The organism is Alkalispirillum mobile, from assembly GCF_003664325.1.
Classification (GTDB): domain Bacteria; phylum Pseudomonadota; class Gammaproteobacteria; order Nitrococcales; family Halorhodospiraceae; genus Alkalilimnicola; species Alkalilimnicola mobilis.
In genome coordinates this window covers 226812-282562 of record NZ_RCDA01000003.1, presented here as the reverse complement: position 1 = coordinate 282562, position 55751 = coordinate 226812, and the positions used below count along the sequence as shown (strand labels likewise).

Genomic DNA, 55751 nt, shown 5'->3' with positions numbered 1-55751 from the left:
TGCGAAGCAGGAACCCACCGAGGCCACCGGCGCCGGCTTGATGCCGGCACCGGCGCGGTAGGAATCCTCGTCCTTCAGGGCGAGGAGGATGTCAAGAAGCTGTGAATTGGCAGATTGTTTATGCCAAATGCAAAGAGCGCTTTGTCGATTTTGAGGAGTTGGCTCGGTCAGTTGCACGGTTGTGAGAATACGCGAACCTCGATACCCGCCTGCCCAGCGCGCCGGCATGGACTGCCACGTCAGCTTCGCCTCCTCGCAGTGACGGGGAAGCCTACAGTGAGGGGCCAATCCCCGCTGGTTGGGCAAGTGCGCGGCCATGCTAGGATTTGCCCATGCGCCTAACGCCAGAACAAGTCTCCTTGATCCGCACGGCCGTCCAGCAACTGGCGGGCGAGAATGCCAGGGTGCGACTGTTCGGATCCCGACTGGATGATAACGCCCGCGGGGGCGATGTGGACCTGCTGGTGGAACTGCCCGATCCGGTGGACAACCCCGCCATGCTCGCCGCGCAGCTCTCGGCACGCATCAGCCGAGCCCTCCGGGGCCGCAAGGTCGACGTGCTGCTGAGCGCCCCCAACCTGCAACGGCAAACCATCCATGACACGGCCAGGGAACAAGGAGTGTTGCTGTGACCCTCGACAAGGACCAAAAAGCCCGCCTGCAATTCCTAGCCCGCGTGGTCGAGCGCGAATCCCATCACCTGCAAATCACGGATAACCGACTATTCCCCCGCCCCTTCACCGTGGAAGATGCCAGAACGCTCGGCGAAAACATTGACCTGGCCGAACGGGTAGAGGCCTTCGTCAGCCGGTTCGGGCGGCTGCAGGATACCATCGGCGACAAGCTCCTCCCCGCTTACCTCAAGGCCGCTGGAGAGGCCCCCGGCCTTGCCGTGGACAACCTGGACCAGGCAGAACGCCAAGGGCTAATCGATTCAACCGAGCACTGGTTTGCCCTGAGGAAACTGCGCAACCAGATGGTCCACGAGTACATCGAAGACCCAAAGGTCTTGGCTGATGCCCTTAACAGTGGTCACGAGGCGGTGCCGACCCTGGTCACAACCGGTGAGAGACTGCTGCGGGATATCCGCCTGAGAGGCTGGGTATAGCGACAAACGCCCCACCCCGCTGGATGACGACGCCGATGCTATACATGTATAGCATCGGTTCGGAGGTCGTACCTATGCTGGCTTTACGCCTACCCGAAGATATCGAGAAACGCTTGGCGGCTCTGGCCAAGGCCACAGGCCGCAGCAAGAGCTTTTACGCGTGCGAGGCCATCATCCAGCACCTGGAAGACCTCGAAGACACCTACCTGGCAGAACAGCGCTTGATCGACCACCGCAAGGGAAGCGGAGAAACGGTCTCTATGGACGAAATGAGGCGCCGGCTTGAGTTGGACGATTGAGTTCGACAAACGCGTCGAGAAAGACCTCCGCGCGCTCGTCGTCCGCGTAGCCCACCGCAATGCCGTTTATCGCCAGCTGCGGAAGGCGGAACCCTAGCACCCGATGTGCTAATCGTGGCGCATGTATATTAGCTAAGAGCGTGAAAACCCCTCCGCTGAGCTTGATCACAGGACCCGAGCCCGGCCTCACACCGACTGAACAGACCTGGCAGCGTGTGATACACCGTCATCCGCACATCGCGCTGGCGATACTCTTTGGCTCCTGTGCCAGTGGCAGCCGAACGACCACTGACAGTATCAAGCAAGCCGCCAAGGCGATCACGCATCTCGGCCGCCGCCTTGCGCGAAAACGTGAGCAGCAACATCTCATCGGGCGGCACACCGTCGCCGACGCGATGGGCCGCTCGATGAATCACGCTGGTCGTCTTGCCGGACCCTGCGACCGCAAGGACCAGCAGTGGGCCGTGGGTATGGTCGCGTACCTGGGACTGTCGCTCATCCAACATCTTTGCCCTCCACCGTTTCCCACGGGAAACGCTCAACCGGCAGGCCGTGTAATACACCGTGTAATACACACCCCAACCATGAAATTTCCATTTAAGTCAGCGACTTGCAGGGTCCTCCGCGCCCCGTGTAATACACCGTGTATTACACGTTTGTTCCATAAGCGCCTAACTCTTTGACGCAGATGGATATTTCCTTTCCGCAATGTGTAATACACCGTGTATTACACCCCTCTCTGGAGTCGCTCTCGCCGGAGGACACCCCAGGCCCGTGTATTACACCGTGTATTACACGGCCTTGTCGGCGCCGCCGCTCACCCCGAGCATGGCTCATCTGACTGGTGATTTGTGCGGCCTCACCAAGCAAAGCTCCCTGATTGTCACCTTGTATCGCATAGCTTGACTCGCATGAGTTGTTTCGCAAAATTTGCCTAGAGAAGCAATGCCAGTCTGTTCGGGAAACACCCATAAGGAGTAGAGATGGCCGCCACACAACAGCGACCACAATTCGTGCACGTCGAAAGCTACAAGCGGGAGCGGGGCGACACCCACGCGGCATCCTCCATCATCGGAGAGGCACTCCGCATACCGGGGCATTGCCCTCATGTCGAGGATGCCAAGCCGCCAGAGGTTCACCCCGTCGATCCGCCCGTGGAGTCCCCACACGAGTTCAGGGACTGGCTCTACAGCACCATGGCCAAGTGCAGAGAGGCCAACGGCGCTTACCTCCGGCGCTCGGCCGTCGCTCTGCTAACCGTGATCGCCTCGATGCCGCGAGAGATCGCCACCCCGGAAAAAGTCTCGCAACTGCGCGATCTCACCGTGGGGTGGATCTATGACTTCTTCGGCGAGAAGGCGCGTGTGCCTTACGCGATCACGCACGACGACGAATCGCACCCACACGTTCACGTTTGGGTCATCCCCGCCAAGGAGGAGACCGACAACGAGAGATGGCCTCTGGGGAGCATTTTTCGCGGCCGAAAACGGGATCTGTACGAACTCCAGGACTCTTTTTACGAACTCGTCGGCCATCCCCTGGGGATGACCCGCAAAGGTGAGCAACCCCAGGGCATCCGGCTGACTAGACGCCAAGCCATCGCGCTCAGGCGCAATCCGAAGCTCGCGCAGGAAACCGAGCTGTATCAGGCCGGCTTCAAGGCCGGCGTCATCCAGGCGCTGTACGCCCAGTCCATTGCACCCGAGCGCCATCCCACGGATGTGGCCAAGGACTTCGTGCCAGAGCGCATGGCCGACCACCTCGGCCGCGCCATCACGCGGCGCGAGCGGCCCAAGGGCAGGGACTTCGGCCGGTGACTTCGGCCGCTGTCCCCTTAAACAGAGCTTGTCCCCTTATGTAGCGGTGTACCCGGAAAATGACACATAAGGGGACAGCACCCTGTCCCCTTATGTATGAAAGTACCCCTTAAACGCTATCTAAGGGGACAATCCTTGTCCCCTTATGTATCAAAGTACCCCTTAAATGCTATTTAGGGGGACAGCTTGGATCGCTCGATTTTTGTCCCCTTAACTAGCACTTTGCGGGTACTTCCATACATAAGGGGGATAATCCGACTTTGCGGGGCATCTCGCAAACGGGGGACACCCCGGGGCGGTACATCCAGCGCCGCGGCCATCAGACACCGGCCCACCTGGCTGAGCCAGCCATGGCTGCGTGAAATTAGTGCAAACGAGTGTCCAGAGTTTCAGGGGCTTTACAGCACCACCTAGCCCGAGCCCGGCAGCCTGTTGGATTGGACGGCCAGTGCTCCTGCTCAGACCCTTATGCCCAGCCTGCTGCGGGCGTAGTCTGCGATAGACTTGAAGGTATTGTGCAACTCGTCCGTGAAGGCGTAGGCCTTTTTCAGCGCTGGCAACATCTCTGACAGGTCGTCTATATACTCATGTACCAGCCGGTTGCGTAGTCGGCGCATCTCGAGCCAGGTGTCGCTGCTCGAGATAAAGTTAAGGCGTTCGGCACGGTTCAGGTTGTCGATGGCTGCCATGGGGATCTCACCAGCGGCAACGAGCAGTTGCGGGATCAGTTTATCGGTAACCGTATCCTGCATGCGCGAGAATCTGGAGCTGAATGCTTCCAGTCTATCGGCCCCTATATCGTCGGCGATAGTCGCTTCCAGCCAAGGCATGTCGATGATCGTGCCCTTAGGAATTAGCCGCCCCCTGACCGCGAGGAGGTGCGCGTCCTCCTTCTGAACGAGGTCCAAAAGCTGTGCAAGCCTGCGCAGTTCCGGCGAGGTGTCGTTCATAGCCGCTTCCCCGTTTCCATGGCCACTTCATGGATAGGGAGACGCGGCGCGGATGAGCGGTGAATAACGATGTCGATGCGTTGATCGCCAAGCCTGCGAATCAGTCGGCTGTAGAGGCGTAATTCTCTCTGCAGCGCCTCTTCCGGATCAACGTCCGCTTCAATCATGAGGTCGATATCCCCACCTCGGGCGTTGTCGTCCACGCGGGAGCCGAACAGCCAGACTTCCGCATCCGACCCTAGGATGCGGGCTACCTCTTCTTTGATGATTTTAATTTGCCGGTCGGTCAGGCGCATGGCTGTGCCGTATACCCAAGTCGAGCAAGGTGGGTGCAGGGAGCAGAATATTAAGCTGAGGATAACGAATCTAGCACTTGCCCGCCACGCCCCCGAGATTTCCCCCGCAGCTCAGTAGCAGACCCGTCGTTCATTCCAGGTGGGATGGGAGCCCTGACCCAGATCGCCGGCGGCATGTGCGCCGGCGGCCGCGTGGTCAACTCCCTGAAGGCCGTGCAGTAGCAGGTCAGGGTGAGGCCGCACGCAGACGCACAAGCGGGGCGTCGTCTGCATCGACCAACAGGTAAACATGGCCAGTAGCCGGTTCCACGGCGACATCGCGGACGCGCCATTCCTCATCGCGCAGCAGGCGCGCTTCATCGGTACCCCCCCACCGAGGCGGGAGAAGCGCCCAAGGTATTGGTGCGCCAGGTTGCCCATCAGCAGATCGCCGCGCCCCCAGTCAGGCAAGGTCTCCCACTGGTCGAAATTCTCGCCATCGTAGAACGCCATGCCGGAAGGCGGAAAGCCTTCTTGGCCATCGTCGTACTCACTGCCATCCCAGCAGAACACCGGATCCACGGTGTCCGGGTTCTCGTGTGGCAAGTCACCGATCGGTTCGCCGCTGTCGTACTCACGGCTGCAGGTTGCGATGGGCCAGCCGTAGTTGCCGCCCGCCTGGTCGATGATATTGATCTCATCGCCGTTCTTTTGGCCGTGCTCGTTCTGCCAGATCAGACCGGTGGCCGGATCCACCGCCATGCCCTGAGCGTTGCGGTGGCCGTAGGTGTAGATGGCATCGAAGGCGTCTGGATCGTCCACGAACGGGTTGTCTGCAGGGATCGACCCATCGCGATTGAGCCTCAGCGTTTTCCCCCAATGGCTCTCCAGGTCCTGCGCCGCATCGCGCTCGCGGCGGTCCCCCACTGTCACATACAGGTGCCAGTTGTCGTCGAAAACCAGCCGTGAACCGAAATGCCCGGTACTGCTGGAAAAGGGCGTGGCCACGTGCAGCAGCTCGAAATCTTCCAGCCGCGGCGCGGTGTCCCCCACCAGCCGGCCGCGACCGACGTGGGTGGCGTACTCGGTGCTATCCTCATTCGCGCCAGCCCAGGTGAGATAAACCCATTCCTGCCCCGGCCCGAAGTCCGGGTACAGTGCTACGTCAAGCAGCCCTCCCTGGCCCACCGCAGCCACTTCCGGCACGCCATCCACCTCGGTCATCTCACCGGTTTGTCGGTCAACCAACTGCAGGCGCCCCGGGCGCTCGGTAACCAGCAGAAGATTTTCATCACCCGGCAGGAACGCCATGCCCCATGGGTGTTCCAGGCCGTCCGCCACGGTTTCGACCTCTACGCCGTCCCTGACCTGTTGCCCGTCGTCTTCCGCCCCGTCGCCAGGGCTGCTGGACCCACCGCAGCCACCGGCCAGCAGTAGCGTGCCAAGCACCAGAAGAAATAGTGGGTAGCGACGGCGTCTGATCACGGCGTACCTCCGACATGACTGTCCCGGTCAGGCACTCGAGCGAATTCGTGCGCCTGCCCCAACCAAGCGTTCCTCGAGTTCGAGGGCAATGGCCTCGGCCGGGGGACACACGCAGACTCTCGCAACTTCGCATGCGGCCAACAAGTTGCAGCGCAGCACGATTCAATGATTTAATCCCGACGTTCGTTCATTCCGTGAACGACACAACCCGTCGCACACCCGCAAGGATGGCCGTGCCAACGCATGTCATCCTTGCGGTAGCGTGCCCGAATGCCGGGCTTGCTCGCCACACTCAACAACAAAAAAGCCCAATCCCCATGTCAAGCCAGGCCCAACATTGGCCAGCCAAAGCAGCGCTGAAAAGGGCGGCGCAGGCTATCCCCGCCCTGTCGACCCTGCTAACAAACGACCCGGGCCGACACGCTAAATACCAACGGGCGAGCGGCGGCCTTCTGCTGGACTTCAGTCGGCAACGAATCAACGATGATGTACTCAGCCTACTGACCCAGTGCGCCGTCGAGCGCTGTGTGCCGGCGCAACGCGAGGCCTTGGTCACCGGCGCACCAGTAAACTGCAGCGAGCAACGCCCTGCCCTGCACACCGCTTTGCGTTGGCCAGTCGACAAGGCGCCGCTATCAGGCACCGAATCAGCCTGCAGGTTTGCTCACCAGCAACAGGCGCGCATGGCACAGCTGGTAACCGCCCTGCAGCACGGCGAATGGCTGGGCGCCACCGGCAAGCCGATCACAGACATTATTCACATTGGCGTTGGCGGGTCTGACTTGGGTCCCCGCCTCGTCAGCGAAGCCTTGCAGGGATTTGCCACGCCTCAGGCAAACCCAATCAAGGCGCACTTTGTCTCAACCATAGATGGCACCCAACTCGGCCCACTGACTGCTCAGCTGGACCCTGCCAGCACACTTGTGGTCATCGCCTCGAAGTCCTTCGCCACAGCAGACACGCTCGCGAATGCTCGTTCTGCCCTCGGATGGATCAGCACCCAACTCAACATCCCGGAGCGCGAGATAATAGCGGCCCAAGTGGTCGGCGTTTCAGCACGCCCTGACCGCATGATTGAATGCGGCATCCCCACAGCCCATCAACTCCTACTTGGTGACTGCGTCGGCGGCCGCTTCTCTGTCTGGTCGCCCATAAGCCTTGTGGTGGCCGCTCAGCTGGGCATGCCCGTGTTTCAGCGATTGCTGCAGGGCGCGCACCAAATGGACTGCCATTTCCTGAACGCCCCATTGGCGGATAACCTGCCAGTGCTGGCCGGACTGCTTGCTGTCTGGAATGCGCAGTACCTAGGCATCCCGACCCACGCCGCGCTCCCTTACGATGGGCGTCTGGCATGCCTGCCCGCCTATCTACAGCAGTTGGAGATGGAATCCAACGGGAAAACGCAGGATGCGCACAAGACACCGCTGGACCACGCCACATGCCCCATTGTCTGGGGAGACGTGGGTTCTAATGGCCAACATGCCTTCTATCAACTGCTCCACCAGGGCAGCCATACCGTCAGTGCCGACCTGATGGTTGCCGTCGCGCCACAGCGCGGCGACACCGACTCACTGACACCCCAGACACAAGAGCAACACCAGTTAACCCAAGCCCACTGCCTTGCCCAAGCACGACTTCTGACATTGGGCGACGCCGCCGTCGGCAGTTCCGATGCCAGCAAAGTACCCGGCTATCGCGGCAATCAGCCCTGCAACTTGTTGGTGTTGGACGCGCTTACGCCGGAGATCCTCGGCCAACTCCTTGCCTTATACGAGCACAAAGTCTTCGTAAAGGCCGCACTATGGGGCCTGAACCCGTTTGACCAACCCGGCGTGGAATTCGGGAAAACCCTGGCAACCGAATATTTTCAGGCGCTTGCGCCCGGGGGCAACACACCACCCGGGCTGGATGAGTGCACGGCTGGAACACTTGAAACACTTCGCTCGCCAAACCTCCACAACAGCTCCCCACGCTGGTAATTCCTCCCGGTAAACTCCGAGCGGGGAGTTTAACCATAGTGCGAAAACGCCATTGGGGAGAGCAGCAGAAGAAATACCTGATCATAAGAATCTGAACCGCTGCACCCTACTTAATGCACATAAACCACCTGTGAGGCAGAAGGTATCCGATAGGCACCGATTGAGAGAAAACCACAGTTGAACTTTTCCGTCGAGGATAAGTAGGCTACGCCCCCTTAAATTGAACCGGAGGGCGACGCTGGATCCGGAGAACGCCCGACTGAAAAGCTCTGCACGAAGTTCTGTTCGACAACGAACCGCTAACGTCCACCCTCAAAGGAAAGTGTTAATGATCCCACAGGCCAAACCTAAAAGCGTTACATCTCAGGCATCCACCCTTTTTCCCCGCCGCCTCGTTCGCCTAGTAGACGTCGCCTCGTCAGTTAGTACTAATTATGCGATGCTCGTCCCTAAAAAAGGGCCTTTGCGCCATTTCTAAATAAACGTTATCAATGACGGCTTTTTGTCTAGTGCAGTCAGATTATTAAATACTTACACAAGCACCGAACCGGTGGACAAGCCATTCCAAGGATTAACGACATCCATTACCCCAGAAAAGGCCAGCTCATTTCCGGGCAAAATCCGGGGCAAAAAATACCAATCAGCGCTTAACCACTGATGCCAGGCCAATCAGGCAAACCGACACAGCGCGTATTTACTCAAAGCTTTTGCGAGCCAATGCGACACTACTACCCAATAAAGCTTACAACATGACCCGCGACGAGATTCAACTCATTATCTTGCATTTACTAAAGCAGAACCCAAACTTAAGTCAACGCGACCTCGCAGGTGAACTGGGTATATCGTTGGGCCGCGCCCACTACTGCCTTCGCGCGCTCATCGAAAAGGGCTGGGTCAAGGCTATAAACTTCAGCCGCAGCCCAACCAAACGAAGGTATTTATATCAGCTTACACCAAGCGGACTCAGCGAGAAGGCACACAGAACCCGAAAGTTCCTCGCCAAAAAGCGAGCAGACTATGAAGCTCTACGAGAAGAAATCAAGACACTCGAAAGAGAAATCGAGAACGGTGAACTTTTACCCAAGCAGGACAAACCTTAAGCCGCCCCTAATTAATCACCTTTGGTAAGTTTACAGAACTCCGTATAGCCTTGCTTCCCAACGCTCAAGGCCCAACCTAAAAACGAGCGAAAGCCCAATGCCTTTCCGCGTTTTATTAACGACCACAACTCCTCACCCCCCTTTCTCTCAATGAACTTGCTCGATCAAACGAAGCAATTTGCAGCGTGGTTTACGCGCCTTAACAAAGCCTGCTTGACTAATCAGCCAGCTTGGTTTCTAATCTCCGTTTTTTCAACCGTTGTCTCTGATACTGCCAAATTACTTGCGTTTATTCTGCCCCTAAAGGTAGTTTTACTTGCGGGCTCAGAAGGAGTCCCACGCTATTTCGAATTCTTTATCGATTCCGCTTTCAAAGACAACTGGATACTTGGTCTATCCATCGCCGCAATCTTGTGTTACATATTACACCTCGGGCTAGACACCCTTGTTGAACGAATGGCTCACGCAGGCGGACACTCCGTGGCCTCTAGTGCAAACAAACTGGCTCTGGTTCGGGGCCAAGAAGAAATCGCAAAGAAATATTTCTCCAGAGTCACCTCCTTATCTGCCAGCACGATATTCCTATTTCTCGCACTGAGCGGGATCGCCGTAATGAGGCCCGATTTAATTACCCCTCTAGGATTTGTTTCACTTTTATTATTTTGCATAACGACAGGTTGGCTTGCCCTGGAGCGAGACCGCCAACCCACTTGGATTCAACGCAACACAAAGCTTTATAGCAGCATAATAACTTCTTCGATATTCCTAGCCGGCTTCCTCTTTATTGTTTATCCTTATACTCTCGGGACAGGCCCCAATATACTATTCTCCTTGGTTGCAATAGTATTGCTGAAGCGCGGTACAAAAACACTCAACAAGATCATCATCGGAAGCGTAGGCTTGACCGCCGACCGCCCTTTCATTGACCCCCTGATGTTTCGAAGTGGAAAAATCCCCTCCACAAAAGACGTTCCAGCCGAATCCGCCTTACGCGACTTGTTTCAAAAACGTCAACGAGAGACTAATGTCCGTGAACACCTGCCCGAACAATACGATGACTACAGCTTAGACGTCCGGTGGGATGATAACCGGCTTCGCGGTATCTATTCCCTACGGATCATCGCTACACCCCCTTGTCTTGAGGAAAAGCCGCAACTCCTACGAGGGCACATTTTTAGCCCGCAACGTCGCCACCTAATGGAGCGCGAAGATTACCTTTTTCAGCACGTGCCCAGAGATGCCTTACTCGCAGCAAGTCCAGTAACCTCTTTCCAGGTTGAAGATTTCACCTGCCATATCATTGACTATGAAACTGGAAAGCGTTACTCCCCTCGCCGATGGAATAAAGCCGCAATCGGGATATTGGGCCAACTCTGGTCTGTCGAACCACCCAAGGCGCTCATAAAGGCCTACAAGCTCAGCCACCCAATGCTATGGCATCGATTGACTACCTCGCTAATCAATCGGACGCGAATTGCGGCGGAGACAGTCAACGAGGAGCAAACTCTGGACCAGTTTTTAAACGACCTAGAAGCCACATACGAGAAGCTCCTAAATATGCCTTTATACTTGGACAATAGCGACCTGCATCGGGGTAACGTCGTCCAGCGCACACTACACAATGCGCAGTGTACGATACTATTCTGGGGCCGCTGGTCCGTGGAACCCATTGGATATTGCCTGCCTAGGCAGTACGCTCGCGAAGAGTTAGGGCTTGCGTTGGAGCACGCAAAGCAAACGCGACGACGGATACCCGATTCATTTTCGATGAACGACCTATTATGGGTTAACAGTTTAGCAGCGATCGAGAAAGCTATAAACCGTGAAAATTACCGGGCCGCACTAAAACAAATTATTTCACTTTACAACCCGACCCCTACTTAACCCAATGCAGAAAAAACAAATGAAGACCATAGGTTATACCACCGGCGTTTACGATCTGTTTCATATAGGACACCTCAATCTTCTTAAAAGAGCAAAACTCGAGTGCGACTATCTTATAGTCGGTGTAACCACGGATGAGCTAAGCGAATCAAGAAAAGGAAAGAGACCAATAATACCCTTTGTTGAACGCATGGAGATTGTAGAGCACATAAGGTTCGTAGACGAGGTGGTACCACAAACCAGCATGGACAAAATGGAAGCCTGGCGCAACCTACAGTTTCATAAAATGTTTGTAGGCGATGACTGGAAAGGGACTGAAAAGTGGAATCGTCTCGAAAGGGACTTCGACAAGGTTGGTGTTGAAATAGTATATTTCCCTTATACAAAACACACATCCAGCACCAAACTAAGGGCTTTAATTGACAAGCTAATGAAAAGCCGGGAATGTAAAACTTGACAATGCAAGGGCACCCAAGGTCGGGACACCCTTATTTTAAGCAGCAGTAGCTGCTGCATAGAACACCCTTTTAATCTAAATCACCTTGCCAAAAAAACGAGACAAGCCTTACAACGCCCCAAGGTAACCCGGCCATGATGCGCAAACTAAGGCCTTGCAATATAGTTGTCAACGCAGGTCGTTTCCAAATTTACTTAATTTTATAGGTTTGACTAAATTCTTCAGGCCTAATTATAGGAAAGTACAATCACTTGAATGAGCATCATGCTGTTGAGAATGCGGCCAGGCATATATTCCAGCTGCAGGCGATAAAAGCAGTGCGCAGCCGACGCGTAATGGCGATGCGACAGGAACGCTTCCGGATCCACCAAACACACGGTGGTCAAATACTTGCCGCCCTCCAAATGGAGCGGCCGGAGGCCTTTTACTCGAAGCGTAGGTTTAATCCGGCCAGGCAAGCTCACAGAGGACGAGGTGGGTTGGCTTGCGCGGGCGGTGGGCAACGTGGCCCCGCAACCGCTTATGTAGCCCAATGAGCCGTGGACGACGCTGTCTTTGACCCGCGATATGCTTCGGAGCATCCATGCAAGTCGCTGAGCCTTCCCCCCGGTTCTACGACTGCAACCGGCTACGTTCGGCACCGGCGCTTCGTGCGCCGCCAGGAATCGAGACGCTGCTTGCATGATTTTGTTTTATTTTCATCGAGCGAGGTCAGTGCGGCCACTCTTCCAGCAGCTACAATGTCAGCGCGCTGCATCACAACCTTATGTTAGTAAAGGTCGTTCCGCGACAGGGAGATAAGGCCTTGAAACCCAACAACCGGGAGGCCACATTGAGATTATTAGTCACTGGTGGGGCAGGCTTTATCGGCTCTGCTCTAGTGCGCAACATTATAAAAAACACTAGCGACAGCGTCGTCAATGTAGATAAATTGACCTACGCAGGTAACCAGGATAACCTGGTGATGGTCGCTAACTCCCCCCGATATTCTTTCGAGCAGGTCGACATTTGCGACCGAGATGCCCTTGAAAAAGTCTTCTATAGATATAAACCGGACGCCGTAATGCATCTCGCCGCTGAAAGCCATGTGGATCGCTCAATCGAGGGCCCCGCAGCATTCGTCAATACTAACGTGATGGGTACATATACCCTGCTGGAAGTCGCTCGCTCCTACTGGAGTAGCCTCGAAGGGGAGCATCGCACCAACTTTCGTTTCCTCCATATCTCCACGGATGAAGTATATGGGGATTTACCACACCCTGCGGACTCACCTAACGCCCATGAACATTTGTTTAAAGAAACAACCCCTTATGCTCCGAGTAGCCCCTATTCGGCTAGCAAGGCCAGCGCCGACCACCTTGTGCGGGCGTGGCACCGTACCTATGGCCTGCCCACCCTGGTCACAAACTGCTCTAACAATTATGGGCCGTACCACTTCCCTGAAAAGCTAGTGCCACATGTTATTTTGAGTGCTCTACACGGAAGGCCTGTCCCAGTGTATGGGCGCGGTGACCAGATTCGCGACTGGCTTTACGTATCAGATCACGCCAAAGCACTCTGCACCGTACTCAAGCATGGACGTGTTGGGGAAACCTACAACATAGGCGGGCACAATGAGAAGCAGAACATCGAGGTCGTCAAGACGATATGCCAACTATTGCAAACGTTATGCCCTCCAGATGCTAACCTCGGCGCGCATTCTATCAGGCATTATTCGGATTTAATTACACATGTCACCGACCGGCCCGGCCACGATCGCCGGTATGCCATAGATGCATCAAAAATAGACCGCGAGCTCGGGTGGACGCCGGAAGAAACCTTTGAATCCGGGATGCGGAAAACTGTCGTCTGGTATCTTGAGAACCAAAATTGGTGGAAAAGGGTGCTTAACGGCGAATACCAGCTCGGCCGACTTGGCGCAAACACGTAGGAACGGGGGCACAATGAAGGGAATTATACTGGCAGGCGGAAGAGGCAGCAGACTTTACCCAGTAACCAAGGGTATATCTAAACAACTTCTGCCAATATATGACAAGCCCATGATTTATTATCCTTTGTCTGTCCTAATGCTAGCAGGCATCAGGGATATCCTTGTGATTTCTACGCCCGATGATTTGCCCAGCTTCCGGAGGCTACTGGGCAGGGGCGACGAGTTTGGGATTCACTTAACATACGCGGAGCAGCCGAGTCCGGATGGCTTAGCGCAGGCCTTCATAATTGGCGAAGAGTTTATTGGCACCGATCCTGTTTGTCTTGTATTGGGCGATAACATATTCCACGGCCAGGGCTTTTCCTCGAAACTTAAGCATGCTGCCGAGCGCGCCCATGGGGCGTCGGTGTTTGCGTATCAGGTCAAAGATCCAGAACGCTTTGGAGTGGTGGCATTTGACGAAGAAAAGCGTGCGATTTCGATTGAGGAGAAGCCAAAAGAACCGAGCTCCCACTACGCGGTAACAGGTCTTTATTTTTACGACAACGATGTCGTCCGAATAGCGAAAAACATAACTCCATCACCTCGGGGGGAGCTCGAAATAACTTGCGTCAACAAGGCATACCTCGAGCGTGGCAACCTTAATGTGGAGGTTCTTGGCAGAGGGTTCGCCTGGCTTGACACTGGAACTCATGACACGCTCCACGAGGCCAGCAGTTTTGTTCAAACCGTTGAGCATCGGCAAGGTTACAAGATTGCGTGCCTAGAAGAAATTGCTTGGCGCAACGGATGGCTTACAACGGATGAGCTAAAAAGGGTCGGGAACACTCTTTCTAGTAATGGGTATGGCGAATATTTGCTCGACCTGGTGAATGAGTCATGAGAACACCGGTTATCCCAGTGACAAAGCCCTTTCTCCCCCGCCGGGAAATGTTGGAGCGATATATTGACGGGATCTACGAGCGGGCCTGGCTAACGAACAATGGCCCCTTGGTACAAAAGCTTACTGAGCGCTTAAAACACTATCTAGGAGTTGAGAACCTACTTCTAGTAGCCAATGGAACGCTAGCACTTCAGATTGCATATAAAACGCTAGGCTTAACCTCCACTGTTAATGGCCCTCCGCCCCAGGCCATAACCACGCCGTTCACGTTCATGGCAACTACCAGTTCCCTTAAGTGGGAAGGAATTGATCCAGTTTTTGTTGACATTGATCGGGAGACTTGGAATTTAGATCCCGCTGGGATTGCAAGCGTAATAACAAAGCGTACGAAAGCGATTGTGCCGGTCCATGTTTTTGGGAACCCTTGCAATGTAGAGGAAATACACAATATTGCGAGAAAGCACAACCTTAAAGTTATTTACGATGCTGCCCATTCTTTTGGCACCACATACCGAGGGGAATGCGTATTAAACTGGGGCGATGCAGCAACATTAAGCTTCCATGCCACAAAGGTATTTCACACCATTGAGGGTGGAGCCGTAGTCTTTAAACGTGCGCAAGATCTCGAATATGCTCGCAAACTGATTAACTTCGGGCTTCCTGAAGGAGAACGACGTGAACAGGCTGGAATCAATGCCAAAATGAACGAGTTTCAAGCGGCCATGGGACTATGTGTACTTGATGAAATGGAATCTAACCTACTTGCTAGGAAGACAGCCTGGGAGATCTATAATGAAAAGCTTCGCGATTACGTCACTTTCCAAAGCTGGGCAAATGGCGCGAGCAACAACTATGCCTATTTTCCAGTCTTACTCGAGAGTAGGACAAAAACGGAAGAAGTTGAAGAATTCATGAATCAAAAGGGGATCTTCCCACGCAGATACTTTCATCCCTCACTAGACACCGTTTTTAGTAATTCGCGCTCTAGCTACTGCCCCACTTCACAAGACATCGCGAACCGAGTTCTTTGCCTGCCACTCTACGCATCCGCTCCCGCGGAAAAGGTCGTCTCCGCATTGAGAGAAAGCATCTGTAAGCTTGAGCCGGGAAGCTCGCGTGGTTATGAATGAGATTCTTCGTGAGTACAATCATGCCGTGCGCCAGATTCAGCTGCTTCTTTTAAATATTTAGAGATGGCCTGAACTGGTTCCGTTTTTCGGGATAATTTTAAGCATGCTTCCAGGTACGCATTGTTCACCTATCAGGTACTCAGTTCTAGACTTTCCCAAAAGGCCCCCTGGACCGTCTGCACGCATCATTACAATCGCCCGCGAGTTACTAAGTAACTAGCAGTCCGGCGCACCCTACTAATTCTTGCCCTTCTCGGGAAATTGAACCAATACCGCAAAAAATTAACTTCGCCCACGCTGTTTTGACCATCACTTCACTTCTTTATTTTCCGCGTAAAATCTAAATAAGGACTCAGCATGTCGGACTGTCCCAAGCCAAGCGCCCTCCTGTTCTCTGGGCACAATCAACGCTCGGTGGTTGCGCTAGCTAGATATCTAAAAAACAATGACATAGATGTATGCATTGCCTCCTCCGGAAGTGATGACCCCATATATCATACCGACTATTCAGACTTGGTAGTATATGAAAGGGAGAGCAAAAAAGTAACAGTAGAACTATTCAATATTATTTCACGACGGACAAATGGCCGTCCGCTTATTTACATCCCGACAACGGAATACATAAATACCTTTGTGTTGAGAAATAGGCCAGCAGTCGAAAAGTCTGGCGTACGAATTTTACTATGCGATAGGGCAACATACGAAGAGGTAACAGGAAAACAAAGTTCTCAGCGTTTAATGTGTGATTCCGGACCGCTTTCAACACCTAGAATGTTAAACTGGGATCAATGCATTACTCCGTGTGTCATAAAACCTAAACAGAACATCTCAAGCGGGCAAGCACTCTACCCGATAATTTGCACAGACAAAGAAACTCTTGCCGACACTTTAAGGACCATAAAAAAGTCGGAATACTTTGTACAAGAATACATAACCGGAACGAGTTATTATTTATGCGGTTACCTAGCCACAAACGGTGCGTTTGACGGATATTGGCAACGCAATATCGCGCAGCAAGTAGGAGGAAAGTCGATTGTATTTGCAGAGTCTTGTAGCAATCCAGGAATCGAAACTAACGCCGTAACAAAAAAACTATCTTGCGCCGGCTTCCAAGGCCCATTCATGGTTGAAATAATAAAGAGCGGGCCGACCCCGTATTACATAGAAATAAACCCCAGATTTTGGGGTCCTCTTCAGCTAGGAATCGATTACTACCCCAGCTTTCTTGACGGATTTTTAGCCGATTATTTCGGCAAACAAAGGACTTCGGGCGGTAACAAGACTCCCGGCGACCATAAGACGTATGCGTGGTTCGCAGGGGCTACCAATTTCGATATAGTCGCACTGAATGACTTCAAGTTACCTCAATACAAGGAATTTAAAAAGCACGATGTTTATAACCGGCCTGACACAATTAGGCTCCATGGCAAAATCTAGCACCATTACTCCTGAACTCTATCGGCTTGAGGAGTTACCATCTGAGAATGAGATCATGAGCACTTGGCGAACCAGCCAGGTGCTTGTGAGCATCTCATGTACGTGCTATAACCACTCGCGGTACATCACGTCCGCGTTGAATAGCTTTATTCTTCAAAAGACGGCTTTCGCTTTTGAGGTGATTGTTCATGATGACGCCTCGACTGACGGCTCTCCGGATATTATTGCTAGATACCAGGCGAGATATCCAAACATAATAAAGCCCATTTACCAGACGGAAAACCAATACAGCCAGGGACGGAAGTCGTCGATCATTGCATTTCGAAAGGCCACAGGGAAGTATATTGCTCTCTGTGAAGGTGACGACTTCTGGATTGACAGAAATAAGCTCCAACTTCAAGCGGAAAACATGGAACGAATGCCGTTCTGCGACTTAAGCTTCCACTCCGCAGTATGGCATTATGAGGATGGGAGAAAAAGAAACTTTGTCTACGCTCAGAGGGCAGGCACCAATAAGGTATTTGACATTAAAGCCATGATTTTGGGCAAAGGCCAGTTTTGCCCCACTGCCTCTTTGATGTTCAAAAGGCAACTAATTCTCGACCTCCCGGAATGGTACTACAGAACCTCAATGGGAGATCACTACCTTCAGGTTTTAGGTGCTCGCCGGGGAGGCGCCTTATACATCAACCGATGCATGTCTGCGTATCGAAACGGCGTGCCTGGATCATGGACAAAAAGAAAACAAACGAGCCTGAGGTTCCGATATGACTTCGCTTTATTAAGAAATCTTCAATCAATTGACGAGCTCGATCAATATTTAGGGTATCGCTACACTACCGCTTTAAGGGCAGTAAAAAAATCCCGGCTGTCAACCTTTCAAAGGGAACTGAAGAAATTCGACGCACCTCCTGTGTCGAAAATAAAATACCAGAAGGCAATAAAAATTTTAAAGAAAAATGAATTTAATATTTCGGATCAGCCCGACCCTGACACTATCACCTTGACAGCCACGGACTTCTATTCCTACTACTCAATAAAGTTTAGGGAAAATATTGGTCGCGCTGTCCGGAAACTATGGAGGGTAAAAAAAAGAGCGGCGCCGGTCGCAAAAAGATTTATTTCGGCAGTAAATAGAGACCATAGGAAAAGCTTATCTGCTTCAGCTGCCGGGAAGCAAACAAATTTTACGCCTTATACCGTGAAGTACGTACACGTACACTCCGTTCTTAGGGACGACAAGTGTCACGTGCCTCAAACGTTAACCAATCGTAAGAACGGAGGGACAGATAGGCTCCACGTACCTATCCCATCAGCCCAAACTCTTACACTTGACTGCGACGTTAAGGTGAACGCGGCCTTTAAAATGGACGAAACAAGCATCACTTTCAAAGGCTGCGTGCTTTACAAGGTAACGAATCAGGTCGTGCGCCCTCCTCACGCCATAATGATCACTTTCGGGGAACGGGAGCTACTATCTATTCCTCTTCGGTACCGGAGGAGAAAAGCCACCAGCGAAATAAGAATTCATTTGGATCATTTGCCCGGGGCAGTTTCGACCTTATCATCACTACGAGTATCCCTGTACCCGGAAGCAGACTGGATTGCGCTAACCGAAGAGTCTGATGGGGAAGCCGCGGTAAGGAAATGATCCATTCTCGGACTTTATAGCCGATGACGACCCCTGCGCTACTAAAACAGGAAGGTGGCCCTAATTGCGTATCGTACTTCTTCATTTCATAAAGCATTCAATAAAGCCCGTTTTCATATACAGGAGCTTATGGCTTGCAGCTGTGCATCATTTCGCGATAGCAGCGGAATCTATAGGCTGGCATCGCCTTTCATATTTATTGTTTTTGTTGCTTGAGAGAAGGGCAACGGCGCTTTCCACCTCTAACCGAATATCTGCGTTCAAAATAAAACAATTTGTTGAGTTTCATCGGGCAAAAAATGAATGGTTAGGCAATACTAATAGGGTGGGATCTCCCGATCCGTTGTTTCGGTGTCAGGTGAAGGAACAGAATTTTCTGACTCGTCCTCCCAACAGGTTCGCAGGGCGGTACTCGTTGGAGTTCACTCATCTTGGCTTACGTTTGGATGGCTTCTTGTCGAACGAAGCAGTTGGGAGCCAGAACGTGGCGCTGTGGCTAGATAATCAATACATCAGAAGTCTACCACTATATTATCGAAAGTGGGCGCCCCCTTTCTTCCATTACCACATAAAACGCGAGGTAATCGCGCGGTTTCCACAAAGTAGTCAATTGTCTATCTCTACTATGGAAGGCAAGCATTTGCGCTTCCGCAAATCATCCGCGGCGAAAGTGGAGGTTCCACACGGCGATAGTACAATTTTCGATTATCTGTCGTCCGCTTCCGGGATCGATAAAAAGGGATTTCTTTCTCTGGCACCGGATACGATTGAGGCCCGGCAGCAGCGGTACTTAAAAATTTATGCTCGGGCGCAAAAATATTTTTCTCAATCCTTTGGTTCACCGTTGTTCCTTATGTACGGCACTCTATTAGGTCATATCCGAGAAGGCGACTTTATTCAATCTGACGATGATTTTGATGCAGGATACCTGTCCCATAAGCGCACCGCTGCGGATGTGAAACGTGAAACGATGCATTTGGTTGTTGATCTTGTCTTGGCAGGTTTCACATGCAGCTTCAATCGGAACGGCCGCCTATTCCGTCTCCGGCTTAAGGACGACAAGCCAGACGTTCATTTGGACGTGCGACCTGTTTGGTATGAGAACGGGTACATTTGGGCGCACAAACAGGCCTGTCTGCCGCTGGAAATATCGGATTTTGAGCCAGTGAGGACGGAGATCCTGCGCGGGGTTGAGGTGGACGTTCCGAAGAACGCTGAGCGCGTTCTGGCAGCCTACTACGGCGAAGGCTGGAAGGTGCCAGACCCCAGCTATTCCAATGCGTCACAAAAAGTGCCTCGCTTCGTTACACGGAAACTTAAATCGGTTTGCATCACGCCAGCCGATTACCAGGAGATGCAGGCGCAGATCGACGCCAGGCGCCCAGATTATCCGGAGGCGGGTAAGCTCATCGCAACCGGGCTGTACCCACTGTATCCTCTGGAGGATTACGAGGCGAATTGTGAGTGGTAAAGCTCGCCTGAGCCCCGGCAAGAGCTATCGGCTGCTTCACTACCTGAACCGCCAGCACAGCAAACCCGAACGGCTGCTAATGGCCGCAGCCGGTTATACAAGTTGTCTTGCGGTCACCGGCTCGCCCACTCTAGCCTGCCAGCTCTGGTGCGAGTTCCGGGAGGACAATTTCAAAGATGGGTTACGTCGTGCTCACTGGTATGCCACGCGAGGCTGGCCAGGCCTTGGTCCGTCTGAGAGTGATCCATTTTTCTGCTTCAGTGATGGCCTGTCACTGAAGGAAAGCCGGGCTATGGCTGACTGGGTGGGTGGCCGAGCAGACCGTCTACCCCCGTTGGAGGCGGCGACGGCCCGGCTTACCGCAAAGGCCCAGGTAGTGCATCAAGCCACACTGGCCGACAATCAGCCGCTTGCGGCGCAGACGCTGGCCGAGTTCCAAGACGAGGCAGACCGCCTTCTTGCGAGCCTTCAGGCCAAGCGTGCCGACACAGCATCGCGCATGGAGGCGGAAAATCAAGAGCGTGGTGTATCTGACCAGGAGCAGCCGGCGGACTTTGCCCGAGAGGACGCTGAGGCAGCACTTCACGATGTAGCCCAGTTGTTGCCCCTGGAGCAATGGGGTTGGACGGCACTTTCCGGTACGTTCCTTGGTATCTTCCGAGAAGGGGACTTTCTCCCCCACGACTTCGATATCGACCTCGGACTGCCTGCAGAACGCACGGATCTGACCAGGCTCACGCAACTGCTGGAGGCGTCGCCCCTGTTCGAGTCTGTGCGCGCCGACCATCAATATCGACTCCACTGCACCCCTGAGGGGCTCCGCGTCGATGTCCTGCCCGTGCTCGTGAAAGCTGTCCATTGCAATGGTATCGCCGTGGATTTCTCCCTGCTTTATGACGAGGGGGGAATCTGGTGGCATGGCTCGATGATGCACCGTTGGGACCACACCCCGCAGGAGCTGGTTGCGTATGAACTCCGTGGTGTGCGTATTCTGGGGCCCCGCGATGGGGACCGTTACCTGACGGAAGGCTATGGGGACTGGCGAACGCCGGTAAGGTCTTTTAATTGCTCGAGTGGCCGCCATAACCTCGTGGTGGTGCAGAACCTGCTGGGCGTCTGCCTTTTCTTGAAACGTTTGGTTTGGCACCTATCGAACGCTGATGCGAATGGTTACGATGCGGTGCTGGCACAGATGCTGAGGCAGTCCCTACTCACAGAAGTGGGAGCGGGGGCGCCTCGATTTAATCGGCATTGGTTTGATAGCTGCCCCCAACAGAGGGCCGGAGGTGATCAACATGGCGACTGAACTGGACGCCTTTCGCGAAAAATTTCAGGTTGACGCTTTATCTGTAGCTGGAACCGAGCACTGGGTACTGTCAGTGCGGCCTCAACAGCTAACGCTTGGCTCCATGGTACTGAGTACACGCGCTAACGTGCTGGACTTTGCCAGCCTTTCAGAGGCGCAGTCGCGAGATATGGCGCATCTTTTTGGTGAAGCGGAACGTCGGGTGAAGACTCTATTCGGAGCTGCGCGCATCAACGCCCTCTGCCTGATGATGCGCGACCCGCTGTTGCATTTTCATATCTTCCCTCGCTACGAAAATAAGGTCGCTTTTGCAGGCCAGGACTGGATCGACGCCGATTGGCCAAAGCCCCCTCAGATACGGCCGGTTGATGAAGACCCCGAGATCAACCGCGCCCTCCGCGATGCTCTTCGCGGCGGCGTAGGGAGCTGACTTTTGTCAGACCGAAGCTTTCTGCCCTTCGCCCGCCCGGAGATCAACGGGGAGGAGATCAACGAGGTCGTAGCCACACTTCAGTCGGGCTGGGTAACAACCGGCCCGCGCACCCGAGCGTTTGAAGAGCGCTTCGCCGACTATCTCGCCAGGGGCAAAACGGGTGAGGCCGAAGCGCAACCGCTGCACTGCGTAGCTGTTAATTCCGCCACGGCGGGGCTGCACCTGGCCCTGGAGGCATTGGGCATTGGCCCCGATGACGAGGTCATTGTGCCCAACTACACGTTCACCGCGACGGCCGAGGTGGTGCGCTATCTGGGCGCAACACCGGTGCTGGTGGATGTGGAAGAACACACTTTCAACATCGACCCGGCCTGCGTGGAATCGGCGATTACGGAGCGCACCCGAGCCATCATGCCGGTGCACTTCTCTGGGTTGGCCTGTGACATGACAACATTACAGGCCTTGGCAAAGCGTCATGACCTCGCTTTGGTAGAGGATGCCGCCCATGCCCTGCCCACCACCTGGCAGGGCCGCATGGTCGGTACGTTGGGTTCGGCGGCCTGCGTGTTCAGCTTTTACGCCAACAAGACGATGACCACCGGTGAGGGTGGCATGCTGGTCACCAATGATGCGGACCTGGCGGCCCGAGCCCGCACCATGCGGCTGCATGGCATCAGCAAGGATGTATTCGATCGCTACCACTCCGACACGCCGGACTGGTATTACGAAGTGGTGGCGCCGGGGTTCAAGTACAACATGACGGATATTGCGGCGGCGCTGGGTCTGCATCAGTTAAAGCGCCTGCCCCAATTCCACGCCCGTCGGGAAGACCTGGCCCGGCGCTACGACGAGGCCCTGGCCGATTTGCCCCTCCGGCTGCCGGCCGCCGCGCCGGCGGGCGACATCCAGGCCCGGCACCTGTACCCGGTGCGCCTGCTGCCAGAGGCGGGCGTGGGTCGCGATGAATTCATCGAGGCCATGGCGGCCCGGGGGATCGGCTGTTCCGTGCATTTCATCCCGCTGCATCGGCACCCTTACTGGCAGGCCTGCTGCGGTGTTTCCGAGGCGGATTTCCCAGTCTCTGAGGCGCTGTTCCAGCAAGAGGTCTCGCTGCCGCTTTACACGGCGATGTCCGACGCTGACCTGGAACGGGTGGTGACTGCCGTACGTGATGTGCTCAAGCGGGCATGCTGAAGCGGGGCTTTGATGTCGTTGCAGCGGCGCTGGGCCTGTTGCTGCTGATGCCGCTGCTGTTGGGCATCGCCCTGTGGATCAAACTCGACTCGCCCGGGCCGGTGTTTTTTCGCCAGGTGCGGGTGGGCCGCCACGGCAAGCCGTTCCGCATCTTCAAGTTCCGCACCATGCGGCCCGCGAGTGAGGCGGCCGGTAAGCTGACCGTGGGTGAGGACGCACGGATCACCCACTCTGGCCGGCTCCTGCGGCGCTACAAGCTCGATGAGCTACCACAGCTGCTGGATGTGCTGCGGGGCACTATGAGCCTGGTGGGCCCGCGCCCCGAGGTACCCGAGTACGTGGCGTACTACCAGGCCGATGTCAAAGAGGTCGTGCTATCGGTGCGCCCGGGCCTGACCGACTACGCCGCGCTTGAGATGCTGGATGAAAACACGATTTTGGCGCGGTATTCGGACCCGCATCAGGCCTACGTTGATGTGGTGTTGCCACAGAAGTTGGCGTGGTACCAAGAGTACGTGGCGAGACAATCCCTGAAAGAGGACATCCGCATTATCCTGCGCACGCTCTATCGGCTGGCCAGCAGCCGCTAGGCCCCTCCCCTTCTACCCTCTCTCCGACATGCTGCCGAAGGACCGATCAATCGGGCAGGCGCTATTACTACCCCCACCCACCAATGGCAGCCAGTCCTCAAACTCCTCAGAATCAGCCTTCGCCAGTCCGCGCGTAATCACGTCACTGCCCGGCCCGATCGCTTCGTAACCCTCCACCGCCTCGGCCAATGCGCTTCGTGCTTTCTGGCAGTCGAAGGTGTCGCAGGCGTCGCGCAGTGCTTGCAGCAGCTCGTGCAGGGTCGATGAGGACAGGTGATCTTCTCGAGCACGCATGATCATCGCGTGCTCGGTCCCCATCACGACATCACCCAGCAGCAATTCTTCATACAGTTTTTCCCCGGGCCGCAACCCGGTGAACCGGATGGCGATTTCCCCGTCGGGGTGCTGTTCGGTCTGCTCGTCATAGCCGGAGAGGTGAATCATCCGCCGGGCCAGGTCCAAGATGCGCACCGGCTCGCCCATGTCCAACACAAAGACCTCGCCACCCTTGGCCATCGACCCGGCCTGAAGAACCAGCGATGCCGCCTCCGGGATGGTCATGAAATAGCGGGTGACCTCGGGGTGGGTGACCGTGACCGGCCCCCCTTGGCGAATCTGCTCCCGGAAGAGCGGCACCACGGAACCCGAGGAGCCAAGCACATTGCCGAACCGGACCATGGAGAAGCGGGTCCTCATATCCGGCTGGCGGGCCAGCCCTTGTAAGACCAGTTCGGCCAGGCGCTTGGTGGCCCCCATAACATTGGTGGGTCGCACGGCCTTGTCGGTGCTGATGAGCACGAAGTGTTGCACCCCGGCCTGAGCCGCGGCGCCCGCGGTGTTCAAGGTGCCGAAGACGTTATTCCGCACGCCTTCCAGGACGTTACCCTCCACCAGGGGGACGTGCTTGTAGGCGGCGGCGTGGTAGACCGTATCAACGGAGAATACCCGCATGATCGCCTCCATGCGGGCACCATCGACCACATCGCCCAAGGCGGCCTGTAGTTCGACCCGGTGCTCGTCCCCGGCCATTTGCGCCTTCAACTCCCGCTCAATCCGGTACAGCGCGAACTCAGAGCGTTCCAGCAGGACGAGGCGTTTCGGGCCGAGCCGCAGGATCTGGCGGCACAGCTCCGAGCCGATGGAGCCACCGGCGCCGGTAACCATCACCGACTTGTCGGCTATGCAGTGCGCTAGAAGGTCTTCACGGGGGCCAACCGAATCGCGACCCAGCAGGTCTTCGATTTCCACCTCCCGCACTTCATCCAGCTTGGCGCGCTTGGAGACCAGATCGGCGAGGCTCGGCATGGTGAGGATGTGCGCACGCAGCGGCTCCAGCCATTCGACGATTTCGCGCCGGCGGGCACGGGATAGCCTCGGCATGGCCAGCAACACATGCCCAAGCTTGTGGCGCTTGATAAGGCGGGGTAGGTCTTCGGGCTGTTTGACGGGCAAACCGGCGATGATCATGCCCTGTTTCGCCGGGTCGTCGTCGACAAAGGCAACCGGGTGGTACTCGTGCCCGCTGGCGAGGCTGGTGGCCAGTTGAATGCCCCCTGCCCCGGAGCCGTAGATGGCAACGGGCTTTTTATCCTTCTTGCGCTTTACGACAGATTGGAACCAGGCGCGGACGATGAACCGAGACCCACCCACCATCAGCAAGGCAACCAACCAGTAGATGAAGATGGTCGCACGCGGTATGGCGTCCAGACGGCCGAGGGTGACGGCTGCGGCAAAAACCAAAGCCGATACAGTGACGCCCTTGACCACAGCCATGACGGCCTGCGGCCCCATGTACCGCACCACGGCACGGTAGAGCCCGAAGAGGGTAAAAATGGGCAGCGTAAAAAGCGGAATGAGAACCAGCAGCCAGGCGTGCTCGATAAGCACGGCGGGATCCGGCTTCCCCAAGCGGAGCGAGAACGCCGCCCATACCGCGATCGGCAACATGGCGGCATCGGTTGACACCATGATCAGCCGCTTTGCGGGCCGGGGCAGTTTGAGCAGACGCTGCTGAATGTTCACAACCTCTCCCGGAATACACCGTAAGTGTTGGTAGAGCCCAGAGAAATCCACCACAGGGCGATTGCCGTATAATGTTACGCCGATATGGCAGGGAACGCCAGATGGTGCGGCGCAGCAACTCATTGGCTACCCAACAAACACACGAGCCCCGGTATTCAACAAGGCGGAGCCAATGAAACCACTGTCCGTAGTGCTCCGTAAAATGGCCAGGCACCGACATGGTTGGCTAGCCGCCCTTGCGGTTTTACTGCTCTGTCCGGGTCTGCCAGCAGCCGCTCAGGGCGCGCCGACCGAGCGTGAGCCACTCCAACTGGCGTCGGTTCACGCCGCGATCGCCTATCTCGACACCGGCGAGCAAGTCGTCAGCAAACGGGCGGATATCCCGGTGCCCATCGCTTCTCTGACCAAGTTGATGACAGCATTGGTGGTGGTCGAGTCCGGCGAACCCCTGGATGAGTGGCTGACTATCGTGCCGCGCCAGCACTTCGTCGGGAAAAACGCCTTTTCGCGGATGCGCGTGGACTCGCGGTTGCCACGAGGAGAGTTGGTGCGATTGGCATTGATGTCGTCGGAGAACCTGGCCACCTATGTGCTGGCCCACCATCACCCCGGGGGCCGGGCAGCACTCATTGCGGCGATGAACGCCAGGGCCGCCGAGTTGGGGATGGCGCAGACCCGGTTTGTCGATAGCAGCGGGCTGTCGGTGGAGAATGTCTCCACTGCGTCCGACCTGCTGAAACTTGCGGCAGCCGCGAACGAGCACGAAGTGATTCGCGAGTATTCCACGACACACCTACATACCGCGCACTTCCGTGCCCCTCGCTATACCAAGGGCTACGCCAATACGAACCCGCTGGTCGTCCATTCCAAGTGGGATGTGCACCTGAGCAAGACGGGGTATCTGGTGGAGGCCGGCCGCTGCCTGTTGATGGTTGCGCAGATGGAGGGCCGGCCAGTGGCGCTGGTGTTTCTGAACTCACAGGGCAGGCGTACCCCGCTGGGGGACGCAGGACGCTTTCGGCGTTGGCTGGCCGATGGAAAGGGCGGCAGCATCGCGGCGGCCGCGCAGGCCTACGAACACGAGGTGGGCGCTCGGTTGGATGAAGGCGGTAATCGTCTAGACTGAGGCAAGTGACCTGCCGTCACAGTCGCAAGGAGCAAACATGGGCCAGGCACTCTCCCGATTTGACGAAGACCTCCGCCAGCTCGCCCGCTTTGTGGAGGAGTCGGAATCCACCGAGCGCGGGCTGGCACGGCTGGCGGAGCTGGTCAGCCACGCCATGGCCTGCCGGCACTGCTCGATCATGCTGATCAAGCACGACCCGGATAACGGTGAACCGAAACTGCGGGTGCAGGCGCACCACGGCGATCTGCCCGAAGCCGCCTACGAGGAGGCGCAGGGCCTGGGCAGCGGAATCGCCGGCCAGGTGGCCAGTTCCGGCAAGCCACTGTTGATCTCGGACCTGCCCGACTCGGAGTACGCCCCCCTGGCGAAGCGGCCGGAGGCGAAAGGCCCCGACAGCATTTCCGTGCCCATCGTGCTGGAGGATGAGGTGGTGGGCGTGATCAATGTGGACAGCCCGGAGGGCACGCGGCGGCTGGGCGAGGACGATTTGCGCATGGCATCCATCCTCGCCCTCGTGGTGGCCAAGTCACTGCACATCCAGCGCCTGCGAGGTCTGCTGAAGACCCACTTCATCAAGCTGGCACTGGCCCGGGCCAAGTCCGAGGGCAACGGCCCCGTGACCCATGCCCCGGACAAGGTCGCCAAGCTGATGGCGCGCACGCTCTACCAGGAGATGGACAAGGCGGGCTTCTCCCGCGACCACATTCTGACGGCGGCCACGGAGATCATCGGGCAGGTCAGCGAGGCAATGGAGGCGCGTTAAGACCAATAGCTCTGGCGGGCAATTCAATCTTCCCAGACATCTTCAGCCCTGATGGAGCGCGTCTGACCAGCCTTAAGGTCTTTCAGGCGCTGCTCCGCCAAACAGATGTCCTCCAACTCGCTCAGGTTTTGCTCAATGAGCTGAAGAATGAGATCTGCTTTGCTTCGGCCAGTGACCTTCGCCAAGCCCACCAGCCGCTCTTCCACATCCGGTTTTAAGTCTATCCTCGTCGACATCGCATTCACCCCAAAACACGCAGCGTATGCTGGGCGATCATCAGCTCCTCGTTGGTCGGGATCACGTAGACCGGCACCTGGCTGTCGGCGGTGGTGATACAGCCCGCGTTGCGGGCGTTGGCCTCGGGGTCGAGGGTGATGCCCAGCCAGGCCAACCGCTCGCAAATCGCGGCGCGCACCGGGGCGGCGTTCTCGCCGATGCCGGCGGTGAAGACGAAGGCGTCCAGGCCGCCCAGGGCGGCGGTCAGGCTGCCCGCCTCGCGCACGGCTCGGTAGACGTAATACTCCACCGCCTCGGCGGCCTCCTGCCGGTCGCTCTCCAGTAGCTGGCGCATGTCGGCGCTGATGCCGGACAGGCCCAGCAGCCCGGAGCGGCGGTAGAGCAGGTCTTCAATACCGGCGGCGTCCATACCCTCGTTCTGCAGCAGGTAGAGGATGACGCCGGGGTCGATGTTGCCGCAGCGCTGCCCCATGGGCAGGCCGTCCAGTGCGGTGAATCCCATGGTGCTGGCCACGCTCTGCCCGTCGTGCAGGGCGCACATGCTGGCGCCGTTGCCCAGGTGGGCGACGATGGTGCGCCCCTCGGCGGCGCGCCGGTCGTGCTCCGGCAGCACGGAGGCAATGTACTCGTAGGACAGGCCGTGGAAGCCGTAGCGGAGCACACCCTTGTTCTCGTACTGGCGCGGCAGCGCGAAGCGCTGCGCCACGCGGGGCTGCTGGCGGTGGACGGCGGTGTCGAAGCAGGCCACCTGCGGCATGTGCGGGCGCACCCGGGCCACGGCGTGAATGGCGCGCAGGTTGTGGGGCTGGTGCAGCGGCGCCAGCTCCCGGAAACGTTCCAGCTCGTGCAGGCAGGAGTGGGTGATGCGCACCGGCCGGCTGAACTCCGGCCCGCCATGCACCACCCGGTGGCCGGCACCGACCAGCTCGTGCCCCTCCAGCCGCTCCTCCAGCCAGTTCAGGGCCCGGTCCAGGGCCTCGTCATGCCCGTCGGACTCCGGCAGCTCCTCGTGCAGCAGCCGCTCGCCCCGGTTGTCCCTGATCTGCAGCGAGCCGATGCTCGCCCCCAGCCCGTCAGCCTGCCCGCGGTAGCGCGGAGTGGGCACGCCGTCGGCCACGGTGTAGAGGGCGAACTTGATGCTGGAAGAGCCTGCATTGATGACGAGCAGGGCCTGGGTCATGGGGTGTCTCCGTGTTGCAATTCGGCCGCGGTCGCGCCGGCCGGCGCGACCGCATTTTGCGTAAAGGAAGGCATTACAGGTGGGCCAGGCCCTTGCGTTTGCGCTCGGCTACCAGCAGGGCGATGGCGCAGGAGGCCAGGCGGGCCACCACGTCGTCGGCACGGCTGGTGAGTACGATCGGCACCCGCGCCCCGAGCACAATGCCGGCGGCCTCGGCGTCGGCCAGGTAGTAGAGCTGCTTGGCCACCATGTTGCCCGACTCCAGGTCCGGCACCAGCAGGATGTCCGCCTGCCCCGCCACGGCCGAGCGGATGCCCTTGGTGCGGGCGGCCGACGGGGAGATGGCGTTATCGAAGGCCAACGGCCCGTCCAGCAGACCACCGTGGATCTGCCCGCGGTCGGCCATCTTGCACAGGGCAGCGGCATCCAGCGTGGACTGCATGTCCGGGTTGACCGACTCGGTGGCCGACAGGATGGCCGCCTTGGGCTCGGGAATGGCGAGCGCGTGGGCCAGTTCGATGGCGTTCTGCAGGATATCGCGCTTGGCCATCAGCCCCGGGTGGATGTTGATGGCCGCATCGGTGACCAGCAGCGGTCGCGGGTAGGTGGGCACGTCCATGCAGTAGACGTGGCTCACGCGCCGCTCGGTGCGCAGACCGTCCCGGCGCACCACCGCCCCCATCAGCTCGTCGGTGTGCAGCGAGCCCTTCATCAGGGCCTCCACCTCACGCGCCTTGGCCATCTGCACGCCCTTCTCGGCGGACTGGTGGCTGTGCTCCGTGGGCACCAGCTTGAACTGCGAGATATCCAGGTCGGCCGCCTCGGCGGTCTCGCGGATGCGCTGCTCGGGGCCAACCAGGATGGGCACCAGCAGGTTGTGCTCGGCGGCCCGCACCACGCCCTCCAGCGACAGGGCGTCCACCGGGTGGATCACGGCCGTGGGGCTGGGCGCCAGGTCTTCGGCCATGTCCAGCAGGCGCTTGAGCTGGCGGCGCTGCCGGCCCTTGGCCTGCAAGTCGGCCTCGCTGGGGCTGGTGTTGGTGTGCTCGCGGCTCAGCTTCTCGGTGGGCGCGCGGACAACGTAGATACCGCGCAGCACGTCGTCGCCGTGCTCGTTGACGCACTGGCAGTCGAGCATCACCTGCCGGTCGCCCTGCTTCTCGTGCACCCGCACGGTCACGGTGACGTTCTCGCCGATGCTGACCGGGCGCAGGTGGGTCAGGTGCTGGTCCACGAACTCCGTGCCCGGCCCCGGCAACTCCGTGGTGACCAGCGTGGCCACCAGCCCGGCGCCCCACATGCCGTTGACGATGGCCTTGTGGTAGAGGTCGCTGCGGGCGGCGTCGGCGTCCATGTGCTCGGGGTTCAGCCAGGCAGAGCCGCCGGAGAACAGCCGCAGGTCGTCCATGGTCAGTCGGCGGGTGAGCGTGGCCTCGTCGCCGACCTGCAATTCATCGTAGGTGTGGTTTTCGATCTGGCTCATGGTGTTCAGCCCTTGACGTGGTAGCCGCCATCGACGGGGATGATGTTGCCGGTCATGGTGCGCGCCCGGTCGCTGACCAGCAGGCTGGCCAGGGCCGCCACGTCCGCCGGCTCGGCCAGGCGGCGCAGGGGGGACTGGCTGCGGGCGGTGTCCAGCAACTGGTCAAAGCCGGCCAGGCCGGAGGCGGCGCGGGTGGCGATTGGCCCCGGCGACAGGCCGTGCACGCGGATGCCCTGCTCGCCCAGTTCGTCCGCCAGGTAGCGCACGCTGGCCTCAAGCGCCGCCTTGGCCGGGCCCATGAGCTGGTAGCCGGGGATGACCTTCTCGGCGCCGTAGTAGCTCATGGTCAGCAGGGTGCCGCCATCGCGCATCAGGGGTTCGGCCAGGCGCGCCATGCGGATGAAGGAGTGGCAGGAGACGTCCATGGCGGTGAGAAAACCCTCCAGGGACGAATCGGTCAGCCGGCCGTGCAGGTCCTTCAACGGCGCAAAGGCGATGGAGTGGACCACGAAGTCCAGCCGCCCCCACTGCTGCTCTATGGCCTCGAACACGGCCTCGAGCTCGCCCTCGTGCTGCACGTTGCAGGGCATGACCAGCGGCGATTCCAGCGCGTCGGCCAGTGGCCGTACGTGCTTCTCCGCCTTTTCGTTCAGGTAGGTGACGGCCAGTTCCGCCCCCAGGTCGCGAAAGGCCTGACCACAGTGGTAGGCAATGCTCTGGTCGTTGGCGATGCCGACGATCAGGCCCTTCTTGCCCTCGAGGGATAGCAACGGCTGCGTCATAAAGGCGTTCTCCTGTCTGGTTTCAGTCCATTAGGACGTATTTGCCGGGGGCGTTGCGCTGCGGCCGGTAGCCGCGGGCGTCCGCCCCCATTTGAGGCGGTTTGACCTTGTTGCCGGAGTGGCGGGCCAGCCACCTGTGCCATTCCGGCCACCAGGAGCCCTTCTTGCTGGGCACCTCGGCGATGAAATCGTCCGGCGCCATGTAGGGGTCACGCACCTTGCGACAGTGCACCTGGTAGGTGCGGCGCGGATGCCCGGGCGGGGTGACGATGCCGGCGTTGTGCCCCCCGGTGGTCAGCGCGAAGGTGACGTCGGTGCGGGCCAGTCGGTTGATCTTGTAGACCGACTTCCAGGGCGCGATGTGGTCCTTGGTCGTCCCCACCGCGAAGATCGGCACGCGAATATCCCACGGGTGGATCGGCTGGCCGTCCACGTCGTAGCGCTCCTCCACGAAGTCATTGTTGAGGAAGAGCTGGCGCAGGTATTCACTGTGCATGCGGTAGGGCAACCGGGTGGCATCGGCGTTCCAGGCCATCAGGTCGATCATCTCGCCGCGCTCGCCCATCAGGTACTCGCGGACCATGCGCGACCAGACCAGATCCTTGGAGCGGAGCAACTGGAAGGCCCCGGCCATCTGGTCGGAGCTGAGCACCCCCGAGTGCCACATCATGTCCTCGAGGAAGGTCACCTGGCTGTCATCGATGAACAGATCCAGCTCGCCGGGCTCGGTGAAGTCCGTCTGCGCGGCAAACAGGGTAATGCTCGCGAGCCGGTCGTCCCCGTCCCGCGCCATGGCAGCGGCGGCCAGCATCAGCAGCGTGCCGCCCAGGCAGTAGCCGGTGGCGTGCACCTTCTGTTCCGGCACGATGGTGTTGACTGCCCGCAGCGCCGCCATGATCCCAAGCCGGCGGTAGGCCGCCATGCCAAGCTCGGCGTCCTCCGCGGTGGGGTTCTTCCACGAGATCATGAACACGGTGTGGCCCTGGTTGACCAGGTACTCCACCAGCGATTTGCCGGGCCGCAGGTCCAGGATGTAGTACTTCATGATCCAGGCCGGGACGATGAGCACCGGTTCCGGATGCACCCGCTCGGTGGTGGGCTCGTACTGGATCAGCTCGATCAGGCGGTTACTGTAGACCACCTTGCCGGGGGTGATGGCCAGGTTTTCCCCGACCTGCCAGTTGTCCATCCCCGCCGGCGGCTGTTTCTGGATGCGGCGGGAAGCGTCATCAAACCAGTTGCGCATGCCGCGGTAGAGGTTGGTGCCCCCTTCCCGAGCGGTCTGCTCCAGCAGTTCCGGGTTGGTCCACAGGTAGTTGGCCGGCGAGAGGATATCGAGGATCTGCCGGCCGACGAAGTTGACCACGTCCTCGTGGTGGGTCTCTACCCCGCGCACATCCTTGGTGGCCACGTGCCACCACTGCTGGGTCAGCAGGAAGCTCTGGTAGTAGAGATTGAACGGCCAGCGCTGCCACTCCGGCGCCGTGAAACGGCTGTCACCGGGCAACGGCTCGATGCAGGGGGTATGCCCCTCGCCCCCGTTGGCCGCGCATCGCATGGCGTAGAGGCTGAGCCGGGTCGCCTTGCGCCAGGCCTTCTCCACCAGCTCGACCTGGCGCCCGGGGGAGATGCTCATGTGTATGGCCCAGTCGGCGTAGGCCAGCCCCAGGGCCGCCGGCGAGAGCCCTCCGGTGATCCGGCCCATGCTGGCGTGCATCAGCCGGTCGAAGGGGTGTGCGCCACGTCCGGTATCACTGGATTCAACCACTTCGCGTGTCATGGTGCCGCCTCCTGTTCCGCCTGTCCGCCAGTGTAGTGGCACGGCGAAGCCATGCCCGCGGCCGGGTATTCAAGGGACAGGATGTTGCAGTGCAGCGCGTTATGCAAGTGGCGGTGCGGTTACGGATTGTCGCGATCACCGCCGGCCCGGTCCACCACCTGGACCGGGAAGGGGTCGGTGACGCTGCCGGCGTAAAGGGTGCGGTGGGGGAAGGGGATCTCTATGCCCTCGCGGTCGAAGGCCTCCTTGATCTCGATCTGGAGACTGTTGCGCATCTCCAGAAAGTTCTCGCGCTGCGCCCAGACGTTGAACTGCAGGTTGAGCGCCGAGTCGCCGAAGCCCAGGAACAGAAACTGGGGCTTGGGCTCTTCCAGACAGAGCGGGTTGGCGGTGGCCACCTCGTCCAGCACCTTGCGGACGCGCTTGATGTCCTCCTTGTAGGCCACGCCGATCTGCAGGTCGAGCCGCCGGATCGGGAAGCGCGACAGGTTGGTCATCTCGGTCTTGATCAACGTCTCGTTGGGCAGGCGCACGAAGAGGTTGTCGAACGTGCGCAGCTTTACGGAGAGCAGGTCAATGGAGACCACCTCGCCCACCGTGGTGCCGACACGGATGGTATCCCCCACCGAAAATGGCCGCTCCCAGACCAGGAAGAGCCCGCTGATGAGGTTGGACGCGGAGGTCTGCGAGGCGAAGCCGATGGCCACCGAGATGATGCCGGCAGCGCCCAGTAGCACGCCAAGCTTGAAGCCCATCTGGTGCAGGGCCGAAGTGAAGGCGAGCAGCAGGATGCCGTAGAAGATGACCCGGCGCAGGAGCAGCCCCATGTGCCGGTCCAGGTGCGTGGCGGGCACGCGACCGACCAGGTTGGCGAGGATGCGCCCGATGAGGAAGCCGCCCACCAGGATGAGGGCGGCCTGGATCAGGTTGCCCCCGGGACCGGCGGTGAAAAACTGGGCAATGGTGCTGAACCAGGTGTCCATCAGCTCCTCAGCAGGTCGGTGAAGGCTCGGAAGACGGTGTGCTGCCGCCCGGAGTGGCGGGCGGAGCTCAGCCGGGTGGCACCGCCACACTCCCTGGGCGGCTGGTCCTTGAAACGCAGCTCGGCCAGATCACCATCCTCGCGCCGGACCAGGCTGACCTCGGGCGTCCACAGGTGGGCATCGGCGTCACCGTAGAGGGGCAGCCAGGGCATGGGGACGTTCAACCGGTCCAGCACCAGCGGGTCATCGGCCTGGTTGCGAATCTGTACCGGGGTAATGATGCGCGAGGGTGAGCGCACCTGCTCCGACAGGGCGAGTCGAAACCGGCTGCGGGTGGCGTAGCAGATCTCGCCTTCCATGTTGTTGGGACCGAACCAGGTGTCAGAGAGCCGGTAGCTGGGCTGCTCGAGCATCAGGTGGTGCTGCTCGCCCAGCGTCACTCTGACCCAGACCGGTGTGGACACGTACACCCGCACTGACTCGTGCCCCGGCACCGACAGGGGGCTGACCGGGCGGGAGACCACGGAACGGTCCGCGGTGCGCAACTCCAGGTGCACCCGGGCTTCTGGGGTGGCGAGGACCACCCGCTGCAGCTTATCCCCGTCCGGGACCAGGGCCGGGTCGTCGCTGTAATCCAGTTCGAAACGCTCCAGCCACGGGTCCGGGTCCTGCTCGCGGAGCAAGCGCCATTCGTTGTGGCCGTGGTGAACACGCAGGCGCATGGGGCCGACAGCCCACACCCGGGTGAAGCCCTCGGCGATCTGGAAATCGCCGTACCAGCGAAGGGTGGGATTGTCTTTACCGCCCTCCGGGCTCATGGCATAACCTGCCCTTGCAGTCGTACCGGGTACAGGCCGTCGGCATTCCGCTGCCCAGTCATCTCCAAGGCCTGGGGCAACGCGTCGTCAGCCATCTCGCGGGCACCCAGGTGCCCTTCCATCTGCCAGCGCATGTTTGGGTCTATCGACACGGTTGCCTCCAGGCGCAATGGGCCACCATGATCCTGTAACTGCCCCTCGATCTGCCCGTCTGCACCGGCGAAATCACCGGAAAGGTCCCCCAGCGCCATGGCCATCGGCGCATCCACGGCCGCGTCGTGCCAGGCCATGCGGGCATCCAGGTGCCGGAGTTGGCCTTCCGGGGTGAGCGCCGCCTCCCGAACCTCGCCCCGAAAGGTACCACCAAGGGCCACCGGCCCCATAGCACCCTCGCCCAGGCGCTCGGCAAGTGTCGCCCCGTCCAGTTCCACCCGCACATCACGCAAGGTGGCGCCGGACGGATTGAGCCAGGCCTGTCCGTGGACGCGGCCCCCCTCGTCGTTCAAGCGGAAGGCCAGGCCCATCTCTCCGCGCAGCAGGCGTGCCGGGGTAACGGACCAGGCCAGTTCGTCTGCCTCCCAGCCCTGCCAAGCCGGCGAGTTGATGGCACCCGACCAGATGGAGCCGGTCACGGTGCCCCATTCCGCGCCCGGGGGCAGCCAACCCTGGCGCTCGGACATCGCCAACGCCATGCCCGCAGGCCAGTGCCAGACCAGAAAGAAGGCCCACGCGGCCAGCGCCACGAGTGCCCAACCGCCATAGCCCAGGACTCGTCGGATCATGAGCCGGCCTCCAGGGTAAGTCGGGCGTTAATGCGCCCCGGAGTGTCCAGCGGGTCAACGCTGAGCGCATGCACCTGCACCCCGTTCTCGGACAGGCTGTCCAGCCAGCGCAACATCTGGTCAAAATCGGCCCGCTCCAGCCAGACACGGACCCGCGCATCGCCATCCGGCTGGATGCGGTCCACCCGCTCCGCCAGGCTGAAGCTGTTCGCGCTGCGGTCGACCCGCCCGAGCAGCGAGCCCTGATCCGCGGGCGCCGCCTCGCTGGGGCCACCCCCGGCCTGCCGGATGCGCTCTGCCGATTGCGCCATCCAGACCTTTTCCGCCCGCGCTTCGGCCACGTCAGTCCGCAGGCTTTCAGCACGGTCGGAGAGCGGTAACCAGACACCGCCCCACAGCAGGAGGGCTGCCGTTATAACAGCGCCCGCCGACAGGATTCGCTGCTCCCGCTGCTCCAGCCCTTGCCAGAATGCCCGGACCCGCTGTTTCATGACTCGCCTCCCTGCACCGTCACCCGGCTGGCCACGCGATCACCCCGGCTGGACGCGGAGTGGATCTGCACGCGCCAATCACCCTGCTCTTGGATGGCTTCGCGCAGGGCTTCCAGGGCCTGCACGCCGGCGGCATCCAGCTCCAGTTCCAGCCGCTGCTGGCGGAAGGCCAGGCTTTGCAGGCGCGGCGCATCATCGCCCACCAGGGTGGGGGCCACGACGCTGAGCAGGGCCGTGAAGGTATCGTCTGTGCCTCGCGGGCCGTCGTCGTCGGTGTCGGATGCCAGGTCCGCCAACGCCCGCTGCATCTGCACCCGCGGGTTCACCACCCGGCTGTCGGGGAAGGCGCTGCGATACAACTCCACGGTCTCTGCCCGCAACGCCTGCTCAGTCTGCTCCAGGTCGCGCACCTCGGCGTACAGCAGCAGAAACTGCAGCCCTACCCAGGCCAGGCCCAGGCCGGCGACGGCCCGCCATGGGCGCAGCCGGCGAAGCCATTGCTCTCGACCACTGAACGGTCCCTGCAGCAGGTTGATGGCCTGGCCGGGAGCAAACGCCGAGGCCAGCGCGGGCAGGTGACATGGCTTGTCCGCCTCCTGAGAGAACCGCACGCTATCGGGCAGCGTGGCCTTCAGTCGGGCGAGTTGATCGGCCGAGGCCCCAACCGGGTGGACGGTCAGGCACTCCGGCAGGTCCTTTTCTGCCTCGACCTCGGCCACCAGCCGGGGCAGCGCGACGGGCCATATGGCGGCATCCAAGGCCAGGGCGCAACCCGGGCCCATACTGAGCCAACCGCTCTCGGCATCGAGCAACAGACGCCAGTGCTGGGGTTCCGAGGCCAGGACCAGTTCCAGCGGGGTCACCACCCGCGGCTCCAGTTGGTGGCGCCGCGCCCACTCCACCCAAGCCGCCATGCGTTGGCTGTCGATCACGGCCGCGGCGTGCCGGCCCTGCTCATCGACGCCACCGAGGGCAAAATGCAGCTCGTCCGGGTCGGCCGCCAGGTGCTCCTCCAATACCCAGGGCAGCGCCTGGCGGGCCTTTTGACGGTTGCGGGTGGGTAATGTGGCCCGGTGCACCGTCACCTCTCCGGGAGGCAGTAGCAACCACGGTTGGGCACCGGACGGCAGCCGCTGGGCGAGCTCATCCGGCGGCGTTTCGTCCTGGTCGTGGACATGCCCATCGGTGTCCGCCAGGCACCAGGCCACGGCGAGATCGTCTCGCGGCGCCTGGGGGGTCATAAGGAGATAAAGGCTCATCTGTGCATCATCTGTCTGGTCCCGTTCAGCAACCGCGCAGCTGCCGAATCACGATCTCACCGGTGTTGGCATTGGCCACGCTGCACTGGCGGTAGCGGCGGTCGGGGCTGTCCACGGCAATATGCAGGCGGACCCAGGTGGGCGCTTCCAACGCCTCTTCTTCCGCGTCGCGCTCCCTCGACTCGTCCGCGGCCTCGAGCAACTGCTCGGGGGCCTGTTGATAGTTGATTGACACCCCGCGTGCCGGCACGGCGGTGATGTAAGGCCGCAATGCCTGGAACAGGTCGGGATCGACGCCACGCACCAAGGCCAGCTCGCTTGCACTGGAGAGCATGGTCCCGGGGCTGCGGTAAGGCGGCTGCAGACCGGCATACCAGGGGTCGTCCACCTCCGGGTCCATCCAATCCCGGACGGCATGCAGGATACCGTCCGGGTCGACCCCGCCCAAGCCCTGCCCGGCAGCCACGTCCTCCACCAGGCGCAGGAAGGTGTCGCGGCTCTCCTCGTCGTCACTGTCGGCCAGGTTGTTCACATTAAGCCGGCAGTGCAAATCCTCGGCCACCAACTGCACCGCCATGCCGTCCAACTCCACCGAAACCGGTGGCGTGCGGCACTCATCCCAGGGGATGGCACCCGGGTTCTCCGCGATCAGCCTCAGCGCCTGGGCGGCCAGCGCCTCACCGCTGGCGGCATGCCAGTAAGCCTGGTCATGCTCGAGCAGATTGCCAGTGCGGCGGATATCCAGGTGTTGGCGGGTGGTCATGGCCACGGTGGCGATGGTCGCCAGGGCAACCACCAGCAGTGCCGTGACCAGGGCCACACCGTCTTGCCGCCGCGTGCCGCTCACTCAGCCTCCGTCGCCTCTTCCCCGCGCTGTTCCAAGGCTTGTTCCGCCAGGGCAGCCAGGGGGGCAACCCACTCCCGGACCCGGGCACGGCGCTCGTCGTCCTCGGCCACCCAGTCGGCGATGACGGGGCTGAAGTGGTAGTAAAGGCTGACGAGCTCCTGCCCCGCCTGGGTGGTGAGCAGCTCCTCGTCGCGAAACTCGCGCAGCGCCGCTACCGGGTCGTCCCACTCGCTGCCCCAGGCCGCCGTGGCGATGAAACAGCCGCTGCTGCTACTGCCACTACTACTGGAACCGTTGCCGGAATCATCATCGGACACCACCACCGTGTCAGAGGCGGTAGCGAACTCGGAACAGCCGCTGACCTCAGCGAAGGCACAAACGGCGTAGCGGTACTCACCCTCGTCAGGCAGCGGCACGGTTGCCTGTTCAACATTCTCATCGGTCGTCGCTACCCGCTTCCATTCGGCGTCGTTTTCGTTATCCGACAGGTCCCGCTCGTAAACGCGGAAGGCCTCTTCCACAGCGGAATTGTCTTGCCAACGGACAGCCACCTGCCCACCGATCGCGATGGCCTCGACGCTTGAGGGGGCCGTTGGCGGTACCGCCAGGGCTCTAGGCGCAGAACAGGCCACCTCCGGGTTCAAGCCCTTCACCGCACACACCCGGTAGGCGTTATAGCTGGGCTTAATGGGGGCTGGGGGTTCATGCTGGGCGTCGGTATCCCCTGACGATAGCGACAGCGATTCGATCCGTTCGAAGTCGCTTGCATCCTCCTCGCACTCAAACCCGGTGCAGTGTTCCAGCCACAAGTCGTCGACCTGGGTGCTGTTGTTGATCCAGCTCAATGCGATTTCGCTGCTGCCATCCTCCCGCTCCAGCCGAAGGTCACTGGGAGCCAGTGCGGGGACGTCATCAATCGCCGCGGTTACGGCGCGGCCGACATCCAGAATGCCGCCCGCCTTGGTCACCGAGGCCCAATCGGTCGAGCTGCCACCATCCCGGACAGACGCCAATAGCCGTTCCCGGACTTCCCGGTATGAGGTCTCGTCTGCACCATGCTCCGCCAGGATCAGTGCGGCCGCACCGACCACGTGGGGTACCGCCATCGAAGTGCCGCTCAAGCGCTCGTAACGATCCTCCGGGACGGTCCCGATAATGAGGTTACCGGGTGCAGCAAGTTCGATATCGTTACGCCCGAAATTGGAGAATGACGCAAGCTCATCGTCTTCGGTGGAGGCGGCGACCGCGATCACGTTCGACAGCCGGTAACTGGCCGGCCAGACGCCCGTGCCGGCGCCCTCGTAATCCAACTCCTCACCGCTGTTGCCTGCAGCAGCCACCACCAGCACATCGTCTTCTGCAGCGTCCGCGATGGCGGTTTTGAGGGTCTCACTGCGACTGGTAGTAAAGCTGGCATTTATAACCCGCACCCCGTCGGCAGCTGCCTGTTCCAGCGCGCATACGATATCGCTGATCGTGCCCCTGGCCGTTTGCCCATCGCCCTCGCTTTCCAGGACCACGTAATTTAGTAGCGACACCTCCTGGTTTACCCCCGCTACACCGATACCCTGCGCACCTATGGTCCCGGCCAGATGCGTGCCGTGGAGCTCTGGCCTCCCCCCGAAGTTGGACGTGTTCGCACAATCCGGATAAATCGGTTCGGCAAGATTCTGCTGCAGGTCTGGATGCTCGGTATCCACCTTGGTATCCAGCAGACCGACAAGCACGTCCTCAGAACCGGTGGTTTCCTCCCAGGCCTCCTCCACGTTGATGGCCTGCAATGCCCATTGCTCGCCATAGTTCTCGGGCTCGGGATCCGGGATCGAGGCACTGTACACGCGGTAGTTGGGCTCCACCCACTCCACGGACGGATCATCGGCATAAAGGCGCATGATTGCCTCCATGTCCGCCGACGGTGGCAGTCGCACATGTTCGGCACGTCCGCCCAGCAGCCGACGCGCTATGCTGGCCCCCACAGCCGAATGCACCGCGGCGGGGTGCTCCCCAGCGGCAACCGCCTCATCCCGGCGGACCACGAGCAACTCTCCCGGTGCCGCCGACTGACCCGCCCAGTCAGCCGAGGGGGCATCCCCCGCTTGGGCCCCGGGTTCCGCTGTGGCTACAGTGAGTGGTACCGGCAGGGCCAACGCCAGCCCAAGCCCCCCTAACAGAACGCCTCGGTGGATACGCATCATCGTTCTTGGTTCCCCGTGTCAGAGACCGCGAACACCCGCGAGATCTCACCCGCGTGTGCCGTCTCAAGCTGGATTTCGACGGCTACCGGCAGCCCTGCTTCCGGAGTATCCAGCTCCGGTGCAGGCCAGGCGCGGCTTCGAGTTGTACTGCCGTCTACCCCCGGATAGTAAAAGTAAAACTCCAAGGTCTGTATCTCATTACCCGACTTGTTGCCCAGTATAGCCACACGAGTTTGGGGTTCCTCCTCTCCACCGTCGATGGCAGGCCAGAGCAAGCGGTACAGCACGCCGTCGTCTACCTCGTAACCCACTCGGCGAAGCTCCGAGCGCGCGCCGTGGCTACGCGCCCCCGCGCTCACCAATTGCAGGCGCGGCGGGCTGCGGAGGTCGTCGAGCATCAGCGAGGGCCGGCGGTCGCCGTAGGCATCCCGTCGCGGGCGATCCACCAGTTGGCGCAGGTCCCGGTCGAGCATGGCGAAGGCCAGTTGTTTCTCGTCCAGCCGCTCAGCGGCCTGGTCGGTGTGTGCCCGGCTGTCCAGCACGGACATGAGCCCACCGTAGGCCATGACCGCGAGCAGGCTGAAGATAGCCATGGCGACCAGGAGCTCCAGCAGGGTGAACCCCTTGGGCGGATTACAGGTCATCGGGCAAGTGCTCATCAGCCCCTTCCATGTCCTCAGCATCGAACTCCCGGAGACTGTCGTCGCCCAGCACCACCTCGGCCTGGGCCAATGGTTGGCCCTCGCGCCCCTCATCGCCATGCACGGACACTTGCAGGCGGCGCAGCCCCGGGATCGCCGGCAGCCCGGCCAGTTCCGGCGACCAGGGCTCCAGGGTCGCCTGCCAGAACCAGTCCCGCCCTCCCAGACGCTCCACGCCATCCAGCGGACCGGATTCTGGCAGGGGCTCCAGGTCGGCCTGGAAACGGTTGATCTGGTTAGCGGCCACCCAGTGGGCGTGGGTGCGATCCCGCAGGTAGGCGGCGTTGGCGGCGTTCTCGCTGGCGACCTTGATGGCAGCCCCCAAGGCGGTGGCCAGTATCGCCAGGGCCACCAGCACCTCAAGCAAGGTGAAACCGCGCTGCCTAGTCATCCGGCAGCTCCTGGCGCAATTCGAGCTGCCCGCCGAGATCGCCGGTGACCACCCGCTTGCGATCAGGTTCGCGCATATCCCTGATAACCAGGTTGAATTCCGTCACCTCACCGGTGCCGTAAACGTAAATGTGCGGGTCCGGCTGCTCGGGCTGCAATTCAAGGCGCGTATCCACTCCCTCCAGGGTGAGCTCCAGCTCCAGGTCGTCGGGCAGCAGGTCGCGACTGCGCAGGTAACGGTGCTCGCCCAAGGGGAGCCACGCGGTAACCCCGTCCTCCACCTCCACCTCATGTAGGAAGTGATACCCGTGCTGTGTCACCCCTATCGCCAGGCTCGGCCCCCCGAGCATCACCTCCTGTCGGGCCAGCCCGGCCAGGGCGATGAAACGGTTGCCCTGCTCCTCGATCTGCTGGTCTCGGCCACCGGCACCCACGGAGAGCGCGGCCATCCCCACCACCAAGCCGAGAATGATGATGACAGCCAACAGTTCAAACAGAGTGAACCCGGCGGAGGCACTGGCCGGCCGGCAAGGCATAAGGGTCAGTCCAGCTCCCAGTTACCGATCTCGGCCTGCGCGCCGGAGCCGCCCGGCTGCCCATCCGCCCCGTAACTGAAGATGTCGATATCGCTGTGCTCCCCGGGGTTGAGGTACTGGTAGTCATTGCCCCAGGGGTCCTTGGGCAGTCGGTCCAGGTAGCCGCCCTCGCGCCAGTTGCGCGGCTGCGGGTCACCCGTGGGTTCCTCCACCAGCGCTTCCAGCCCCTGGTCGGTGCTGGGATAGACGTTGTTATCCAGCCGGTAGAGATTCAGTGCCGATTCGATGGCGCGGATATCGGAGCGGGCCTTGCTGATCCGTGCATCATCGGGCCGGTCCATGATCCGCGGGACCACGATACCCGCGAGGATACCGAGGATAACCACGACCACCATGATCTCAATCAGGGTAAAACCGGACTGCCGCCTTCTTGTCATCATGTCACCACTATCCTCCTTCTTGTTTCGGTATCCGACCGGGCCTTTACTGGACCAGCTGGTTCAGTTCAAAGACCGGCAGCAGAATGGCGAGCACGATCACCATGACCACGCCGCCCATCAACAGGATCAACAGGGGCTCAAAGAGCCCGAGGAACATGCCGGTCAGACTCTCCAGCTCTCGCTCCTGGTTCTCGGCAGCGCGGTCGAGCATTTGCTCCAGCTTGCCGCCCGACTCACCGCTGGCAATCAGGTGCACGGTGATAGGCGGGAAGTAGCCAGTCTGCTCCAGGGCACTCGCCAGCCCGCTGCCCTCGCGCACCCGCCGGGCCGCCGCCTCCACGCCCTGGCGCATGGGCTCGTTGCTCACTACCGCACCAGCAACCCGCAGCGCCTCCAGCACCGGTACGCTGCTGGCCGTGAGTATGCTGAGGGTGCGCGCAAAGCGGGCGGCATTGACGCCGCGAATCAGCCGGCCCACCAGGGGCAACCGCAGCAGCAGGGCGTGAAGCGCGTAGCGCGCCCGCGGCCGCTGGAACAGCCGCCCCAGAACCAAGAACAGCGCGATAGCGCCGATAGCGCCGTAGAGCACGTAATCCCGCATGAAGTCGCTGGTGGTGATGAGGGCCTGCGTCAGCAGGGGCAGGTCCTGACCGATATGATCGAAGACACCCACCACCTCGGGCACCACGTAGGTTAGCAGCGTCAACGTGACGCCAATGGCCATCAGGGTGAGGATGACCGGGTAGAACAGCGCCATCTGGACCTTTTGGCGCATTCGCTGACGGCCCTCGGTGTACTCGGCCAGGCGCTCCAGCACCACGTCGAGATGGCCAGACTTTTCCCCTGCCGCCACCGTGGTGCGGTAGATATCGGGAAAGACATGGGGGAACTCCCCCAGCCCCTGGGCCAGGCTGTAACCCTCCAGCACACGGTTGCGCACCGCCAGCATGAGGCTTTTCAGGCGCTGTTTCTCCGTCTGACGGGAGACGGTTCGCAGTACATCCTCCAGCGGCAGTCCGGAGCGCACCAGGGTAGCCATCTGCCGGGTCAGCAGGGCGAGATCCGTAGCGCTGACGCCGCGGGCCAGCAGCGGCCCCCTACCGGCCCGGGCCTCGCGCTCCTCCACCGCCTGGATCTGCAACGGCACCAGCCCCCGCTCACGCAGCTGTGTGCGCACGTGCCTTGGCGTATCCCCCTCCAGCACGCCCTTGCGCTGGCGGCCGCCCGCATCCAGGGCCTGGTACTCAAACGCACCCATAAGCGGACCGTCGCAATTGGTTCCAGGCTATCGACTGAGGCATTTACTCTTCCCGGGTGACCCTGAGCACTTCTTCGATGGAGGTCTCGCCGGCCAGGATACGGCGCACGCCGTCGGCGCGGATACTGGGCGAGCGGGTGCGGGCGTGCCGCTCCATCTGCTGCTCGCCGGCACCGTCGTGGATCATGCTGCGCAGGGTCTCGTCCAGGGGAATGAGCTCGTAGATGCCGGTACGGCCCTGGTAGCCGGTATGGTGACAGGCATCGCAGCCGACGGGCGCATGCAGGGTGGGCGGTGCATTGGCATCCAGCCCCAGCAGCTCGCATTCGCTGTGGTCCGCGCTGTAGGCCTTGCGGCACTCCGGGCAGAGCAGACGAACCAAGCGCTGTGCCATCATCCCCAGCAGGCTGGAGGCCAGCAGGTAGGGCTCCACCCCCATATCGCGCAGGCGGGTCACCGCCCCGATGGCGGTGTTGGTATGCAGCGTGGAAAGCACCAGGTGCCCGGTCAGACTGGCCTGGACGGCGATCTGCGCGGTCTCCAGGTCGCGGATCTCACCGATCATGACCACGTCCGGGTCCTGGCGCAGGATCGCCCGCAGGCCACGCGCGAAGGTCATGTCCACCTTGGTGTTGACCTGCGTTTGGCTGACACCGTCCAGGTAGTACTCGATCGGGTCTTCCACCGTCATGATGTTGCGCTGACGGTCATTGATGCGGCTCAGCGCAGCATACAGGGTGGTGGTCTTGCCGGAACCGGTGGGCCCGGTGACCAGCAGGATGCCGTGGGGCTTGTTCACCAGCGCATTCATGGCGGACAGGCTGTCCGGGTCCATACCCAGGTGGGAGAGGTCCAGCCGGCCGGCCCGTTTGTCCAGAAGACGCAGCACGACGCGCTCACCCTGCCCCGCAGGCAATGTGGAGACCCGGACGTCCACGGCGCGGCCCGCCACGCGCAGGGAGATGCGGCCGTCCTGGGGCAGGCGCTTCTCGGCGATATCCAGTTCGGCCATTACCTTGATGCGCGAGGTCAGCAGTGGCGCCAGCCCTACCGGTGGTTGCAGCACCTCGCGCAGCACACCGTCCACCCGGAAGCGTACGGTCATGCGGTGCTCGAAGGTCTCGATGTGGATATCCGAGGCGTCTTCCTTGATCGCCTCGGTGAGCAGCGCGTTGATCAGCCGGATGATGGGGGCGTCATCCTCGCTCTCCATCAGGTCTTCCGGCTCGGCCAGCTGCTGGGCGACACTGTGCAGATCCAGGTCGTCACCCAGGCCCGCCATCATCTGGGCGGCCTCACCGGCGCTGTGCTGGTAGGTCTCCTGCAGGTACTGGTCGAAGGTCTCGTCGTCTACTGATTCAACGTTCAGCGGACGTCCAAGCTGCCGCCGCAGCTCGGCAAGGGCCTGCGGGCTTACATCTGACCGGCAGGCGACATCTGCCGCGTTCTCCGTCCATTCCAGTGGTACGGCACCATGCCGACGCGCCCAATTGAAGGAGACACCACCGACCTCCCTACCAACCGGGGCATCCTCGCTCTCCAGGGCCTGCAACTGCTCTTCGACGCTGCTCATGGCCACCGAACACTCAGTCCAAAAAGCCGCGACGGGAGGGAGGCTGCAAGGTGTCCCGCCCGGGGCCCGTACCGGAGGAACTGTCCGGGCGGTCATCGTAGGCCGGCGGCAGTGACATGAGCTGTTCCGATTCCGCCAACACCGGGGAGAGCTCATCCGGCAGGAGCGGTACGCCATCATCCCGGAAACGCTGCTGAATGGCGCGCATACGGTTATAGGGGTCGGCGGTGGCGCGCTCCTGCGCCTCTGCATTGCGAATGATGACGGGACGCAGGAAGACCATCAGGTTGCGCTTCTCGCTCTCGCTGCGATCGTAGCGGAAGAGCCGGCCCAGGCCGGGGAGGTTGCCCAGCAGGGGCACGCTCTGGGTCCGGGTGCGCAGTTGGTCGTCGATGAGACCGCCCAACACCACGAGCTGACCGTTCTCGACCATGACACTGGTGCGCACGCTCCGCATATCGGTGATCAGGTCGGCGGCATCTTCCACCCGCCCCCCGATACTGGAGACCTCTTGCTCGATATCCAGCTTCAGCGTGTCGCCCTCGTTGATCTGGGGGCGGATACGCAACTGCACACCGACATCCTGCCGCTGGATGCTGCTGAAGGCCTGACCCGAGTCCTCGATGGCCCGCCCAGTGATGAAGGGCACATTCTGACCCACGACAATCTCGGCCTCCTCGTTGTCCATGGTCATCAGCGAGGGGGTGGAGAGAATGTTGCTGGCCGAGTCGCCGGACAAGGCACGAATCAGGGCGCCGACCTTGGTGGAACCGCTGAAATCACCGGCGCCGATTGACGCGCCGTCACCCAGATTGATATCGCCGAGCTCGCCTGAGTCCACCGCGGCACCGGTGCGAATGGCGTCGAGCAAACCACCGCCACCACTGGCTGCCCCGCCGAAGTTCACCAGCCCTACCCCGCTGTCCCCGGACAATACACCCCACTGCACGCCCAGCTCTTCGATGCGATCCTGCGATACCTCGGCAATCACGGCTTCTACCAGCACCTGGGCGCGACGGATATCCAATTGATCCACCACGGAGCGCAATGACCGGAGCACATCGGTAGGGCCATTCATCACGATGGCATTGGTACTCTCATGCGCCCGAATATCCAGTCCCTGGCCTGCCCCTTCTTCGCCCCCGCCGGAGTCGAGCAGGCTTTCACCAATTCCCTCTAAAACGGGTACTAGCTGCTCCGCGGAGGCAAAACGCAGGTAGACGACTTGCGCGGTACCCGCCCCGGCCATTTCCGAGTCCAATTGACTGATCAACGCACGTGCGGTGAGCCGCCGGTGCTCATCGCCGCTAATCATCACCGCGTTAGCCCGCTCATCCGGCACCACCCGCAAGCGGCGCCCGGCACGCTCCTCTTCTTCCAGTTCCTGAACCATCCGGGCCACCTCACCGGCCGAGGCATGCTCCAAGTGGATCACGTCGAAACCACCGCTGGTGTCCCGGTCCACGCGGTCAACGATGGCCTCGATCCGGTCCACGTTGGCCGCGGTATCGGACACGATCAGCGTGTTGGAGCCGGCATAGGCCGCCAGGTGGCCATCCTGCGGCACCAGGGGACGCAGAACTGGCACCATTTCATTGGCCTGGACATGCTCGACCGCGATGGCGCGGGTAACGACCTGCTCGCCGAGCCCACGGGTAGCCTCATCGCCACTGGGCACACTGTCCTGACGGGCGCGGGCGTGGGGGATGATGCGCACCCCCTCTGGCGTGGGTACCGTGGCGAAGCCGTGAATCTTCAGGGCGGATAGGAACACCTGGTAAAGCCCGTCCGAATCGACGGGGGTCTGCGAGACGATGGTGAGGTCCCCTCGTACCCGGGGGTCGACGATGAAGTTCACCCCCGTCTCCTGGGATACCAGCGCCACGACCTCTTTCAGGTCCGCATCCTGAAAGTTGAGCGTAATGCCTTCGTCCTCGTTGGCGTGGGCCTGGATGCCAAACCCGAACACCAGGCCCAGCAGAAGCACGCACGGCCATTGCCGGCCCCAAGTCGGCCACCTGAGTCGTCTCATTCAAACTCCACAACAATCGTTTCGGTGCGCCCGTCGCGGCGCACATCCAGATCGAGCCGGCTGGTTGTCCCCAAGCCCTCCAACAATTCGCCCATACGGGCCGGGTTATCCAGCGGCACGCCGTTCACTGCGGTCACTACGTCGTCATCCCGAAGCCCGGCCTCTCGGAACAGGGCCTGGTGCTCGCGTGGCTGCAGTCGGTAGCCCTGGAGTTGGCCCTGCTCCATCACCGGCCTGACGTTGACCATTTCCCACAACTGCTCCGGGTTGTCCGCGAGTGTGTCACGCAGCGAGGCCAGTTCCTGCGCATCGATCCTGGCAGCTGAAGGGGGCGTGCGCTCGGTAGCCGACGCGCTGGCCTGGCGACCATTGCTGTCCGGTTGTGCAAACACCTCGGCGGTCTGAACTTCGGCCAGGGAGCGCGGCAACTTCAGAGCTTCATGCTGGCCGTCTCGGCGCAGGATGACACGATCCGCCTGCACCTGGACGAGTTCTGCACCACCGGGCACCTCCTGCGATACCCGGTAGACCGCTACGCTGCCGCCCGAGGCAATCAGCGCGGCACCCGCCCCCTGCCCCCCTCTGGACACGACCCCCTGGAGTTGAAGGTTGAGTCGTGTCTCAGGCAGGTCATCGGCAATTACAGCCTGATCGGCGTCTTCTTCTGTCGCCTCACCGAGCAAACTCATCGATGCGACATGCCCCAGGCCCTGACGGGCCTCACTGGCCCGACCTGCGCTTTCAGGCCCGGCTGGGGTATTTGCATCGATGGCTGCGGCCGGTATCTGGTCGGCCGGGCTGTAGCCCAGCGACCACCAGGTCAACTGGGCTCCCCCTTGCGCCAGCAGTATCACCAGCACCAGCGCTAACGCTCTTCGAAGCCAACGGGATTGCAGCAGGCGGTTGCCGAGACGTCCTAGGTCGGCACGCCGCAGACTGGCTATTGTTTTAGGCATTCCGGGCCCCCGATAGTCTTGCGGCAGGATACCGCAGTCACCCCACCCATTGAAGCCATTCGTCCCTGGTGGGAATCGCTACGGGCAGACCGATGATTTACCATTGCAGCCTTCGCCAGAAAGTTGGATTGGAGTCCCTGATGCGCGCACGCTCTTTGCTGCTCTACACCACGCTTGCAACGGCACTGGCCGGTTGTGCCAGCACATCCGGTCCGGAGCGGAGCACCGCCTCTGCTGCCGATTTGTACAGAGCGGGAGTCGAGGCGCTCGAGTCCGGCGAGCGCGGGGAAGCGAAGGCGAAATTTAATGGGCTGTTGGAGGCCCACCCGGGTTCGGGGCATGCCGGCCAGGCCAAGGCGGAATTGGCCTGGATTGCCTACCAGGCTGGGGACATGACGGAGGCCCGCGCCGTTTCCGGCCGACTGGCCGAGCAGCAGGCCGATCATCCGGCTGTCCCTTACGCCCTGTATGTCCGGGCCATGGCGAAGGAACATGAATGGGAGGCGAGCCAGGACGACGGCCCCGGGGACCAGCAACTGGCAAGGCAGGCGTTCGGCGCCTATCGCGATGTGGCAGAGCATGACGCAGAGAGTGAGTTCGCGGAGAAAGCGCTCGAGGCAATGAGCCGGCTGAGGGAGTCGGTGGCCCGACATGAACTGGCATTAGCAGAAGAACAACTCGCGGCTGGCAATTATGAAGAAGCGCTCGATCGCGCCCGGTACGTAGGAGAACACTACCCGAGGGCTACCAGTGCTGCCGATGCAATGGCACTACAGGTGAGCGCACTGCGAGAGAAGGGCGACGACGAGGCAGCGGACCAGGCCAAGCAGATCCTGCACCTTCACCACCCCGACCACCAAGCCGCCTCACCTTAGAAGACAATGCCCGGAGAGGGAAAACCTCCTCCGGGCACTATCCATACAGATGACTAACAAAGTACTAAAAGATGCGCTTTACGGAGATGGCGTGCACTCAGCAAAGGCTGACTCATCAAAGTCGATGAACTCCTCGGCATCGTCGTCCTCGTCCATGTCATCCAAGTCTGCCTGAGTGAAGCAGCCGTCTCCTGCATCGAGCGGCCCAGTGGCCCCTTCAACGCATACCTCTCCGTTGCCGTAGGTAAGCATCAGGTCAACAGCCTGGCCCCCGACCTCGCCGGAAACCGCAAGCGTACCCGTCTCCGGGAACTCGCCATCTTCATAGGCATCCGTGCTGTACCGCAGGTCCTCCTTCGTCTCCCAAGTCAATTCCTGTTGAAAGCCTTGACCACTACCGGAGGCGTTACTGGCAAAACTCATAACGAGCCCGCCGTTGATACTCAAGTCAAACTTGTCAGCCCCAGAGACTGGCGTAGCCTCAACCCTCAGACCATTGCCCCCAGCGACCGCATACTCCATATCGAAGTAGGTACTGCCGCACTCCATGGTGATGTCTTGCGAGAAGTCCTGGGTCATCTGAGTGAGGAAATCGTCCTCGACGTTATTGTTCTCGTTGTATTCATGGGTAATCCCACCGTTCATGCGCATGACGGATGTTAGCGGCTCGGCATCCCCAGACTCCATTGCGATTTCCGTGAGCCAATCATTGGCGTCGAAGCTGGTTACATTCGCGTAATCCGGGGACTCAGATGCCCACGACTCGTCCACCGTCAACTGACCGTCGACCAGAGTCTCCAAACGGAAGTACATGAATTCGTCTTGTTCCTCAACATCCCGGCATTGATCCGCCTGGACATCCAGAAAGTCCACGTCACGGTCAACGTTGATAGTGCCGCCCTCACCACATTGATGCGATCCCCAGCCATTTGAGCCGGCGGCGATGGCTCCACCAGATTCCCGGGTCAGCTTTTCCTCAATTTCGGAAGCACCACTCGCAACGGCCCCGCCCGCGAGATCAAACCCGCCCTCCGGTTCTGCCTGCTCCATCGCGGCTTCAATAAGGGTGTCAACCTCATCCACCGCATCGATAGACCCTGCCGCTGCTGCGGTATCTGCCTCTTCCTGAGTCAACTGGACCTGCTGAACGTCCCGGTCGGTATCGCCACCGTTGCCGCTGCTACTGCTACTGCTGGAGTTACAACCAGCAACAATCAGCGGCACCACGGCGCCTGCAACCAAAAGACGGCCCAGGTGACGGCCCCACAAATTCACGTTCGAAGTCATTCGCTTCCCTCCTAACCAAAAAATGCTGCCGAACGGTCAGCAGCTCCATCTCGCACCACGCGGCTGATCCCATCAGCCCTATACGGGTGCGCTCCAGGCGATGCCAGGCAGACTGCCCAACATCGCCCTTAGCCCTGTTTCCCGGGCACCCCTAGCGTTATTGTGCACTTCTGGAAAAACACGTGGAGAGTAGCGTCTAGTGCCCCAAGCATCAGACTTTACCCACGATGTATTAATGATTTTTTATAAACTTTAGCCTAGCCGCTTCTCCCTAGCCTGTCGAGCAGATCACAATTGACAGTGTCAATTGATATCCAGGAATCAAAAGAAGCAGACTGTTTGGATTAAAGTAATTAATTAAACAGGCATGTTTCAGTGTGCGCCTGACCTCTCCCCTTTTTGACGAGTGCTGCCGCCCATGGCACCGGGGCCACCTCAGCCCCTGCAGCAGTCGTTCAACCCCGCCTTGCCCATCCGACGCAGCGCATGGAACAAGAGTCCGTTAAACCGGTCAGGATCCTCTACTTGCTGGAAGTGTCCGCGCCCTCAAGGCCGTAGTTCCCGGATTCGGTCGCTCCAACACACCCCCGGCACTGCCAGAGACCAAGTTGTCGTTGACGGCTTGAGCCGGGCGCAACACCTCGTCCAACGCCGGCGCGGAGTCTCGCGCCAGGTGGCCCACTAATCGTCCGGATCCCGCAACAACGTCATCGGCGATTGCCGGTAATGGTCTCGCGTGGCCAGTGCCCCGGCAGCCCACACCAGCACCGCCCCACCCGCCACACCCAGCGCTGGCAGCCAGGGGTTGAACTGGTAGTCCAGATCGAACAGCGGCCCGGCCGCGCCCCAGCCGGCCAAACCGGCCGCCACCCCGGCCAGGCCGCCACTCAGCGCGCCCAGCAGCAGGAACTCGCGCCGCGCCATGCGCCGGATGTGCGCCCGGCTGGCCCCCAGCGAGCGCATGAGGGCGGTCTCGAATCGGCGCTGGTCACCGGTGATCTGCAGCGCGGCCAGCAGCACCAGCACCCCGGCCACCAGGGTGAGGGTGGCCATCAGCTCCACCACCCGTGAGCCCTGACGGATAATGTCGCGCACCGCTTCCAGGATGGCCCCCAGGTCCACCGGGGTGACGCTGGGGAACTGGCGCACCAGGTCGGCAATGACCCGGGCCTCGCCCTCCGGCAGGTGGAAGCTGGTGATGTAGGTGGTGGGCGCGTCCGCCAGCAACCCGGGGTTGCCGATGACGAAGAAGTTGGCGTTAAAGCTGTCCCACTGCACCCGGCGAATGCTGGTCACCTCCCCGGTGACCTCGCGCCCACTGATGCGGTAGGTGAGCGTATCGCCCACATCCACGCCAATCCGCTGGGCGATGTCCTCCTCCACCGACCACTGGGGTCGGTCGGCCTGACGCTCATCGAACCAGCGCCCGCGGATCACCCGGTTGTCGTCGGGCAGGTTGTCCGTATGCGAAAGGTTGAACTCGCGGGCCACCAGCCGGCGGGTACGCGGCTCAGCGTAATCTTCCGGGTCCAGCGCCTCGCCGTTCATGCCCACCAAGCGGCCGCGGATCATCGGGTAGAGTTCGGCACTGACACCCGCTCGGTCTGCGAGGAACCGCTCCAACTCGTCCACCTCGTCCGGCTGGACGTTGATCAGGAAGTAGTTGGGCGCCTCCGGATCCACGCCCCGCTCCCAGGTGGCCAGCAGGTCCTCGCGCACCACCGAGAGCAGCAGCAGGGCCGTGAGCCCCAGCCCTACCGCGACGATCTGCAGGGTGGCGGTGGCCGGCCGGCGCACCAGGCCGGACAGGGTGGTGATGCGGGCCCGCCGGGTGCGGCGCAGGCCATAGACCACGGCGGCGGCGATCGCCCCCAGGGCGGCCAGCCCGGCCATCACGGCACCGAAGACGGCCGCGGCCAGGCGCAGGTCACCCCCCTGCCACCACATCAGCCCAAAGATGACGGCCAGCGCCACCGGATAGGGCAGCCAGCCCCGCAGCACGCCGCTACCGGCGTCCCGACGCAGCACCCGCAGCGGCGGCACGTCGCGCAGCCGCAGAAGGCTGGGCAGGGCGAAACCGAGCAGCGCGGACAGCGCCACGAGGGTACCGGTGAGCGCCGGCAGCGGTCCGGCGCCGGCCAGGTCGTCCGGCAGGTAATCGGCCAGCAGGGCGACCATGCCCAGATGCAGCCCGTAACCGAGCGCGGTGCCAATCAGCCCGGCCAGCAGCCCCAGCCAGAGCAGCTTCCAGGTGAGGATGGCGGTGACCTGGCGCTGGGTGGCGCCGAGGCAGCGCATGATGGCGATGCGATCAATCTGGCGGCTGGCGTAGTGCCGGGCGGTGAGCAGGATGGCCACGCCGGCCACCACCACCGTGAGCAGCGCCGCCAGGCCGAGGAAGCGCTGGGCCTGCTCCATGACCGAACTGAGGGCCGGGTCGCCCTCCCCCGGCGCCTGCAGTTCCGCCTCCGGGGCGTGGTCGGTGAGCCAGGCCTCGTAGCGGGCGAGGTCGGCGGGCTCGCCGGCGAGCATCAGGCGATAACGAATGCGGCTGCCCTCCTGGACCAGGCCGGTGCCCTCCAGGTCGTCCCAGTGGATCAGCACCCGCGGGGCCAGGTTGAAAAAGCCGCCACCGCGATCCGGCTCCAGGGCGATCAGCCGCTCGGTGTCCAGCGCCCGGGCGCCCACCTCCAGGGTGTCGCCCACATCCATCTCCAACAGCGGCAGCAGCCGCGGCGCGATCCAGGCCGCGCCCGGCTCCGGCGGTTGCTGCACAGCGCTGAGCGGCCCCTCCGGCTCGTCGCGCAGTTGCAGGCTGCCGCGCAGAGGGTAGCCGGACTCCACCGCCTTCAGGGAGACGAGCTGGGTGTACTCGCCGGCCACCACCACGCTGGGGAACTCAGCACTGCGCACCGTTTGCAGGCCGTAGTCGCGGGCCTGGTCCACCCAGTCCTCCGGGATGGGGTCGTTGCTGCGCACCACCCGGTCGCCGCCCAGCAGTTCGGCGGCGCGCACGTCGGTGGCCTGGGAGACGCGGTCGGCCAGCCAGGCCACCCCGGAAACGGCGGCCACGGCGATAATCACCGCCGCCAGCAGCAGGCGCAGTTCGCCGGCGCGCCCATCCCGCCAGAGCAGGCGCAGGGCCTGCCGCCAGGCGCTCATACCCCCTCCAGCCGGCCGTCGGCCAGGTTCAGCACGCGGTCGCAGCGCTCGCCCAGGGCCGGGTCGTGCGTCACCAGCACCAGGGTGGTGCCCTGCTCGCGATTGATCCGGAACAGCAGATCGGCCACCTGCTCGCCGGTGCGGCGGTCCAGGTTGCCGGTGGGCTCGTCCCCCATCAGCAGGCTGGGCTCGGTGACCAGCGCGCGGGCAATGGCCACCCGCTGCTGCTCGCCGCCGGAGAGCTGGCGCGGGTAGTGGTGCAGCCGGCCGCCCAGGCCCACCCGGGCCAGGGCCTCGCCGGCCCGTGCCCGGGCACGGGCGCCGCCGGCGAGTTCCAGCGGCAGCATGACGTTCTCCAGCGCATTCAGCCCGCCCAGCAGGTGGAAGGCCTGGAAGATGAAGCCCAGGTGCTCCCCGCGCACTCGGGCGCGCTGGTCCTCGTCCAGGGCGGTGATCTCCTGATCAGCGAGCCAGACGCGTCCGCCGGTGGGCACATCCAGGCCCGCCAGCAGTCCAAGGAGTGTGGACTTGCCCGAGCCGGAGGCGCCGAGAATGGCCACGGACTCACCTCGGGTAATGCTAAGATCCAGCCCGTCGAACAGCCGGATCTCGCCGTCCGGCCCGGAGAAGCGCATGGTCAGCCCCTCGGTGCGCAGGACCGGTGCACGGGTGGCGATACCGGCTTCGGGCTCAGTGCTTTCGCTGGCCATACTGGAGGTTACCGTCATGCTGCTGCGTCTCCTGCTGATTGTTCTGTTGCTGGGCCCGGTCACCGCCACGGTGGCGGCCGAGGCCCCGCGCATCGCGGTGCTGGGCGACAGCCTGAGCGCGGCGTACGGCCTGGAGCGCGAGCGCGACGGCTGGGTGGCCCTGTTGCAGGACCGGCTGGCCGACGAGGGCCACCCGCACAAGGTTATCAATGCCGCCACCAGTGGCGATACAACCCGGCAGGGGCTGAACCGGCTGGCCGACCTGCTGGAGGCGCATGACCCGGAGGTGCTGGTGGTGCAACTGGGCGGTAATGACGGGCTGCGCGCCCTGCCCCCGGCAGAGACCCGGCGCAACCTGTCCGCCATCATTGAAATGGGACAGTCGGCGGGGGCGGAGGTTCTGCTGGTGGGCATCCGCCTGCCGCCCAACTACGGGCCAGCCTACAACGAACGCTTCGAGGCGCTGTTCCACGAACTGGCCGACGACTACGGCATCCCGCTGGTGCCCTTCCTGCTGGAGGGCATCGCCACCGAGGGCGGCCTGATGCAGGACGACCGCATCCACCCCAACGCCGAAGCGCAGCCGAAGATGCTGGAGCTGGTCTGGCCGGAGTTGGCGCCGCTACTCTGACCAGACCGGGGCGGGATCAGAGGCGGGGCGTGGCGCTGCCGGTGATGCCGTCATCATCCGCCTTGGCAGTCTGCTCCTCCGCGGACGGACGGGGGTCCTCTTCCGCCGGCCCCTGCCGCTCACCGCCGAACAGTTCCATCAAGCGCGGGTAGAAGCGCTGCAGCTCCAGGCTCATCAGGGAGAAGTCCACGTCCAGACGCTCTTCGGGGGTCTCAGCCTCCTCTTCGGCGGCCTGTTCCTGGACCATGTCCAGGAACTTCAGGCGTTTGACCACCAGGCTGGCGTCCAGCACGCAGGAGAGGCGCTCGCCCCAGGTCAGTGCCAGGGTGCGCACACGCTTGCCGGCCTGGATGTGGGCGCGCATCTCCTCGGCCACCAGGTCCTGGCGCTTGACCCGCACCTCGCAGCCCTCGGCGCGCGGGTCCTCCAGCACCGCCTCCTCGCCCAGCTCGATATCGCCGGGGATGTCGTCCTCGGCCAGCCAGCGGGTCATCACCGCCTGCGGGCTCTCCTTCGTCTCCGGCAGGGCTACCGGCAGGGTGCCCAGCGCTTCGCGCAGGTGCTCGACGAAGTCCTCGGCGGCCCGGGCGCTCGCGGTATCCACCACCAGCCAGCCGTCACGGGCGTCGATGTAGCCCCAGGTGCGCCGGTGGCGGCTGAAGGCACGCGGCAGCAGATCGAGGATCACCTCCTCCTTGAGTTGATCCTTCTCGCGCCGGCGCACCTTGCGGCTCTCTTTGTGCTCGATCTCACCGACCTTCTCATCCAGCGCATCGCGAATGACCGAGGCGGGCAGCAGCTTGCTCTCCTCGTGCAGGCAGAGCAGGTGGAAGTTGCCCACCGAGTGAGTCAACGGCGCATCGGGCTGGCCCATGGGCGGCACCCACCCCACCCGCTGCATCTCAAAGCGGGCGGCGGGCTCCCAGGCAAAGGCGGCCAGCGCCTCTTGCAGACCCTCGGCGGTCTCGCGCAGGGGAGATTGGAGCTTGTACAGGGTGAGGTTCTTGAACCACATGGCGTGCATCCGCTGCGACTGGAAAGCGGGACATTATGCGAGCCAGGCATCTGCGGGA

The 55751-nt window shown here is 61.1% G+C and carries 51 protein-coding genes; 22 read left to right on the top strand and 29 right to left on the bottom strand.

Going from position 1 to position 55751, the window contains the following annotated elements; all coding sequences use genetic code 11:
• The first annotated feature begins 332 nt into the window (after window positions 1-332).
• The 3 genes from DFR31_RS11255 (at window position 333) to relB (DFR31_RS11245) (ending at window position 1407) form a co-directional block, all read left to right on the top strand.
• Complete coding sequence (locus tag DFR31_RS11255) at window positions 333-632, top strand: nucleotidyltransferase domain-containing protein (RefSeq protein ID WP_121442778.1); 300 nt, start codon at window positions 333-335, stop codon at window positions 630-632.
• Window positions 629-1108 carry a hypothetical protein gene (locus tag DFR31_RS11250; protein WP_121442777.1) on the top strand — a complete coding sequence of 160 codons (480 nt, stop codon included), beginning with the start codon at window positions 629-631 and terminating at the stop codon, window positions 1106-1108. Before DFR31_RS11255 ends, DFR31_RS11250 begins: the two co-directional genes overlap by 4 nt.
• Window positions 1109-1182: 74 nt before the next feature.
• Window positions 1183-1407 carry a type II toxin-antitoxin system RelB family antitoxin gene (gene relB / locus DFR31_RS11245; protein WP_121442794.1) on the top strand — a complete coding sequence of 75 codons (225 nt, stop codon included), beginning with the start codon at window positions 1183-1185 and terminating at the stop codon, window positions 1405-1407.
• 128 nt (window positions 1408-1535) lie between these two features.
• Here relB (DFR31_RS11245) and DFR31_RS11240 read toward each other — a convergent pair whose 3' ends face one another.
• Window positions 1536-1913: a UvrD-helicase domain-containing protein gene (locus tag DFR31_RS11240; protein ID WP_121442776.1), complete on the bottom strand. Its 378-nt coding sequence runs from the start codon at window positions 1911-1913 to the stop codon at window positions 1536-1538.
• Between the two features lie 477 nt (window positions 1914-2390).
• Here DFR31_RS11240 and DFR31_RS11235 point away from each other — a divergent pair, with 477 nt between their 5' ends.
• Window positions 2391-3224, top strand: a complete 834-nt coding sequence (locus DFR31_RS11235; RefSeq protein ID WP_121442775.1) for a plasmid recombination protein — start codon at window positions 2391-2393, stop codon at window positions 3222-3224.
• A 458-nt stretch (window positions 3225-3682) separates the two neighbouring features.
• On the opposite strand, the gene DFR31_RS11230 is transcribed toward DFR31_RS11235, so the two are convergent.
• From DFR31_RS11230 to DFR31_RS11220, 3 genes are all read right to left on the bottom strand, one after another.
• Complete coding sequence (locus DFR31_RS11230) at window positions 3683-4174, bottom strand: hypothetical protein (protein WP_121442774.1); 492 nt, start codon at window positions 4172-4174, stop codon at window positions 3683-3685.
• The gene (locus DFR31_RS11225; protein WP_121442773.1) at window positions 4171-4470 is read right to left on the bottom strand and encodes a nucleotidyltransferase domain-containing protein; all 300 of its coding nucleotides are present in this window, start codon (window positions 4468-4470) and stop codon (window positions 4171-4173) included. Before DFR31_RS11225 ends, DFR31_RS11230 begins: the two co-directional genes overlap by 4 nt.
• Window positions 4471-4581: 111 nt before the next feature.
• The gene (locus tag DFR31_RS11220) at window positions 4582-5934 is read right to left on the bottom strand and encodes a PQQ-dependent sugar dehydrogenase (RefSeq protein WP_211328296.1); all 1353 of its coding nucleotides are present in this window, start codon (window positions 5932-5934) and stop codon (window positions 4582-4584) included.
• A 317-nt stretch (window positions 5935-6251) separates the two neighbouring features.
• Here DFR31_RS11220 and pgi point away from each other — a divergent pair, with 317 nt between their 5' ends.
• From pgi to DFR31_RS11160, 14 genes are all read left to right on the top strand, one after another.
• A complete protein-coding gene (gene pgi, locus DFR31_RS11215) occupies window positions 6252-7913 on the top strand; it encodes a glucose-6-phosphate isomerase (protein WP_170153675.1) in 1662 nt (553 codons plus the stop codon).
• Between the two features lie 749 nt (window positions 7914-8662).
• Window positions 8663-9013 (top strand): MarR family EPS-associated transcriptional regulator, encoded by a 351-nt coding sequence (locus tag DFR31_RS11210; protein WP_121442771.1) that lies wholly within the window; start codon window positions 8663-8665, stop codon window positions 9011-9013.
• 150 nt (window positions 9014-9163) lie between these two features.
• Window positions 9164-10897: a hypothetical protein gene (locus tag DFR31_RS13815; protein ID WP_147436977.1), complete on the top strand. Its 1734-nt coding sequence runs from the start codon at window positions 9164-9166 to the stop codon at window positions 10895-10897.
• 19 nt (window positions 10898-10916) lie between these two features.
• Window positions 10917-11354 (top strand): FAD synthase family protein, encoded by a 438-nt coding sequence (locus DFR31_RS11205; RefSeq protein ID WP_121442770.1) that lies wholly within the window; start codon window positions 10917-10919, stop codon window positions 11352-11354.
• Window positions 11355-12186: 832 nt separating this feature from the next.
• Window positions 12187-13284, top strand: a complete 1098-nt coding sequence (rfbB, locus tag DFR31_RS11200) for a dTDP-glucose 4,6-dehydratase (RefSeq protein WP_121442769.1) — start codon at window positions 12187-12189, stop codon at window positions 13282-13284.
• 13 nt (window positions 13285-13297) lie between these two features.
• Complete coding sequence (gene rfbA, locus DFR31_RS11195; protein ID WP_121442768.1) at window positions 13298-14167, top strand: glucose-1-phosphate thymidylyltransferase RfbA; 870 nt, start codon at window positions 13298-13300, stop codon at window positions 14165-14167.
• Window positions 14164-15297, top strand: a complete 1134-nt coding sequence (locus tag DFR31_RS11190) for a DegT/DnrJ/EryC1/StrS family aminotransferase (protein WP_121442767.1) — start codon at window positions 14164-14166, stop codon at window positions 15295-15297. Before rfbA ends, DFR31_RS11190 begins: the two co-directional genes overlap by 4 nt.
• A 357-nt stretch (window positions 15298-15654) precedes the next feature.
• A complete protein-coding gene (locus DFR31_RS13810; protein ID WP_147436976.1) occupies window positions 15655-16734 on the top strand; it encodes an ATP-grasp domain-containing protein in 1080 nt (359 codons plus the stop codon).
• Window positions 16688-18385, top strand: a complete 1698-nt coding sequence (locus tag DFR31_RS11185; RefSeq protein ID WP_170153674.1) for a glycosyltransferase family 2 protein — start codon at window positions 16688-16690, stop codon at window positions 18383-18385. The genes DFR31_RS13810 and DFR31_RS11185 overlap by 47 nt, the downstream gene beginning before the upstream one ends.
• Window positions 18386-18869: 484 nt before the next feature.
• Window positions 18870-19856, top strand: a complete 987-nt coding sequence (locus DFR31_RS11180; RefSeq protein WP_245971171.1) for a LicD family protein — start codon at window positions 18870-18872, stop codon at window positions 19854-19856.
• Window positions 19846-21162 carry a LicD family protein gene (locus DFR31_RS11175; protein WP_147436975.1) on the top strand — a complete coding sequence of 439 codons (1317 nt, stop codon included), beginning with the start codon at window positions 19846-19848 and terminating at the stop codon, window positions 21160-21162. Before DFR31_RS11180 ends, DFR31_RS11175 begins: the two co-directional genes overlap by 11 nt.
• Window positions 21152-21592 (top strand): HIT family protein, encoded by a 441-nt coding sequence (locus DFR31_RS11170; protein ID WP_121442764.1) that lies wholly within the window; start codon window positions 21152-21154, stop codon window positions 21590-21592. Before DFR31_RS11175 ends, DFR31_RS11170 begins: the two co-directional genes overlap by 11 nt.
• 3 nt (window positions 21593-21595) lie before the next feature.
• Complete coding sequence (locus DFR31_RS11165; RefSeq protein ID WP_121442763.1) at window positions 21596-22789, top strand: DegT/DnrJ/EryC1/StrS family aminotransferase; 1194 nt, start codon at window positions 21596-21598, stop codon at window positions 22787-22789.
• Window positions 22783-23379, top strand: a complete 597-nt coding sequence (locus DFR31_RS11160; protein ID WP_121442762.1) for a sugar transferase — start codon at window positions 22783-22785, stop codon at window positions 23377-23379. Before DFR31_RS11165 ends, DFR31_RS11160 begins: the two co-directional genes overlap by 7 nt.
• A gap of 12 nt (window positions 23380-23391) precedes the next feature.
• On the opposite strand, the gene DFR31_RS11155 is transcribed toward DFR31_RS11160, so the two are convergent.
• Window positions 23392-25347, bottom strand: a complete 1956-nt coding sequence (locus tag DFR31_RS11155; RefSeq protein WP_170153679.1) for a polysaccharide biosynthesis protein — start codon at window positions 25345-25347, stop codon at window positions 23392-23394.
• 226 nt (window positions 25348-25573) lie between these two features.
• Here DFR31_RS11155 and pbpG point away from each other — a divergent pair, with 226 nt between their 5' ends.
• Both pbpG and DFR31_RS11145 read left to right on the top strand, forming a co-directional pair.
• Entirely contained in the window at window positions 25574-26527 is a 954-nt protein-coding gene (gene pbpG / locus DFR31_RS11150) for a D-alanyl-D-alanine endopeptidase (protein ID WP_211328294.1), read from the top strand.
• Between the two features lie 37 nt (window positions 26528-26564).
• Window positions 26565-27290, top strand: coding sequence for a GAF domain-containing protein (locus DFR31_RS11145; protein WP_121442759.1), 726 nt, complete (start codon window positions 26565-26567; stop codon window positions 27288-27290).
• A 23-nt stretch (window positions 27291-27313) separates the two neighbouring features.
• On the opposite strand, the gene relB (DFR31_RS11140) is transcribed toward DFR31_RS11145, so the two are convergent.
• The 20 genes from relB (DFR31_RS11140) to gspC all read right to left on the bottom strand — a co-directional run bounded on the left by relB (DFR31_RS11140) (window position 27314) and on the right by gspC (window position 48013).
• Window positions 27314-27526 (bottom strand): type II toxin-antitoxin system RelB family antitoxin, encoded by a 213-nt coding sequence (relB, locus tag DFR31_RS11140; protein WP_121442758.1) that lies wholly within the window; start codon window positions 27524-27526, stop codon window positions 27314-27316.
• A gap of 5 nt (window positions 27527-27531) precedes the next feature.
• Entirely contained in the window at window positions 27532-28707 is a 1176-nt protein-coding gene (locus DFR31_RS11135) for an acetate/propionate family kinase (RefSeq protein ID WP_121442757.1), read from the bottom strand.
• A gap of 73 nt (window positions 28708-28780) precedes the next feature.
• Window positions 28781-30190 carry a bifunctional enoyl-CoA hydratase/phosphate acetyltransferase gene (locus tag DFR31_RS11130; protein WP_121442756.1) on the bottom strand — a complete coding sequence of 470 codons (1410 nt, stop codon included), beginning with the start codon at window positions 30188-30190 and terminating at the stop codon, window positions 28781-28783.
• Between the two features lie 5 nt (window positions 30191-30195).
• Entirely contained in the window at window positions 30196-30972 is a 777-nt protein-coding gene (gene fabI, locus DFR31_RS11125; RefSeq protein ID WP_121442755.1) for an enoyl-ACP reductase FabI, read from the bottom strand.
• Window positions 30973-30994: 22 nt separating this feature from the next.
• Window positions 30995-32752, bottom strand: coding sequence for a PHA/PHB synthase family protein (locus tag DFR31_RS11120; protein ID WP_121442754.1), 1758 nt, complete (start codon window positions 32750-32752; stop codon window positions 30995-30997).
• A gap of 119 nt (window positions 32753-32871) precedes the next feature.
• The gene (locus DFR31_RS11115; protein ID WP_121442753.1) at window positions 32872-33735 is read right to left on the bottom strand and encodes a mechanosensitive ion channel family protein; all 864 of its coding nucleotides are present in this window, start codon (window positions 33733-33735) and stop codon (window positions 32872-32874) included.
• Window positions 33735-34553, bottom strand: coding sequence for a hypothetical protein (locus DFR31_RS11110; RefSeq protein WP_121442752.1), 819 nt, complete (start codon window positions 34551-34553; stop codon window positions 33735-33737). Before DFR31_RS11110 ends, DFR31_RS11115 begins: the two co-directional genes overlap by 1 nt.
• Window positions 34550-35335, bottom strand: coding sequence for a type II secretion system protein N (locus DFR31_RS11105; protein ID WP_121442751.1), 786 nt, complete (start codon window positions 35333-35335; stop codon window positions 34550-34552). The genes DFR31_RS11110 and DFR31_RS11105 overlap by 4 nt, the downstream gene beginning before the upstream one ends.
• Entirely contained in the window at window positions 35332-35826 is a 495-nt protein-coding gene (gspM, locus tag DFR31_RS11100; protein ID WP_121442750.1) for a type II secretion system protein GspM, read from the bottom strand. Before gspM ends, DFR31_RS11105 begins: the two co-directional genes overlap by 4 nt.
• Window positions 35823-37085, bottom strand: a complete 1263-nt coding sequence (gspL, locus tag DFR31_RS11095; protein ID WP_121442749.1) for a type II secretion system protein GspL — start codon at window positions 37083-37085, stop codon at window positions 35823-35825. The genes gspM and gspL overlap by 4 nt, the downstream gene beginning before the upstream one ends.
• A gap of 25 nt (window positions 37086-37110) precedes the next feature.
• Window positions 37111-37932 (bottom strand): type II secretion system minor pseudopilin GspK, encoded by an 822-nt coding sequence (gene gspK, locus DFR31_RS11090; protein WP_121442748.1) that lies wholly within the window; start codon window positions 37930-37932, stop codon window positions 37111-37113.
• Complete coding sequence (locus DFR31_RS11085) at window positions 37929-40124, bottom strand: S8 family serine peptidase (RefSeq protein ID WP_425452563.1); 2196 nt, start codon at window positions 40122-40124, stop codon at window positions 37929-37931. The genes gspK and DFR31_RS11085 overlap by 4 nt, the downstream gene beginning before the upstream one ends.
• Window positions 40124-40786, bottom strand: a complete 663-nt coding sequence (gene gspJ, locus DFR31_RS11080; protein ID WP_170153672.1) for a type II secretion system minor pseudopilin GspJ — start codon at window positions 40784-40786, stop codon at window positions 40124-40126. Before gspJ ends, DFR31_RS11085 begins: the two co-directional genes overlap by 1 nt.
• Window positions 40761-41219: a type II secretion system minor pseudopilin GspI gene (gene gspI, locus DFR31_RS11075; RefSeq protein WP_121442745.1), complete on the bottom strand. Its 459-nt coding sequence runs from the start codon at window positions 41217-41219 to the stop codon at window positions 40761-40763. Before gspI ends, gspJ begins: the two co-directional genes overlap by 26 nt.
• Entirely contained in the window at window positions 41212-41754 is a 543-nt protein-coding gene (locus tag DFR31_RS11070; protein WP_121442744.1) for a pilus assembly FimT family protein, read from the bottom strand. The genes gspI and DFR31_RS11070 overlap by 8 nt, the downstream gene beginning before the upstream one ends.
• Before the next feature lie 5 nt (window positions 41755-41759).
• Window positions 41760-42194 carry a type II secretion system major pseudopilin GspG gene (gspG, locus tag DFR31_RS11065; protein WP_121442743.1) on the bottom strand — a complete coding sequence of 145 codons (435 nt, stop codon included), beginning with the start codon at window positions 42192-42194 and terminating at the stop codon, window positions 41760-41762.
• 43 nt (window positions 42195-42237) lie between these two features.
• Window positions 42238-43452 carry a type II secretion system inner membrane protein GspF gene (gene gspF, locus DFR31_RS11060; protein WP_121442742.1) on the bottom strand — a complete coding sequence of 405 codons (1215 nt, stop codon included), beginning with the start codon at window positions 43450-43452 and terminating at the stop codon, window positions 42238-42240.
• A gap of 43 nt (window positions 43453-43495) precedes the next feature.
• Window positions 43496-45025: a type II secretion system ATPase GspE gene (gene gspE, locus DFR31_RS11055; RefSeq protein ID WP_121442741.1), complete on the bottom strand. Its 1530-nt coding sequence runs from the start codon at window positions 45023-45025 to the stop codon at window positions 43496-43498.
• A gap of 13 nt (window positions 45026-45038) precedes the next feature.
• Entirely contained in the window at window positions 45039-47057 is a 2019-nt protein-coding gene (gene gspD, locus DFR31_RS11050) for a type II secretion system secretin GspD (protein ID WP_121442740.1), read from the bottom strand.
• Window positions 47054-48013: a type II secretion system protein GspC gene (gene gspC / locus DFR31_RS11045; protein ID WP_121442739.1), complete on the bottom strand. Its 960-nt coding sequence runs from the start codon at window positions 48011-48013 to the stop codon at window positions 47054-47056. Before gspC ends, gspD begins: the two co-directional genes overlap by 4 nt.
• A gap of 140 nt (window positions 48014-48153) precedes the next feature.
• On the opposite strand from gspC, the gene DFR31_RS11040 reads away from it, so the two are divergent.
• Window positions 48154-48888, top strand: coding sequence for an outer membrane protein assembly factor BamD (locus DFR31_RS11040; protein WP_170153671.1), 735 nt, complete (start codon window positions 48154-48156; stop codon window positions 48886-48888).
• A 78-nt stretch (window positions 48889-48966) separates the two neighbouring features.
• Here DFR31_RS11040 and DFR31_RS11035 read toward each other — a convergent pair whose 3' ends face one another.
• The 3 genes from DFR31_RS11035 to DFR31_RS11025 all read right to left on the bottom strand — a co-directional run bounded on the left by DFR31_RS11035 (window position 48967) and on the right by DFR31_RS11025 (window position 54047).
• A complete protein-coding gene (locus DFR31_RS11035; RefSeq protein WP_121442737.1) occupies window positions 48967-50175 on the bottom strand; it encodes a hypothetical protein in 1209 nt (402 codons plus the stop codon).
• Between the two features lie 681 nt (window positions 50176-50856).
• Window positions 50857-53337, bottom strand: a complete 2481-nt coding sequence (locus DFR31_RS11030) for an ABC transporter permease (RefSeq protein WP_121442736.1) — start codon at window positions 53335-53337, stop codon at window positions 50857-50859.
• Complete coding sequence (locus DFR31_RS11025) at window positions 53334-54047, bottom strand: ABC transporter ATP-binding protein (protein WP_425452562.1); 714 nt, start codon at window positions 54045-54047, stop codon at window positions 53334-53336. The genes DFR31_RS11030 and DFR31_RS11025 overlap by 4 nt, the downstream gene beginning before the upstream one ends.
• Window positions 54048-54063: 16 nt before the next feature.
• On the opposite strand from DFR31_RS11025, the gene DFR31_RS11020 reads away from it, so the two are divergent.
• Window positions 54064-54678, top strand: a complete 615-nt coding sequence (locus DFR31_RS11020; RefSeq protein ID WP_121442735.1) for an arylesterase — start codon at window positions 54064-54066, stop codon at window positions 54676-54678.
• A gap of 16 nt (window positions 54679-54694) precedes the next feature.
• Here the strand turns inward: DFR31_RS11020 and DFR31_RS11015 are convergent, their stop codons facing one another.
• Complete coding sequence (locus tag DFR31_RS11015; RefSeq protein WP_121442734.1) at window positions 54695-55693, bottom strand: recombination-associated protein RdgC; 999 nt, start codon at window positions 55691-55693, stop codon at window positions 54695-54697.
• Window positions 55694-55751: the final 58 nt, after the last annotated feature.

What these genes read in the sequence shown, in the direction of transcription:
- DFR31_RS11255 (WP_121442778.1), top strand. Translation starts at nt 333, where the DNA reads ATGCGCCTAACGCCAGAACAAGTCTCCTTGATCCGCACGGCCGTCCAG.
- relB (WP_121442794.1), top strand. Translation starts at nt 1,183, where the DNA reads ATGCTGGCTTTACGCCTACCCGAAGATATCGAGAAACGCTTGGCGGCT.
- DFR31_RS11240 (WP_121442776.1), bottom strand. Translation starts at nt 1,913, where the DNA reads ATGTTGGATGAGCGACAGTCCCAGGTACGCGACCATACCCACGGCCCA.
- DFR31_RS11235 (WP_121442775.1), top strand. Translation starts at nt 2,391, where the DNA reads ATGGCCGCCACACAACAGCGACCACAATTCGTGCACGTCGAAAGCTAC.
- DFR31_RS11230 (WP_121442774.1), bottom strand. Translation starts at nt 4,174, where the DNA reads ATGAACGACACCTCGCCGGAACTGCGCAGGCTTGCACAGCTTTTGGAC.
- DFR31_RS11225 (WP_121442773.1), bottom strand. Translation starts at nt 4,470, where the DNA reads ATGCGCCTGACCGACCGGCAAATTAAAATCATCAAAGAAGAGGTAGCC.
- pgi (WP_170153675.1), top strand. Translation starts at nt 6,252, where the DNA reads ATGTCAAGCCAGGCCCAACATTGGCCAGCCAAAGCAGCGCTGAAAAGG.
- DFR31_RS11210 (WP_121442771.1), top strand. Translation starts at nt 8,663, where the DNA reads ATGACCCGCGACGAGATTCAACTCATTATCTTGCATTTACTAAAGCAG.
- DFR31_RS13815 (WP_147436977.1), top strand. Translation starts at nt 9,164, where the DNA reads ATGAACTTGCTCGATCAAACGAAGCAATTTGCAGCGTGGTTTACGCGC.
- DFR31_RS11205 (WP_121442770.1), top strand. Translation starts at nt 10,917, where the DNA reads ATGAAGACCATAGGTTATACCACCGGCGTTTACGATCTGTTTCATATA.
- rfbA (WP_121442768.1), top strand. Translation starts at nt 13,298, where the DNA reads ATGAAGGGAATTATACTGGCAGGCGGAAGAGGCAGCAGACTTTACCCA.
- DFR31_RS11190 (WP_121442767.1), top strand. Translation starts at nt 14,164, where the DNA reads ATGAGAACACCGGTTATCCCAGTGACAAAGCCCTTTCTCCCCCGCCGG.
- DFR31_RS13810 (WP_147436976.1), top strand. Translation starts at nt 15,655, where the DNA reads ATGTCGGACTGTCCCAAGCCAAGCGCCCTCCTGTTCTCTGGGCACAAT.
- DFR31_RS11185 (WP_170153674.1), top strand. Translation starts at nt 16,688, where the DNA reads ATGTTTATAACCGGCCTGACACAATTAGGCTCCATGGCAAAATCTAGC.
- DFR31_RS11170 (WP_121442764.1), top strand. Translation starts at nt 21,152, where the DNA reads ATGGCGACTGAACTGGACGCCTTTCGCGAAAAATTTCAGGTTGACGCT.
- DFR31_RS11160 (WP_121442762.1), top strand. Translation starts at nt 22,783, where the DNA reads ATGCTGAAGCGGGGCTTTGATGTCGTTGCAGCGGCGCTGGGCCTGTTG.
- DFR31_RS11155 (WP_170153679.1), bottom strand. Translation starts at nt 25,347, where the DNA reads ATGGTGTCAACCGATGCCGCCATGTTGCCGATCGCGGTATGGGCGGCG.
- pbpG (WP_211328294.1), top strand. Translation starts at nt 25,574, where the DNA reads ATGAAACCACTGTCCGTAGTGCTCCGTAAAATGGCCAGGCACCGACAT.
- DFR31_RS11145 (WP_121442759.1), top strand. Translation starts at nt 26,565, where the DNA reads ATGGGCCAGGCACTCTCCCGATTTGACGAAGACCTCCGCCAGCTCGCC.
- relB (WP_121442758.1), bottom strand. Translation starts at nt 27,526, where the DNA reads ATGTCGACGAGGATAGACTTAAAACCGGATGTGGAAGAGCGGCTGGTG.
- DFR31_RS11135 (WP_121442757.1), bottom strand. Translation starts at nt 28,707, where the DNA reads ATGACCCAGGCCCTGCTCGTCATCAATGCAGGCTCTTCCAGCATCAAG.
- DFR31_RS11130 (WP_121442756.1), bottom strand. Translation starts at nt 30,190, where the DNA reads ATGAGCCAGATCGAAAACCACACCTACGATGAATTGCAGGTCGGCGAC.
- fabI (WP_121442755.1), bottom strand. Translation starts at nt 30,972, where the DNA reads ATGACGCAGCCGTTGCTATCCCTCGAGGGCAAGAAGGGCCTGATCGTC.
- DFR31_RS11120 (WP_121442754.1), bottom strand. Translation starts at nt 32,752, where the DNA reads ATGACACGCGAAGTGGTTGAATCCAGTGATACCGGACGTGGCGCACAC.
- DFR31_RS11115 (WP_121442753.1), bottom strand. Translation starts at nt 33,735, where the DNA reads ATGGACACCTGGTTCAGCACCATTGCCCAGTTTTTCACCGCCGGTCCC.
- DFR31_RS11110 (WP_121442752.1), bottom strand. Translation starts at nt 34,553, where the DNA reads ATGAGCCCGGAGGGCGGTAAAGACAATCCCACCCTTCGCTGGTACGGC.
- DFR31_RS11105 (WP_121442751.1), bottom strand. Translation starts at nt 35,335, where the DNA reads ATGATCCGACGAGTCCTGGGCTATGGCGGTTGGGCACTCGTGGCGCTG.
- gspM (WP_121442750.1), bottom strand. Translation starts at nt 35,826, where the DNA reads ATGAAACAGCGGGTCCGGGCATTCTGGCAAGGGCTGGAGCAGCGGGAG.
- gspL (WP_121442749.1), bottom strand. Translation starts at nt 37,085, where the DNA reads ATGAGCCTTTATCTCCTTATGACCCCCCAGGCGCCGCGAGACGATCTC.
- DFR31_RS11085 (WP_425452563.1), bottom strand. Translation starts at nt 40,124, where the DNA reads ATGCGTATCCACCGAGGCGTTCTGTTAGGGGGGCTTGGGCTGGCGTTG.
- gspJ (WP_170153672.1), bottom strand. Translation starts at nt 40,786, where the DNA reads ATGAGCACTTGCCCGATGACCTGTAATCCGCCCAAGGGGTTCACCCTG.
- gspI (WP_121442745.1), bottom strand. Translation starts at nt 41,219, where the DNA reads ATGACTAGGCAGCGCGGTTTCACCTTGCTTGAGGTGCTGGTGGCCCTG.
- DFR31_RS11070 (WP_121442744.1), bottom strand. Translation starts at nt 41,754, where the DNA reads ATGCCTTGCCGGCCGGCCAGTGCCTCCGCCGGGTTCACTCTGTTTGAA.
- gspG (WP_121442743.1), bottom strand. Translation starts at nt 42,194, where the DNA reads ATGATGACAAGAAGGCGGCAGTCCGGTTTTACCCTGATTGAGATCATG.
- gspF (WP_121442742.1), bottom strand. Translation starts at nt 43,452, where the DNA reads ATGGGTGCGTTTGAGTACCAGGCCCTGGATGCGGGCGGCCGCCAGCGC.
- gspE (WP_121442741.1), bottom strand. Translation starts at nt 45,025, where the DNA reads ATGAGCAGCGTCGAAGAGCAGTTGCAGGCCCTGGAGAGCGAGGATGCC.
- gspD (WP_121442740.1), bottom strand. Translation starts at nt 47,057, where the DNA reads ATGAGACGACTCAGGTGGCCGACTTGGGGCCGGCAATGGCCGTGCGTG.
- gspC (WP_121442739.1), bottom strand. Translation starts at nt 48,013, where the DNA reads ATGCCTAAAACAATAGCCAGTCTGCGGCGTGCCGACCTAGGACGTCTC.
- DFR31_RS11040 (WP_170153671.1), top strand. Translation starts at nt 48,154, where the DNA reads ATGCGCGCACGCTCTTTGCTGCTCTACACCACGCTTGCAACGGCACTG.
- DFR31_RS11035 (WP_121442737.1), bottom strand. Translation starts at nt 50,175, where the DNA reads ATGACTTCGAACGTGAATTTGTGGGGCCGTCACCTGGGCCGTCTTTTG.
- DFR31_RS11030 (WP_121442736.1), bottom strand. Translation starts at nt 53,337, where the DNA reads ATGAGCGCCTGGCGGCAGGCCCTGCGCCTGCTCTGGCGGGATGGGCGC.
- DFR31_RS11025 (WP_425452562.1), bottom strand. Translation starts at nt 54,047, where the DNA reads ATGGCCAGCGAAAGCACTGAGCCCGAAGCCGGTATCGCCACCCGTGCA.
- DFR31_RS11020 (WP_121442735.1), top strand. Translation starts at nt 54,064, where the DNA reads ATGCTGCTGCGTCTCCTGCTGATTGTTCTGTTGCTGGGCCCGGTCACC.
- DFR31_RS11015 (WP_121442734.1), bottom strand. Translation starts at nt 55,693, where the DNA reads ATGTGGTTCAAGAACCTCACCCTGTACAAGCTCCAATCTCCCCTGCGC.